Here is a 57,481-nt window from a genome sequence, read left to right on the forward strand (position 1 = left end):
GGACCGTCAATCTGCATCAACCAACATCAAGATTGAGTGGCAGGCTCCGGCGGGATTATTCGTCGGAATGAACAAACCCGATGGCATCAAATCCTCGGAAGAGGACACGGTACCCGCAGCGCCACTGCGCAACTGGCACCTGGATGACACGCATCGCGCCGATCACGGGGATGCTACTTATCCGAAAGTCGCGCATGAGGACAAGGCCTCGCTGCTGCTTCCGGGCACGTCGATCCGCGGGGCGTTGCGGTCCCACTGTTCTCACATCGCTCGCAGCATTGTCAGTGACAGCGAAGGTTGTGACGAACTCGGGATACCGGGTGATGTACACAAGCAGCTCGCCACCGATCCGCTCCTCGTGCGCTACTTGTTCGGGACAACCAAGTACCGGGGAGCGGTCCGCGTCCACGACTGCGAAGGGCGGATATCAGAAGAAGAGTCTCTCAAGCTCACACGCAACGCAATCGATCGAGTCACCGGAAGCGCTGCCCACGGAGCGTTGTATTCGGAACTGCTATATCCGCATGCTACATGGGATGCAATCGAGATCGAGATCGACCATGCGCAGCTATGTCGGAATATCTGTCAGGACCCCGGCGATTACGCACTTTCAACCGTGTCCGCGTCAGACCAGGAATGCGAGCAACCGGCCATTAAAAACCACCTGCGAGCAGCTATCCTGCTGCTGACCATGGCCGTCACCGACCTCTGCGAGGGAATCCTGCCTCTTGGAGGAAGGACAGGCGGTGGTCTCGGCTTCATCGAGGTCTCGCGCGTGTCTTTCGAAGGGCTACCTGGAAGGCACAAATCGGTCAGTAGGCCATTTAAAGAACCCACAAATTCCGACGATGCACGCGAGGTACGCGAGGCTCGAGCAAACTTTGCACGAAACATTCTGACGAGTATCCTCACCGCTTTTGCGGGAGATGGTGACGAAGCAACCTCGGCTGAGCAAAGAGTCATCAACCTGATTCGAGAGTGGGCGGAGCTAGGACCCCGTGACGATCAGGGAAGTTCTGTTCCCTCTCACTTCCACCCGACGACAGTGCGGATCGGGTGGAATTCACCAACGGGCGTATTCGTGCATGACCCCCAGGCAGACGACGGAAATACTCAATATCCCCTCAGGGCTAAGACTGCTGACAACAACGGGGAGAACAGCACAGCTCCCCTGCTACTTCCCGGCACCTCAATTCGCGGTGCGCTGCGCTCCAGGTGTTCGCGGATCGCTCGAACCGTACTGTATGCCGATAATCCCCCATCACAGGGCGAGAGCTTCACTCAGGCGGATAGCGATGGTAACCAGGTACCTATCGATATTCACGAGCAACTGGCCAAAGAACCACGGCTCGTGCGTTACATGTTCGGTACCACCGAATATCGTGGGGCAGTTCGAGTCCGAGACTGTACGACAAAGAACACCGGACCTTCCATCAAGGTCACGCATAATGCAATCGACCGGTGGACAGGCGGAGTCGTTGAGGGGCTGCTGTTCAACGAGGTGACCTATCCGCACGCCACGTGGAACGACATCGTCATCGAGGTTGACACCGCACGTCTTCTTCAGAATGTGAAGACCGAGTCGAGTATCGCGGACCTATCACTCGATGACTGTGTACCCTTCGCCCGAGCGTCCTGGTGTCTCCTATGTATTGCCCTAGCGGAACTCAGCGCGGGCACCCTTCCGCTCGGAGGGAAAACAACCCGAGGCCTCGGCCAAGTTGAGGTCACCGGTATCAGCATGTCTGACGCCGACGGCACGATCATCACGGCTCCGACTGAAGAACAGCTATGGCCCGGCAGACGGGGCGACAGAGATAACACGACTCCTAGCGCCGCACACACAATCCTCGCGTATCTGCGAGGCGAACTCGGCGGAAACCGAGCATACACGGGATGGGCTGATTGTCTCCCAGAATCCAATGCCGAAGCATGTGAGACCTCGACGCATAAGGACGTGAAAGCAGATGAGTGACAAAGAAACCAAGAACAACGATCACGAGGCTGCCACTGCCACTGTCCCTTGCTGTCTGAAAGTTATTGAGCACAAAATACATGGTGCTGCGGAGCTTCCTGCGCTACTGGCCCGTGTTTTCACAGACGGTAAGATAGCGGGAATTGCCTGGGCGACGGATGGTACACGATCTGTCAACGCACTAAACCCAGCAAGCCCGGGCCAGGGGCCAACACTGAAAGTGTCATCTCCCAACGGTTTTGACATCTCGCAGGTCTACGAAGCACGCATCTGGCGGGTAACCAACAACAACGGGGACGACGCCACGCTTGCTCACGAGTTCCGATGGGCGAACGGCGTGGGTGCCGTCGAGCTAACGCTCACCGAGGATACGGCTGAGGCAACGTCCGAAGGCTCGGAGTCAAAACCTGTCAGCGGGTGGTTCCGCAAGGTGAGCTATCTGCAGCACGAGTCTTCTGGCAGTGGCGATACGGATTCTGCCTCGGAACCCACCTCTGGTCGGACAGAACAGGACGAGCAATACGTCGCCACAAAGCCGATGACGGCAGTCGAGTTCATCCAAGAAGAAGATAAGTACGGAAACACGGTCGTAGTCGACCAGCTATTCACAGGAGAGTGGAAATACAATGCCTAAGATTCACGCAGCGGCAAATAGAATTCCTGTTCTACGAACCAACACCACGCTCAAGAATTACCCGGAACTCAACGACCGAGAACCAGCATCACTAGACCACTTTCCAGCTCACACTTGGAGCGGATCCATAAGATTTTCTATTACTGCAAAAACACCACTCGTTTACGGAAGTGTAGACGAAGATACTGGTGCGATCTCAGTTCCAACAACGACAATCAAGGACAAGGGGAAAGCAACACGCACGGTTCCCATTTTACCCGCGACGATGGTGAAGGGCATGCTGTCTAACGCCTATGAAAGGGTTACGTCGTCCCGCCTACGGGTATTCGGAGACTACTCAGAACCCCTCACATATCGTATGGATCCCGCAGAATGCCAAAGACTCGTCCCCACATTCGTGCAACCTAATAAGAGAAAAGCAGTTTTACTTACTGGAACCCACGACAGGCTGCCATCAGTTAAGAGAAATTACAACAGTCGACCAATTCCCGTCATGATGGCAGCAACGCTTCGAACGCGACAAGGGGATAATACAAAGTTTGCCCCAGGAATGAACAACCAACGCTTGTTAGCCATGATCCGTCCACAACAAGGAAAACGGTACCGTCAAGTACAGTTCGACGCGAAGCTTGTCGATAACGGAACATACGCATATTGGTTTATCTACGCCCTCTACACAAATTCTGAGCCATCCCAGCGAGTTCCAATATTCGACGAAAACACGCTTACCGGAGAAGACCTGCAGCAAAATCTCACTAAGCAGATCGGATACGTCTATCTCACCACAGATCCAGACGACCTTTCGAAGAACTCGACCACATTCGCCAAGAAGATGGCAGAACGCGTCTTTTTCACGGAGACACGCATTTCGCCTGAGAGAGCAACCATTCCCCCCGGAACACAAAACCACCCATCGCCGGTCGAAAGGTATTTCCAAATACTCAAAAGCTATTCGCAAAACTGGGATGCCGAAACAGGAAATACACCTAATATCTTTATCCGTCAGAGCAATATACTACTCTCCAATAAGACCAACTCCTTCTTGGCATACGCAGTGCTGTCCGAAAGCCAAGAAGGGCACAAGATAGTAGATGCACTCGTTCCCATCTCCGTCGGCCGCAACGCCTACGCGATGTCTCCTTTAGAGCTCGCACAACGCTCGCACATCGCTCCCGCCAAGCAACTCTTCGAGCTTTCACCTGCTGATCGACTGTTTGGCTACGTAGCATATAGTGACAGGTCAACTCCAGGAAGTAACGGAGAGAGCGAGCCGTCCTCTTCCTTGAAGGGACGCATTTCTATAACCGATGTAACTTATGCTGAGGGAGGGGGAGGAGTAGGAAAAGCAACCTCACCGCTTAGGCTACGCCCCCTCTTAGGCCCTCGCCCCTCCTCGGCTCGTAGATTCTTAACACGTGCCGACGGCTCTAACGTCAATTCAGACAAACAGAAGGTCCGACGAAGTCAGTACTTCTCACACGATCCTGCGCAATCCCTCGGAGTGAGCACATACCCTGTTGATAGGAATGCATGGGATAACGTTGACAAGAAGACCGGATTCCCTAAGAAAGCCCTCAAAACCGCAAGCGATTCTTTCAACGTCACCTCCGAGGTGAAGAAGTATGTTAAAGCGGGAACGAAATTCGATGCTACTATGCGTTTTGAAGCGCTGACTGAGTTTGAACTTGCCTGGCTTCTCTGGATTCTTGATTCGGCAAATCTTGTTCCACGCGCCGAACAACATAAGCCCATGAGCAGCACCCCATCAGATAAGTTCGGTTACCTACGCCTTGGCACCGGAAAGCCACTAGGTCTCGGAGTTGTGCAGATCGACCTATCCCCTAACGGTTTCCAGGCTGGCGAAACCATTGGCAGCAACACAGGTACACCCTCACTTTTCTCAGCCTACACCGAGTTGACGGGGTGTTTAGGCACAGTTGTCACGACCACCGATCCCGCTCAATTTCAGGTCCCCAAGCACTACCTGAAGACACCTTGGGTTGATGCTTTTCAGCGTTCATGCTTCGGATATGACGACATGTTTGACGTTCGGCACTTCACGCTTGATGAGAATAAGGAGAACAATCGGACGGATTGGGAGACAGGGCTCCCAATCAACGGTGCAGGAGTCGAACCCGGCGTCCTTTGGGGTCCCCAGAGTGGCGCTCCTATTTTCGTTCCCGAACGACGAAAGAAGAAACGCCGCTAACCCCTCACCACACTCCCCGACACAATCCCACGTCGTCCAGCGCTATGGCCGCGCCTAGTATGTCGGCGCGGTCGGCGCAGGATGAGCAGATGGGGTAGACGTTGATGACGTCTTCGGAGTCGGAGATGAGAGCGGCCAGCAACAAACGCACGCGCGCCAGCGTGGCGCTGTCAAGGCGGAGTTGGAACACTGATTCTTGGATGCGGTAGCCCCAGGATTCCAGTGTTTTGGCGACGCGCAGCCGGCGTTTGTTGTCGGCGATGATGTAGGCGATGATGTAGATCATCGCCAGGCAACCCCGCTCCACGGGTAGTCAGGTTCGGCGATGGCTCGCGCCAGCATCTGCGCGGAGTGGGCGATGTGTCTGCGCCACGACCCCGAGTATCCGGGGAGGGCGCCGTTGACGGATCGCTGGCAGGCGGCCTCGTACGCGTCGACGAGGATTTTCTTGCCGTCGCTGCCCAGCCACACTCCCCCGGCCTCGGCCTCAACAACGCTGTGTTCGGGCCGGAGTTTGCGCGTGCGCAGGAGTGCCATGACGGTTTGGTCGACCAGGAGTGGGCGGAACTGTTCCATGAGGTCCAGCGCCAGGCTGGGCCGCTTGTCGGTGGGCGCGTGCGCGATACCGAGGGACGGTTCGAGCCCGGCGGCGTGCAGCGCGCCGACGCACTCGGACAGGAGGATGGCGTACCCGTAGGACAGGGCGGCGTTGGGTAGGTCGTGGGGTGGGCGTCGGCTGCGCCCGTCAAAGGTGACGTCGGCGGGCACGCACGCGGAGAGCGCGTCGAAGTAGGCGTTGGAGCACGCGCCTTCGATGCCCATGATCTCGTCGAGGGTGCGCGCATCCGTGAGCGAGCGACGCCACGCGTGCATGTGCGCGGTCGTGTCGGCGACGTGCACGGTTTCGTCGCGTCGGGCGATGCGGGTGAGGACGTGGATTTTCGCGCCAATGAGGCTGGCGGCCAGGCGGACGCGCCGCTCACGGTCGCCGAAGAGGGCCACTTGCGCGAGGAGCCGACTGGCGTGCGCTCCCCTGTTGGCGCCGATGAGGGTGCCTTGGTAGGAGCCTCGCCGCGACAGGCACACGACGTCGACGCCACTGCGCATCGCCCACGAGCGCGCGCCGGCGGACAGGACGACGTTTCCGGACAGGACGATGCGCGTGACGCTGTTTTTCGGGACGGAGGTTGCAGGCAGCGAGCCGGGCGCGTCGACGAGGACGCGGCCCGCTTTGACATGGACACGCGCGCCATCGCGGCCGACATAGAGGATGCGATCGGCTTTGCCGGTGGGTTCGTCGCTGGACCGGGTGTCCCACGGGTCGATGCCGATGCTCGCGAGGGCTTTCTCCTCGTCAATGTACTGGGTTGTCACGTCGGTGAGGCGCGCGCCCGCGCCAATGGCTGCGGCAGCGACGGTGTCGATGGCGTCGGCCAGGCGCTGTTCGTTTGGTGGCCGCGAGCATGAGGGTGATTCCCACGCGCGAGTAGAGCAGGCCTCGCCCGGTCGCGTACCTGTCAAGGTCGAGCAGGGCCGCGTCGGCGAGGACGCGCATGAGCGGGTTTGGGTCCAAGCCCCCGGCGAGTTCGTCGATAATGGTGGCGTCAGTGTCGGGCAGGCCTAATACCGAGAGTGCCGCGCGGGTCACGAGGCCCGGGTCGGCCGGGCGGATAGTGGCTCGCACCAGGTGGTGGTTGCCGTGGTCGTAGTCGTCGGCGACTACCCTAGTGAAGGCGTCGTGTCTTGCGCGCGTGTCGTCGTAGGTGCCGTGGGGGCGTTCTGCGATGAGTCGCGTTCAAGGCTTTCGCGCACCGATTCAGCCAGGAGCGCCCGGGTGACGGGGTCGGCTGCTTTAATGGTTGTGGCGTCGAGGCGGGCAATGGCCGGTGGGGTCCAGTTCTGCTCGGCGAGTTCTCGCAGCTGCGCTTCGCCGAGGCTTTGGTGTCCGCTGTCGGGGGCGCAGGTGAGGAGGCGGCGCCGCGCGCGCACGAGCGCGTCTGGGGAGTATGCGTCCGCCATGAACGAGGTCGTGGCACGTGTCGTCATCATCGTTCCTTCCCGCAAGCAACCTTACAGTTACGCTACAACTATTCAGGTGGCCTGCCTCCCGACACGCCGACGTCGACAGGAGTATCCGGCGGGAAAACCGCCTCGGAGGCCGCCGGTGGCGATACACCGTATCGCAACGAAAAGTCTGATAATCTGACGCCGTGCTTGCGGATTGGATTGGTGCTTTTCCAGCCCCTGGCGATCCGAGGTGACGTTTCCCCTGGTCACAGGGGGCGTGACACGCCGTACAGTCAGAAAGCACCGAGCGCCAAACGGTGCATTAAGACAAACTTCGATTGGCCGTAACAAAAATATAAGGTACCTGTCAGAAAGCACCGAGCGCCAAAAGGTGCATTAAGACAGCTGGTTCCAGCGTTTTTTAGCGTCTTTGCCGGTCTGTCAGAAAGCACCGAGCGCCAAACGGCGCATTAAGACTTGATGGCGAACCTGACCACTTCCCCGAGGAGGGAGTCTGTCAGAAAGCACCGAGCACCAAAAGGTGCATTAAGACATCATCCAGGCCAGCACTACACGCATGTCTACCCAGGTCAGAAAGCACCGAGCGCCACAAGGTGCATTAAGACAAGGTTTCGCCATCTGCTTCGCGTTGGTGGATAGCTTCCGTCAGAAAGCACCGAGCACCAAAAGGTGCATTAAGACAAAACCCACATTCGTTCAGGGGGTAAAGCCTGTAAATCTGGTCAGAAAGCACCGAGCACCAAAAGGTGCATTAAGACATGTAGTGGCTTGTTACCCATAGCTTTTATAGCTACTGCGTCAGAAAGCACCGAGCGCCAAAAGGTGCATTAAGGGCTCTTCAGAGTTGGGTGTGGGTGGAGGCATCTAGACCTCCTGCGATGAGGAGCATTCGGAGTTGGTAGCTGGTGGGGTTGCGGTAACCTCTGGCGATTCGTCTGCCCAGCTCGATAATGTCCGTTGATGGCTTCCGTGGAGCCGTTGCTGGCTCCGCCGGTATCCAAGTAGGCCAAGAAGGCGTCCTTCCACTTGCGTAGGGTCCGCCCCTAGGCGAGCGATTTCGGGGATGGGACAAGCTGGTAGGCGCTGGATGAGACAAGCGACCAGGCGTTGGCCTTGGGCGGGTGCGGCTTGGTGGAAGACCTCGCGCACTTGCCCAGTGAAGGTAGGCGACATCGACACTGATATGCGCCTCATCTGCCACGAAGGCCTCACGGAGGCGTTCCTTTTGACGTGAGGTGAGCCTGCATGTGTGAGGCGCGCAAAAGAAGCCGGATCTGATATAGGGGATCGCCCTTGCGTCCACGGTGACCAGTCGTGTCTTGCTGGACGCGGCGACGGCATCGATGGCGCCGGCCAGGCGCTGCTCGCTTGGCGCCGCGAGCATGAGGGCGGTTCCGACGCGCGAGTAACGCAGTCCTCGCCCAGTGGCGTACCTGTCAAGATCAAACAGAGCGGCGTCGGCTAGCACGCTCGCGATCGGGTTGGGGTCCGAGGCCCGGGCGAGTTCGTCGATAATGGGCGCGTCGGCGTCGGGGACGTCCAGTGCCGAGAGTGCCGCACGGGTCACGAGGCCAGGGGCGGCCGGGCGGATGATGGCTTACGCGAGGTGGTGGTTGCCGTGGTCGTAGTCCTCGACGAGTCCCCTGCTGAATGCATCGTGTCCTGCGCGCGTGTCATCGTAGGTGCCGTAGGGGCGTTCCGCGGCGAGGCGGCGTTCGAGGCTTTCGCGCACCGATTCAGCCAGGAGCGCCCGAGTGATGGGGGCAGCCGTCGTGAGAGTGTTCCTGTCAAGTGCGGCGATGCGTGGCGGCGCCCAGTCGTGGGCTGCGAGGACACGGAGTTGTTCGTCGGTGAGGCTTCCCGGCGTGGAGGTGTTCGCTCTGGTGGGGTCGGGGTGTGCTGTGAGGAGTCGGCGTCTGGCGCAAGTGAGGGCTTCGGGGGTGAGCGCTTCTCTCAGGGACGAGGCCGTGGTGGGTGTCGTCATCGTCGTTCCTTCCACTCAACAACCTTGCGGTTACCCTACAAGTGTGAAGTGCTGTGACTGATCGACACGCCGGTGACGGCGGCGATCTCCGAGGCAAAAGCATCACCAGAGCGAGTCTGCGGCGATGCCAGCATTTCCAACGAATAGTCTGATATTCTTCCCTTGTGCTTGCTGGTCGGAGGGATGCTTTTTCGACCACTGGCGATCCGACGTAACGTTTCCCCTGGCCACAGGGGGTACGACACGCCGGGCAGTCAGAAAGCACCGAGCGCCAAAAGGTGCATTAAGACATGAAAGACCAAAACTTTCAGAAATTCTCTGGCAGATCGCCAGAAAGCACCGAGCGCCAAAAGGTGCATTAAGACTATACGGGGCGGCCAGTGAGAGGATTTACCAGGATGGCCAGAAAGAACCGAGCGCCAAAAGGTGCATTAAGACAGTCGTACCGAGAAGAACAGCAAGATCGTCATTTGGCTTGCCAGAAAGCACCGAGCGCCAAAAGGTGCATTAAGACACAAACGTGAACGCCATCACGTAATCGATGACAAGCCAGAAAGAACCGAGCGCCAAAAGGTGCATTAAGACGTAAGTTCACCGATTTTTTGGGAGGCTTCGCTCAGGTCGTCAGAAAGCACTGAGCACCAAAAGGTGCATTAAGACGCGTGCTGTTCCCGTAGCGTTTTTGCCATTTTCGTCAGAAAGCACCGAGCACCAAAAGGCGCATTAAGACTCGTTGTATCATTCCGTAGATAATCGAAGGAATTGAGAGTCAGAAAGCACCGAGCACCAAACGGTGCATTAAGACACTTTAATTGACCTATCAGCCATACGTCCTATACCCCGTCAGAAAGCACCGAGCGCCAAAAGGCGCATTAAGACACTCATGGCATGGCCTTAACACTGGCGTTTACAGGGTGGTCAGAAAGCACCGAGCGCCAAAAGGTGCATTAAGGGCTCTTCAGAGTTGGGTGTGGGTGGAGGCATCTAGACCTCCTGCGATGAGGAGCATTCAGAGTTGGTAGCTGGTGGGATTGCGGTAGCCTCTGGCGATTCGTCTGCCCAGCTCGATAATGTCCGTTGATGGCTTCCGTGGAGCCGTTGCTTGCTCCGTCGGTATCGGAGTAGGCGTCGAGTGCGTCCTTCCACTTACGTAGGGTCCGGCCCAGGCAAGCGATTTCAGGAATGGGACAGGCTGGTAGGCGCTGGATGAGACGAGCGGCCAGGCGTCGGCCTTGGGCGGGTGCGGCTTGGTGGAAGACCTCGCGCACTTGCCCGGTGAAGATAGGCGACGTCGACACTGATATGTGCCTCATCTGCCACGAAGGCCTCACGGAGGTGTTCCTTTTGGCGTGGGGTGAGCCTGTGGCGCGAGGCGCGCAAAAGATTGCGGACCTGGGTAGAGGGGATCGCCCTTGCGCCCACGGTGACCGGTCGTGTCTTGCTGGACGCGGGCGGCGCACCTCACCTGGAGCGTGTCCAGCGAGCTTGACGATATGGAAGGCGTCGAGGACGCTGGTGGCGTCTTGGAGTTGATCGTCGATGGCGTTCTTGCTGTCCCTGGAAGGGGTCCAGCGCCGTGGGATGGTCCTTCCCTCGCGTCAGGTCCACGATGCCGGTGAGCTCACGTGGGCCCCGGCGGCGTCGGTCCTGGTGATGCCATACGCGCTCATCAACCCCCAATACCTGCACGCCTGCGAACCGGGCGGGGTCATCAGATGCGGCTTGCAGGCACGGCTTGATGTGGGACCACACGGTGTTCCACGTGGTTGCCAGTTGTCGAGCCAATCCTGCTATGGTGGCTCCTTCGAAGCGCAACTGTCGGATCGCCCAGCGGATCGCCCGCACACCCAAACGCGCCCGGGGTGCACACACCTTCTCGCTGTGCTCCAGGAATGTCACCGTCTGGCAGGTGCGTTCGCGGCATATCCAGCGTCGCTTAAGCCATCGGATCCGCACCGGGACCCCGGCCCAGGGCGCGTCGATCACCTCCACCACCACGCGCCCGTGGCCTTGTGCGATTCAGCCCACAACCCGGGCAGCCCGTCAGCTGGTTGCACGACTCAACATCAAGCACCAGAGCATCTGGGGTGCGAGCCACGCTCATCAGATGGAAGCCCTCCAAACTGACGGGCAGATCACACCGATCACAACGATCAAGCGACACACAGCAGCAGCAGGTAGGGCCAGACACCGCCCGAGGTCTTTGAAGACAGCGGGGGTTGAAGTCCGCTCATCACCTGGGACCTCGATCTCTACCCGCAACCCCCGCTCACCCACACTCAACTCGGAAGAGCCAGTTTGATCGAGGCCCTGGTAGTGCACGCGGGAGACTACGGCATGTCCGTGTCCGAGGAGCTGCGCCCGAAGATGAAAGAATCAAGCGCGATGGCCAAGGCCCTGCGCGCCCTGGACGCCCTGCCCCACGCACCCACGCGCCACGCCCGCGAGGCGGCGGAGGCGCTCAGCGCGGCGCGTGCGCGCCGAGATCGAGGCACCCCTGCGTGACCTGATCCGCTGGGGACTCTTGACGTACTGAGCGGTGTTGTGTGCGCGGGCGCCGCGGCTGCAGGGGCAGTCGCGGCGCTTGGCGTCAGGGCGTTGTTACTTGTCTTTCGGGGTGGATGCAGTCCGGGCCTCGTGCATGTTTACTCGCCGTAGTGGAAGCGGCAGGAAATGATCCAGAGGGCTTTGCCGTCGTCGCTGATCTGGTAGATCAGGCGGTGCCGTGAGTCGATCCGGCGTGACCAGTACCCCGAGAACTCGTAGCGAAGAGGCTCAGGCTTGCCGATCCCCTCGTTTCCGTTGCGCTGGATGTCCTTGATGAGTGCGTTGATGCGCTTGAGGGTCTTGCGATCCTCGAACTGCCACCAGACATAGTCGTTCCAGGCCTCCTCATCCCATGTGATGTGCATGGTCAGTCCTCGTCGAGCTCAATGAGGTCGTGAACGACGCCCTCGCCAGCGCGGTGACGTGCGATCGATTCGCGCAGGTGGCGGGCGTTTGCGGGGGACTGCATGAGGTAGACGGTCTCCATGAGGGACTCGTACTCGTCGAGGGCGATAATGACGGCGCTCTCGTGGCCCTGTCGGGTAATGACGATTTCCTCGCGGTCGTTGACGACCTGGTCGAGGACCTCGGCGTAGCGTGCGCGTGACTCGGTGTAGGTCATGGTTTTCATGGGGTGCTCCTCTGCTCGTCTATGTACAGAACATTGTACATGAAGTGAGGGTGTGTGTCTCCAGCCGGATGGTGATGCGCGGGGGTAACGCCTCCATGCGGGGCCAGGTACTGCGGAACTGCTGGCGCGGGACTGCTGACGTGGGACTGCTGGCATGGGGTCTGCATCGCGGCGTCCTTCACCTGGGAGGGAGAGGGCCGTGCGTTCTGGATAGGAAGCGCTGATCTGGATAGGTTATTTTCCTATCCGCAACGTCATAACCTATCCAGTTCGTGGTTTCCTATCCGCTTCGTGGCCGCCCATGCCCATGCGCGTCCGCACGTGGGCCCGATGATGTGCACGTGGGCCCTTTCATCCGCACGGGGGCAGCGCCGCCTACGCGCAGGTTATGGGGTTTACGTGTGTGTCAAGGGGTTAACGTGCAGCCCTTAGTGGCCGCGGTGGCGAGCCTTCGCTTTCAGGCGGGCGAGTCGTCGTTTCTCTTCAGCTTTCTTTCGTTTCTCTTGCCTGGTTGTGGAAGCTCGTTCTTGTGCCGTGCGTTCACGTTCCGCTTGAATCGATGCCTGTGACGCAGTGGAAGGAAGCGCACGGCGAGCGAGGCGAGACGCTTGGCGCTGTGTGCGCTTAGGGTTGTGGTGTGTCGTCTGGCGTTGGGCCGTATCGGGCGTCCAAGCGGCCTCGTCGAGGCGGCACAGGAGAGCGTTAGCGTGAGCGAGAAGGAACTCGTAGAACTCCGCGTCTGAGGGCTGCGCGCCGAACACGATTCTAACGGCGCGAACACGGTCGGCCTCGTGGCGCTCAATGACACCGACCCAGAACTGACCATCGAAATATAGTGTGGACTCCGTCTTCATTACTCGTCTCCAGGTACACCACGGTGGACCCGATGACGCTGGATTCTGCTCGGGGCAGCGACGGATGCGAGGCATCGCCCAGACTTCCTACTGGACTGTGCGGTTCGCGTATCAGGACTGACGACTCATTATACATCCCGTGTTCCGGGGTGTTGCTACTGGACGATCGGCTTGCCGCCGATGGACATGGGGGCGCGGGTACGGGCCTCCAACAGTTTGATGGCTCTTCAGAGTTGAGTGTGGGTGGAGGCATCTAGACCTTCTGCGATGAGGATTCGGAGTTGGTAGCTGGTGGGGTTGCGGTAGCCTCTGGCGGTGCGTCTGCCCAGCTCGATAATGTCCGTTGATGGCTTCCGTGGAGCCGTTGCTTGCTCCGTCGGTGTCGAAGTAGTCGTCGAGTGCGTCCTTCCACTTGCGCAGGGTCCGCCCCAGGCGAGCGATTTCGGAGATGGACAGGCTGGTAGGCGCTCGATGAGACGAGCGGCCAGGCGTTGGCCTTGGGTGGGTGTGGCTTGGTGGAAGAACTCGCGCACTTGCCCGGTGAAGGTAGGCGACGTCGACACTGATGTGCGCTTCATCTGCCGTGAAGGCCTCACGGAGGCGTTCTTTCTGTCCCTGGAAGGGATCCACCGTCGCGATCTGGATACCGGAGCGAAAGTCTTCGCCGCGCTCTTCTAGCCAGTTCTCATGCATGGTGCCAGATCTGCCTGGGACCAGGTCCACTCAAGCGGGCCGTGGGATGATCCTCCCCTAGACGTGGTCCACGATGCCGGTGAGCTCACGGGGGCCCCGTCGACGTCGGTCCTGGTGATGCCACACATGCTCATCAACCCCCAGCACCCGAACCCCCGCAAAAACGGGCAGGGTCATCAGATGCGGCTTGCAGACACGGCTTGATATGGGACCATACGGTATTCCACGTGGTGCGACATATCCAGCGTCGCTTAAACCACCGGAACCTTGCCGGGACCCCGGCCCAGGGCGCGTCGATCACCTCCACCACCACGCACCCGTGGCCTTGAGCAAGTCACCGCGCATCCAGGGCACCCCGCCAGCTGGTTGCACGACTCAACATCGAGCATCAGAGTATCTGGGGTGCGAGTCACGCTCATCAGATGGAAGCCCTCCAAACTGACGAGCAGATCACACCGATCACACCGATCAAGCGACACGGAGCAGCAGCAGGTAGGGCCAGACACCACCCGAGGTCCTTTGAAGATCGCGGGGGTTGAAGTCCGCTCATCACCTGGGACCTCGACCTCTACCCGCAACCCCCGCTCAACACCCACTCACCCACACTCAACTCGGAAGAGCCGTTAAACGATCAAGAAGCAGAGGAGTAATGATAAGAACCTGCTACGATTTATTGTGAAAGAAGCTCGTCAACGAAGGCTGACTGAAGCGCGATCTTCAGGTCAAGGCAGACATCAGTACTGGCACCGTCGCCAAGCTCGATGGAAACGAGAATGTCACTACCACCGTGCTCGTTAAAATCGCTGAAGCGTCGGTCCGAGAACTGATCAATATCGCGGAGATTGTCGAAGACATGGAGGAGGAGAGCAATGTCAAAGCTCACTGAAGAGGATGTCAAGCTCAGGTTCATTACACCTGCGATCACAGAGACGGCTGGTTGGCGTAAAGAGCAACTTCGTATGGAGCTTGTCATCGCTCCTGGCCAGGTCATTGTTCAAGGTGCCAAGACCAAACGGGGCGAGATCAGCAAAGCGGATTACGTGCTGCTTGGTTCGAAGTCGCGTAAGCCGCTTGCGGTTGTTGAAGCCAAGGACATGGAGCACACTGTCCGTGCAGGTCTGCAGCAGGCACTAGGTTATGCCGCGAAGCTTGACGCCCCGTTCGCCTACTCGTCAAACGGCAAGGGCTTCATCGAGCACGACTTCTTCACCGGCATTGAGCGAGAGATCGGCTTGGATGAGTTCCCTACCGAGGATGAGTTGTGGCAACGCTATCTGGTTGGCAAAGGACTTGACGCTCAGGGTGCGGCACTGATTGCTGAGCCATATCATGTTGACCCGTTCAAACCGCAAGAAGCTCGCTATTACCAGCAGGTAGCGGTAGACCGCACGCTGGAAGCAATCGCACAAGGCGACCGCCGTCTACTCCTGGTGATGGCCACCGGCACCGGCAAGACATTCACGGCCTTTCAGATTATTTGGCGGCTCCTCAAAGCTGGAACAGTGAAACGGGTACTGTACCTTGCCGACCGCAACGTGCTGATCGATCAGACCATCACCGGCGACTTCGAGCCACTCTCTGGCCGCATCACCAAGGTCAGAGGCAAGCACTTGGATTCCTCTTACGAGGTTTACATGAGCCTGTATCAACAGCTCGCTGGTGGGGAGGGTGAAGAACCATTCCGGCAGTTCAAACCAGAGTTCTTTGACCTCGTCATCATTGACGAGTGTCACCGTGGATCAGCACGCGAAGAATCGCTGTGGCGACGTGTCCTCGACTATTTCTCTAGCGCCATCCACATTGGTATGACGGCAACACCGAAAGAAACCAAGGAAGTGTCGAACATCGACTACTTTGGTGAGCCTGTCTACACCTACAGTTTGAAACAGGGAATCGAGGATGGCTTCCTCGCTCCGTATAAGGTGATCCGTGTTGGCTTGGACGTCGACTTGGAGAACTGGCGACCGTTCGAGGGGCAAGTCGACGTTGATGGCAACGAAGTTGAGGATCGCGAGTACAATATCAAGGATTACGACCGTAACCTCATCATTGATGAGCGCACCCAGATGGTCGCCAAGTACGTGACGTCCTGGCTGGAGAAGTACGGCACTGATTCGAAGACCATCGTCTTCTGCGTCGATATTGAGCATGCTGAACGAATGCGCCAAGCCCTAGCGAAAGAGAACCTTGAGCGGGTCATCAAAGACTATCGGTATGTTATGAAGATCACCGGTGATGATAATGAGGGCAAGGGTCAGCTCGATAACTTCGCTGACGTCAACGAGCAGTACCCGACAGTGGTCACCACATCGAAACTGCTCACGACGGGTGTCAACGTCAAAACGATCAAGCTCATCGTCTTGGAGGCCAATATCGGGTCGATGACGGAATTCAAACAGATTGTCGGACGCGGCACCCGACTTGATCCTGAACATGGGAAAAAGTTTTTCACAATCATGGACTTCCGTGGATCGACCCGACTCTTCGCCGACCCAGACTTCGACGGCAACCCTGCGGGCAGCATAGACATGCCTTTGCCCGCGCCCGGAGATGATGATGAGATCTCCGTACCCGAATGGCCAGACGACGAAACACTAGAAGATGACGGGTTTGAGGAGGGTATTGAGGACTTCGGCCCAGATGATGTGATCGTCTGTGAGCCGCCGTGGATCACCGACCCAGACTCTGAAAAGCGAGGGAAGGTGCGAGTTCGGGGTGTTGAAGTCAAATTGCTCAACGAACGTGTACAGTATGTTAATCCAGTCACCGGAAAACTCGTAACCGAATCGATCCGCGACTTCTCGAAGCGGTCATTGCTGAACACGTACTCCAGCCTCGACTCGTTCCTTACCGCTTGGTCGCAGGCCGAGCGAAAGGACGAACTCATCGGCCAGCTCAGCAGCCGTGGCGTCTTCCTTGAGGCGATACGCGAAGAAGCTGACGGTAGGTTCTTCGACGTTGACGATTTCGACCTGATCCTCCACGTTGCCTTCGACAAGCCTCCACTGACCAAACAAGAGCGTATCGATCACGTCAAGAAGCGCGGTTACCTCCACAAATACTCAGACACGTGCCGCGAAGTGTTGGAAGCGCTCTTGGATAAGTACGCAGATATCGGTATATCTGAAATCGAAACAACCAGAGTCCTCAGCGTTGACCCATTCACCCAGTACGGGTCACCGAAGAAGATTGCCCGCCTCTTCGGAGGACGCAATGCCTACCTCCAGGCCATTCGTGAACTCGAAGACGCCCTCTACGAAGCTGCATAAGGAGCACAAGTAGCTAATGAGCCTGAACTCGTTCATCTCAACCTCCCGCAAGATCATGCGCGGAGACGCCGGGGTCGACGGCGACGCCCAACGCATCGCCCAACTCACCTGGCTGTTATTCCTCAAGGTCTACGACGCGAAAGAAGCCGACTGGGAGTTCCACAACCCCGCCTACCAGTCGATCATCCCCAAACATCTCCGCTGGCGATCTTGGGCACCCGACCGAAAAGACGGACGCTCCAAGACCGGTGAGGAACTGCTGACGTTCCTCAACACTGAACTCTTCCCAGTCCTCAAATCGCTGCCGATCACCGCATCGACGCCGCTCAGTCAATCCGTGGTTCGGGCAGTGTTCGAGGATTCGAACCAGTACATGAAGGACGGCATCCTCATCCGTCAACTCGTTAACCTGATCGACGAGATTGACTTCGAGGACTATACAGACCGGCATGCTTTCGGCGAGATCTACGAGACCTTGCTGAAAGAACTCCAAAGCGCGGGCAGCTCAGGTGAGTACTACACGCCGCGCGCGGTCACCGACTTCATGATCGAAATGATCAACCCCAGGCTCGGAGAGACCGTCGCGGACTTCGCAGCCGGAACAGCCGGGTTCCTCACCTCAACGCTCAAACACCTCGACGAACAGGTCGAAAGCGTCGAAGACCGCGAGGCATATCGCTCCAGCGTTTACGGCATTGAGAAGAAGCCAATGCCGTACCTACTTGGCGTGACCAACCTACTGTTACACGACGTCGACCAGCCCCAGTTCATTCACGGCAACTCACTCGAACGCAACGTGCGCGACTTCAAAGACAGCGAGAAGTTCGACGTCGTCACCATGAACCCGCCCTACGGCGGCACAGAGCAAGAATCGGTCAAAGCGAACTTCCCGCAAACCTTCCGTTCCTCTGAAACCGCAGACCTATTCATCGCGCTCATCACCTACCGGCTCAAACGACACGGAAGAGCCGGGGTCGTACTGCCCGACGGGTTCCTCTTCGGCAACGACGGCGCAAAACTCGCACTGAAGGAACGGCTCCTCAAGGAGTTCAACCTCCACACCATCATCCGCCTGCCGGGCTCTGTGTTCTCGCCCTACACCTCCATTGCTACCAACCTGCTGTTCTTCGACAACACCGGTACAACCAAGGAGACCTGGTACTACCGAGTAGACCTCCCCGAAGGCTACAAAGCGTTCTCCAAGACCAGACCAATGCTGAGGGAACACCTGGCCGACGCCGCTGAGTGGTGGATGGATCGCCGAGAGCTCGAAGACGCTGACGGCAACCCCAAAGCCCAGCGGTTCACCGCCGATCAACTTATCGAGGGCGGTTACAACCTTGACCTCTGCGGCTTCCCGCAACAAACAACCGTCGTGCTCAGCCCAGAAGAAACAATCGCTGATTACAAGACCAAACGAGCCGAACTCGACGCGCAAATCGACGCCAAGATCGCCCAAATTGAAGCGCTCCTGGCGGTGACCGAATGATAGCCGACCGCCTCCGCGCTGCCATCCTCCAAGCCGCCATCAGCGGCAGGCTCACAGATCAGCGTCCAGAAGACGGAACTGCTGAAGAGCTTCTCGAACACATCGTTGCAGAACGGGCGGCGCTGGTCAAAAAGAAGAAGATCAAGAAGCAGAAGCTGCTTCCACGTGTCAACGCAGACGATCAAGCGTTTGTTTTGCCCACGAGCTGGTCATGGATCAGCTTTGGGGAGACCATTAGCCTCTTGTCTGGGAGAGACCTCACCCCTGAACAATATTCAGATAGGCCTGATGGTATCCCCTACATTACTGGTGCGAGTAACTTTGCCAATGGTTCTATCATCGTCAATCGATGGACTGCACAGCCATTAACGGTTGCCCACCGAGGCGACCTGCTGATTACCTGCAAGGGAACTATTGGCGATCTTGCTGTGCTGGAAGAGTCGGAAGCTCATATCGCTCGACAGATCATGGCGATAACTTGCTTGCAAGTTCGACGCGGATACATCGCTGCGTTCCTCGAATATTCAGTCGCTGCCTTAAAGGCACAAGCGAAAAGTATGATTCCAGGAATTAGTCGCGACATGCTGCTCACAACACCGCTTCCTCTCCCGCCGCTCGCCGAGCAAGAACGGATTGTTGCCAAGCTTGACGCGTTACTGCCGCTCATTGATCAACTTGCTGAACTTGAGAGAGAGAGAGAGTATCTAGACCGCGAGTTCGCTAAAGCAATCGAACGCGCGATCCTCCAAGCCGCCATCAGCGGCAAACTCACCAAGCAACACCCCGAAGACGGCACCGCAGAAGAACTCCTCGAAACCATCAAAACCGAACGCCAGCAACTCGAAAAGGAGGGAAGAATTAAAAAGCAGAAACCACTGCCATCAGTGGAAAAAACAGACGAACCCCTTGAGCTGCCAGATACGTGGGAATGGGCCCAGATCGGATCTATTGTTGATCTTATTAACGGACGCGCATACAAGCGTCAAGAACTACAAACTTCCGGTAAGTGGCCAGTGCTAAGGGTCGGTAATCTATTTACAAATGAGACCTGGTACTACTCTGACCTCGATCTGGAGGATGACAAGTACTGCAGCAACGGCGACCTGCTTTATGCATGGTCAGCTTCCTTTGGCCCGCATATATGGCGCGGGGAGAAGTCGATTTTCCATTACCACATCTGGAAGGTACGTCATTATTCTATGAATCGCGACTACCTTAACTATGTTCTTCAGTGGGATGTGGAGCGCATTCGTACTGCGACAACCGGTTCCACGATGGTTCACGTGTCAATGACGAACATGAGACCACGCACAATCCCAGTAGCTCCGATCGAGGAGCAAGATCGAATCGTAAAAAGGTTAGATAGTTTGCTTCCTTTGGTGGACCAAATCGGCAAGCTTGTGTTGTGATCACCAAGGTTCACTTTCGAGGCTTTCATCGTTTCAAGGAGAACGTCTTCGACTTCGACGAGATGATGGGCTTTATCGGCTCTTCCGAGTTGAGTGTGGGTGACCGGGTGTTGGTCGGGGGTTGCGGCGAGCATGATGAGCAGTGCTACGACCATGAGGATGGCCGAAACAGCCAATGGCGTCGAATAGTGCGGACTAAACACGAGAAGACTGGTAAGCCCGGCAACTCCCGTGGTAGCACCCATTTGGTGGCCGGTGTTGACGATGCCGGAAGCAGCTCCCGCCTCGCTGGGGCTGCTTTGCCAGATCCCCACGGAGGTGATTGGGCCAAAGGATGCACCCTGCCCAAGTCCAGTTAGGAGCAGGCGTCGGAGCCCGAAACGAGTGACAAGGGAACTGACCATCATCCCGGTGGCACCTTGCGGGACGCAATTGACGAGCATGAGCAAACCGGCGGTCAGGGCAGAGTATCCCAGGGTGAGCTCAAAGTATTGGGTGGTCATGAAGTACATGCCGAAAAGGGACGTGGCAAACAGGAGTCGGGCAATTAGTGTCAAGCCACGAACCCGGTGGTGCCACAGGTGCTCGGGAAGAATTGGCGCAGAAGCTTTACGCTCCCAGGCAACAGCCATGACAAGAACGATCGCCCCAATTATTCCTGGCATAACACTGCGTTCCACTAGGGCTAGGGTGATCAGAAACATGGAACCGGTCAGCAGGACCGCACCTAGCACGTCGAACCGGCCCGGCCGTGAAGGTAAAGCAGGTAAAAACCGCACGGCAAGCACGAGTACTACCACCGCGATGGGGACATTAATCCAGAACCGAACCGCCAAGATAAGAAAGCAGTGATAAACCCGCCGATCAGCATCCCGCCAGAGGATCCCAGACCGGCCATTGTGCCGTAGGCAGCCGTGACCCGGGTCCGTTTGACCGTGTCATGAAAGACGGCCGTAATGAGCGTCAGGGACGTGCGCGCAACTACAGCGGCGCCGTCGTCGAGAGTTAAGCCAGCAGCAACGATGGCCCCAGTGGCTTCGCTCTCGACGCCGGCAAGGCCCAGCTCGCCGCCGTTACCTACAAAATCGTCCGTCGCCTATAAAAACAGTATTGAAAAATCATAGGCGACGGACGATTTTACCTGTAAATCTCAGGCGCAGGCCCCAGACCAAGCTGCAACCCAGCGGCCCTGACAGCCGCAACCCAGCCATCTAGAGCACCATGGCCGCCACCCAGCCGCTGGCCAGCAAGGGCAGGTTGAAGTGCAAGAAGGTGGGGATCACCGAGTCACGGATGTGATCGTGCTGGCCGTCGGCGTTAAGACCAGCGGTGGGCCCTAGCGTGGAGTCAGAGGCGGGCGAGCCGGCGTCGCCCAGTGCCCCAGCCGTACCAATAATGGCTACTGTGGCCGCCGGGCTGAACCCCAAAGACATGCACAGGGGCACATAAATGGTGGTAATGATAGGCAAAGTAGAGAAGCTAGAGCCAATCCCCATGGTCACAATCAACCCCACCACCAGCATGGCTAGCGCCGCCAGGGCCTTATTGGCGCCAAAGAGCGCGGCGGAGGTTTTCACTAGGCTCTGCACGTCTCCGGTGGCGCTCATCACGGCGGCAAAGCCTTGGGCGGTGATCATGATGAAACCAATCATCGCCATCATTTTCATGCCCTGGGTAAACACGTCGTCGGCCTGACGCCAATTAACCGCCCCGGTGATCATGAAAATCGACAGGCCCACCAGGGAACCCACCAGCAGCGAGTCAGCTTCCGACTCCAGCGAAAGCATCACCACCTGCACGGCGAAGGTGGCCACAATAGCGATCAGGGAAACAATCACCTTGTAGCGGCTCACCTGCTCCACGGCCACAATCGATACCGGCTGGTCCGCATATTCGCGCGGCTTACGGTAGGAGAAAAACACGGCGATCAGCAGCCCGGCCACCATTCCCAGGGCCGGAATGGTCATCACGTGCATGACGTTGATGCCGTCTACTTTCATGCCTGCACTTTTAATGTTTGCCAGCAAAATATTGTTCAGGAAGATCGAGCCGAAACCCACCGGGATCCACATGTAGGTGGTCACCAGCCCGAAAGTCAGCACGCAGGCAACTAGGCGCCGGTCAATACGCAGCTTGTTCATTACGGTCAGCAAAGGCGGGATGATCAGCGGAATGAAGGCGATGTGCACCGGGATCAGGTTCTGGCTCATCACCGACATGGCTAAAATTCCCGCCAGCATCAGCCATTTAGCCCCAAAGGCCGCTTTGGCATTATTTTCTTTGCCGACGGCGGCCGTAATTTTTTGCGCTAATAGTTCCGGCAGTCCGCTGTTGGCCACAGCCATGGCGAAAGCGCCCAGCAAGGCATAGCTCAGGGCGATTTTGGCTCCCCCTGCCAGCCCGGTTTGGAAGGCCACCATGGTCTTATCAAGGCCAATGCCTGAGATTAAACCGCCCACTACCGAACCTATGAACAGCGCTAGCACCACATGCACTCGCAGGGCAGCGAGTACAAGCATTACTATGACAGCGATAAGTACGGCGTTCATGAAGGGGAATATAAATGGCCCCTAGCTCGCTGGGCAAGGCTTGTCTCACTAGACAATCATATTTGGCGGGCGCACACGGTAGATTCGAAGGCGCGTCTGCTGGCGCCAGAGCAACCAGACTCACAAGCCGAAGTGGCCCGCGCGGCAAGTTTCAGGGCAGCCGCTAAGTGGCGACCTTGCGAGCAAGTGTGCAGCTACAGGCGGCACCTATCCAGATAGCATTCCGCCGAGGACAGCTGGCGCCCCTCATAGTTGCACTGGGTTTGGCCGGTAGGGCGTAAACAAACACGCGCGCTAACCCACGCAAATACACGTCACACAGATTTCACTAACTGCGAACAGTATCGCAATCCAATTTTCTTCTGTAAGCTGGCACCTACCTGTGAATACTTCAAGAAACCTGGCCAGCGCAGGTTTTGCTAACACAGTGTTAGCTACGTCATTTTTAGTGGCAATTATCGCAGCTGTCACGCACTTGAGACTAGCGCTACAAACCAAGTAAAATCCGGCTGTCAGTGTATTTAGGGCTTAGCCCTAGATTCACTGTCAGGTGGAGCCTAGCCAAGACTTCTTAGCTAAGCAAAGCCAAAAGGTGATGACAAGGTTTGGGCTGGAGCCTATTGGTTCCAGCCCAAACCCTCACCAGGCCTTATGCGCACTTAAAGGCTAATTGCATCGCTTATATAAACGGGTGCCCCTACCAGTTTTGGTAGGGGCACCCGTTTGTTAGCTAAGTGTTAGCAATCAGTTGTTGCCGGTCAGCTTCTCGCGCAGAGCAGCTAGAGCCTCGTCAGAAGCGAGGGTACCAGCGGCCTCAGCGGGAGCCGAGGAGTAGGAGCTGGCGGGAGCCGGAGCGGCAGCAGCCTGCTCGACGTCCTCTTCCAGAGCCTTGGCAACCTGGGCCTTGTGGGCTTCCCAGCGGGCGTGAGCAGCAGCGTACTGTGCTTCCCAAGCCTCGCGCTGAGCCTCGTAGCCTTCGAGCCACTCGTTGGTCTCGGGGTCGAAGCCCTCGGGGTACTTGTAGTTGCCGTTCTCGTCGTACTCGGCAGCCATACCGTACAGCGAAGGATCGAAGTCCTCGGAGTTGGGGTCTACACCCTCGTTGGCCTGCTTGAGCGACAGGGAGATGCGGCGACGGTCCAGGTCGATGTCGATGACCTTGACGAATACCTCGTCACCGACCTTGGCAACCTGCTCGGGCACCTCGACGTGGCGCTGGGCCAGCTCGGAGATGTGAACCAGACCCTCGATACCGTCCTCGACGCGTACGAACGCACCGAAGGGAACCAGCTTGGTGACCTTACCGGGCACAACCTGGCCGATAGCGTGGGCGCGGGCGAAGGCCTGCCACGGGTCTTCCTGGGTAGCCTTGAGGGACAGGGAGACACGCTCGCGGTCGAAGTCCACATCCAGGACCTCGACGGTGACTTCCTGGCCAACCTCGACAACCTCGGACGGGTGGTCGATGTGCTTCCAGGACAGCTCGGAGACGTGAACCAGACCGTCTACGCCACCCAGGTCCACGAAGGCACCGAAGTTGACGATGGAGGAAACCACACCGCTGCGAACCTGGCCCTTCTGGAGGGTCTGCAGGAAGTTGGTGCGTACCTCGGACTGGGTCTGCTCCAGCCAAGCGCGGCGGGAAAGGACCACGTTGTTGCGGTTCTTGTCCAGCTCGATGATCTTGGCCTCTAGCTCGCGGCCAACGTAGGGCTGAAGGTCGCGTACGCGACGCATTTCAACCAGGGAAGCGGGTAGGAAGCCGCGCAGACCGATGTCGAGGATGAGACCACCCTTAACGACCTCGATAACGCTACCGGTGACAACACCGTCTTCTTCCTTGATCTTTTCGATCTGACCCCAAGCGCGCTCGTACTGTGCACGCTTCTTGGATAGCAGCAGACGGCCTTCCTTGTCCTCCTTCTGGAGAACCAGGGCCTCGATCTCGTCACCAACAGCAACGATCTCTTCGGGGTCTACGTCATGCTTAATGGACAGCTCGCGAGAGAGGATAACGCCCTCAGTCTTGTAGCCGATGTCGAGGAGGACCTCGTCGCGGTCAACCTTAACGACGGTGCCCTCAACGATGTCGCCATCGTCGAAGTACTTGATGGTTTCGTCGACGGCTGCGAGTAGTTCCTCGGTAGAGCCGATGTCGTTGACGGCGACCTCGTTGTTGGTCGGCTCGTTGGGCGTAGTGGTGGTCATTTAGAAGTTGCTCCGAATACGGAAAAGTAGTTGCGGACGAACATGCCTGCCCCGCATACGGTCAACTAGGTCCGTCCCAGTTAGCCGCTGCACATTGTTAAATGCTTAATCTGTTTACACAGATTAGGGGCATACGCTGCTCACCTTATCAGTTAGACAGGCATAAATAACAGGGTATTAACAACAGCTAGTAATTATCTTCTGGTGTTATCTATCACTTTTATAACTAGTGGGCGGCGTCGCGCCAGGTTTTACCCAACCCCACGCCAACTTCTAGTTTGACGCTGAGGCTGGCAGCGCTTTCCATTTGCTGGCGCACTAGCTGCTGCACCGTCTCAGCTTCACCTGGGGCGATTTCCAGCACGAGTTCGTCATGCACCTGCAGCAGGATGCGGCTAGCTAGGCCCTGCTCGCGTAGGGCGGCCTCCACATTTAGCATGGCTTGCTTGATGATGTCGGCGGCAGTGCCCTGGATGGGGGCGTTGAGGGCGGCGCGTTCAGCAGCCTCGCGGGTGGCGTAGTTGTCGCTGTTTAGTCCGGGTAGATAACGACGGCGCCCGGCCATGGTTTGGGTGTAGCCCAAGGTGCGGGCCTGCTTAACTACACCGGTTAGGTACTCTTGCACTCCCCCAAAGCGCGCAAAGTAGGCTTTGCGCAGGCTGGCTGCTTCTTCACGAGAAATACCTAGCTGGCGTGAAAGCCCAAAGGTGGACAGGCCATAGGCCAGGCCGTAGCTCATGGCTTTAATGTGGCTGCGCTGCTGGGAGGTGACCTCAGCGGGGTCAATGCCATGCACCAGGGCGGCCACATAGCGGTGTAGGTCCTCGCCGCTAGCAAAAGCGTCAATTAGGCCCTGATCTTTAGACAGGTGGGCCATGATGCGCATTTCGATTTGCGAGTAGTCCGCCGTCATTAGGGCTTCATAGCCCTCCCCGGGCACAAACGCCCCGCGAATACGCATGCCTTCTTCAGAGCGGGCCGGAATGTTTTGCATATTGGGCTCGGTGCTAGATAGGCGCCCGGTGGTGGTTACGGTCTGCTGGAAAACAGTGTGGATGCGCCCGTCGTCGCGAGTGGTTTTACGTAGCGTCTCTACCATTTGGCGCAGCTTAATGGCGTCGCGGTGTTCTAGCAGGTAGCCCAGGAAGGGGTGAGCGGTTTTAAGGTAGAGCTCTTCTAGAGCCTCAGCGTTAGTGGTGTAACCAGTTTTGGTTTTACGAGTCTTGGGCATATCTAGTTCTTCAAACAGCGCCACCTGCAGCTGCTTGGGGCTAGATAGGTTGATGGTGTGGCCCAGGGCGTCGTAGGCGTTTTGGGCGGCGTGGGTTACGCGCGAGTCCAGCTCGCCTAGCAGCTGTTCTAGGTAGTCCATGTCGACGCCGATGCCGGCGTTTTCCATATGCGCTAGGGTGAGCGAAACCGGCAGCTCCAACTGGCTTAGTAGCTGCAAAGAATCGGTTTTTTCTAGCTGCCCGGTAAGTACCGGCACCAGGGCGTGGGTTAGGGCTGCGTCGTCGACGCTAGCTTCCTCCTGCCCCAGGCCATCTAAATCAAGCAGGGTTTGCTCTGCCTGCCCGGTGGGTTCTTGATCGATTCCTAGCCAGCGCTGGGACAGATCGGCCACGCTGTAACCACGCTGATCGGGGCGGGCAATATAGCCGGCTAGGGCGGCGTCGAAACTGACTGAGTTTAGCTCCAAGCCCCGCCCATGCAGGGCGTGCCAGGTGGATTTATAGTCGGTTACGTATTTTTCCTGGCTGCCGGCCAGATACTGGGCTAGCGTCTGCTCGTCGGCAGGGCTAATGGTGGTCAGGTCAATGTTTAGGCTTTGGGTGCCGTCGCTGAGAATCAGGGTGTCGGCGTCGCCCATAGACGGGGTGAAGCAGCCGGTAACCGCCAGGGCCAAAGGATGGCTAGCACCTTGTAGCCACTTTTCTAGCCCGCCCGCTAGGCCGGCCAGGTGTAGCTGCTTAGCTTCCACTTTGGCTAGCTGTTCTATTTCCGCCAGCGGCATTTGGGTATCGAAGTTTAGCTGAGCTAGGGCCTTGTCGCGCAGGGACACGAACTGCATTTGGTCCATGAAGGAAATGAACTCGTGGCGGTTGCCACCAGTTAGTTTCAGGTCGCTTAGCTGTACATCTAGCTCTAGGTCGGTTAGCAGGCGGTTTAGCTTGCGGTTGCGTTTAACGTCATCAAGGTGATCACGCAGCGACTGACCTACCTTGCCCTTAATTTCATCCACATGGGCGTAGATGCCCTCTAGGCTCTCGTAGCGGTTTAGCCATTTAGCTGCGGTTTTGGGCCCCACCCCGGGCACGCCGGGCAGATTGTCGCTGTCCTCCCCCACCAGCGCCGCCAGCTGGGGGTATTGGGCGGGGGTGACGCCGTAGCGGGCGAACACTTCCTGGGGGGTCATGCGCCGCGACACGCTCACCCCACGCACCGGGTAGAGCACGGTGGAGTGGTCTGTGACCATCTGGAAGGAGTCGCGGTCGCCTGAGGAGATAAGGACTTCGTAGCCTTGTTCTAGGCCTTGGCTGGTGAGCGTGGCCAAAATGTCGTCGGCTTCAAAGTCGGGTTTGCTTAGGCAAGTTACGTTTAGCGTGCCCAGCAGCTGGCGGATCAGCTCTACTTGGCCAATGAAAGCTTCAGGGGTTTTGTCGCGGGTGCCCTTGTATTCGGGATATTCGCGGGTGCGGAAGGTGCCGCCGGGTAGGTCGAAGGCTACGGCCACGTGGCTGGGCTGCTCAGCTTCAAGTAGCCCCAGGAACATGCTTAAAAAGCCGTGGACGGCGTTGGTGTGTTGACCCGCGCCGTTGACGAAATTTTCCGCCGGTAGGGCGTAGAAGGCTCGAAATGCCATTGAATGGCCGTCAATTAGCAGCAGGCGTTTGTTATCCACTGTTTAAGGCTAGCGGTTTTTGGCTTTGCCGTGTCAGTCTTTAAGGCATGAGTGATCCCACGCAGGGCCTGATTGCTAGCGAGTCGGGCACATTAATGGAAACTTTAGCGATGCAAGTTGAGCGCCGTGACGCCCAGTGCACAATCGTGTCTATGCCGGTTGAGGGTGCGTTGCAGGTGGTGGGGATTTTGCATGGCGGGGCTAGTGCGGCGCTGATTGAAACTGCCGCCTCGGTAGCTGCTCGCGAGGCCGCGCCCGAAGGAAAGGTGGCGGTGGGCACTGAACTGAACGTTTCGCATTTGCGTGCGGTTAGGAGCGGGCGGGTGCGCGCCACGGCCACGCCCCTGCATTTGGGGCGGCGCACCGGGGCCTATCAGGTTCATGTTCACGACGACGCCGGACGCCTCACTGCGCACGGCACGTTGCGGGTGCTGTTTTCTTAGACATTCTTAAAGGGAAAGCTGTTTTAGCGCCGCTAAAACCATTGTGGGCAGGCCTAGGGCCTGCCCACGTTTATGAGTGTGTAGTGTTAAAGCCACTGCCTTGCGGTAGAGGCGTTAGGGGTCTACTTCTTTTTGGCGCCACCAACCTGCTCGATTACGGCGTCGGCTACCTCACGCATGGTGAGGCGACGGTTCATGGAGGTCTTTTGTAGCCAGCGGAAAGCTTCAGGCTCGCTTAGGTTCATCTGCTCTTGGAGCAGGCCCTTGGCGCGGTCAACGCGCTTGCGGGTCTCGAAACGCTCCTGCATGTCCTCTAGCTCGTTTTCTAGAGAGACAATCTCTTCGAAACGGCTATAAGCCACTTCAATGGCCGGCAGTAGGTCTGCCGGGGTGAAGGGCTTGGTTAGGTAGGCCATGGCTCCCGCATCTGCTGCACGACGTGCAAGTTCTAGTTGAGAGAAAGCGGTGAGCATAACCACTGCACAGGAGTGCTCTTTGATGATGGTTTCTGCGGCGGTGATCCCGTCCATAACCGGCATCTTTACATCGAGGATGCACAGGTCTGGCTTGAGTTCCTCCACGAGTCGAATTGCTTCTTCACCGTTGGAGGCTTCTCCAACAACGTCATAGCCCGCTTCGGTGAGGATTTCGACAATATCAAGTCTGATCAAGGCTTCGTCTTCAGCGACGAGGACCCTACGTGATGACATCAATGGCTCTGCACTCATGTTTGGTAGTATAGTGGAACAGGTGCTTGAAAATCTGGGTTACACTAGATGACGCACAGCCCCTCTAGCCCAACGGTAGAGGCAATCGACTCAAAATCGATCCAGTGTGGGTTCGAATCCCACGGGGGGCACTTAGTTTTTGAATTGTTTGTGCAGGTCAAAGCCGATTTGCAGAACATAAATCCACCCCTCTAAATACCTAGGCTTAATAGGTTTTAACGACACCACAAATACCAGTGATTAGAGTCACATTAAGTTGTTGACTTCCTGAACAGCCAAAAGGCCCCGGCTAACGCCGGGGCCTTTCAGTTTGATTTAGCTAACAAAATCAGTCGAAGTCTACCTGCTCGCCAACCGTGTGGACACGGATGGAGTTGGTAGCGCCGGGGGTGCCCGGAGGCATACCGGCCACGATAACTACCTGAGCGCCCTCAGGAGCTAGCTTCTTCTCACGCAGGAAGTGGTCTACCTGCTTGACCATCTCATCGGTGTGACGTACTTCGTCAACCTTGTAGGCGTGCACACCCCAAGAGACCGACAGCTGGTTGCAGGTGGTCTGCAACGGAGAGAAGGCCAGTAGCGGAATGTGGTTACGCAGACGCGATAGACGACGTGCGGTGTCACCAGACTGAGTGAAGGTCACCAGGTGGGTGGCGCCAATGCGCTCACCAATACCGGCAGCGGCGCGGGTAATAGCACCACCAACGGTGTGAGGTTCACTGCCTAGCGGAGCGATGCGGTCACCACCGTTTTCCTCAACGTTTTCAATAATCGAGGCCATGGTGCGAACGGCCTCAATGGGGTAAGCACCCACGGAAGTCTCACCCGAGAGCATAACCGCGTCGGCGCCGTCGAGAATAGCGTTAGCGCAGTCAGAAGCCTCTGCACGGGTGGGGCGCGGGTTAGAAATCATGGAGTCGAGCACCTGGGTGGCCACAATTACCGGCTTAGCGTAGCGGCGGGCCAGCTCAATGGCGCGCTTTTGCACTAGCGGCACGGCCTCTAGCGGGTACTCAACACCCAGGTCACCACGAGCCACCATGATGCCGTCGAAGGCATCTACAATCTGCTCTAGGTTGTCTACAGCCTGGGGCTTTTCGATCTTAGCGATCACCGGACGGCGGATGCCTTCCTCGTCCATGATCTGGTGTACATCTTCAATGTCCTTAGCGTTACGCACGAAGGACAAAGCAATAATGTCTGCGCCAATGTTCAGACCCCAGCGCAGGTCCTCACGGTCCTTCTCGCTTAGGGCGGGCACAGAAACGGCAACACCAGGCAGGTTAATGCCCTTGTGGTTAGAAACGTAGCCGGGCACCTCCACCTTGGTGATTACATCAGTGTCGGTGACGGCCACAACACGAATGGCCACATTGCCGTCGTCGATAAGTAGCATGTCGCCAGGAGCGCAGTCTCCAGGCAGACCCTTGTAGGTAGTAGATGCGCGCTTGACGGTACCAAGCACGTCATCAATGGTAATAGTGAACTCGTCGCCCTTGTTGAGCATGACCTTCTGGTCATCCACGAAACGCCCTAGGCGAATCTTGGGACCCTGTAGGTCAACCAGGATAGCTACCGGACGACCGGAGGCTGCAGCAGCAGCGCGCACGCGATCGATAACAACTTCCTGGTCTTTAGCACTACCGTGGCTACGGTTAATACGTGCCACGTTCATGCCTGCGTCAACTAGGGCCTGTACCTGCTCGGGGGACTCGGTTGCGGGACCGAGGGTGCAAACAATTTTGGCTCTACGCATGTAACCAAGATTAGACCACATTCCCCGGTAACTGTAGCCTAAACAGCTGTTAAGCTAATTCAAAAGTTATTTTCATTTTCAATCAAAACCTTCACTCTCCTTCCAAACCCGCCCCCACCTGCGCAGATGCTTTTTGTTTGCGAAGGGTTAAAAATAGCCCAGTTAAACCGATTAGACACACCACGGCCGATGTCCACACATTAAGTCTAATACCTAAAATATGCTGCGCGTCATCAATTCGTAGGTATTCAACCCAAATACGCCCAGCCGTATAGATCACCATATAGGCCCACATACTTACTCCCCCACGCCAGTTAAAGCGCCGCCCCAGCCACACCAGCACCGCCGCCCCAGCCAGGTTCCACAATGCCTCATACAAGAAAGTGGGGTGAAATAGGGTGCCTGGCGCGTAGCCTGCAGGCAGGTGCTCGTCGTCAATGCGCAGCCCCCAAGGCAAAGTGGTGGGAACACCAAAAAGCTCCTGGTTAAACCAGTTACCCAGGCGCCCAACCGCTTGCGCCACCAGCAGTGTGGGGGCCACCGCCTCAGCAAAAGTACCCACTTCAAGTTTGCGATGGCGCAGGTAAAGCCACACCGCCAGGGCACCGGCGCCAATCCCGCCCCAGATCCCCAGTCCCCCATGCCAAACTTGCGGGATCAAGGCCAAATTCCCCTCGGGCCCAAAATAGGCATCTGGGGAGGTAATCACGTGGTATAGCCGCGCCCCCACAATGCCGCAGGGCACCGCCACTAGCGCCGTATCAAGCACCACATCCTTTTGCCCACCGCGAGCGCGGTAGCGTTTGTCGCCCCACCATACGCAGATGAAGATGCCGGCCAGGATGCATAGGGCGTAGGCGCGGATGGGGATGGGGCCTAGGTGCCAGATGGCGTTGCTGGGTGAGTTTATGGCGCTGGGGAGGTTTGTGGTGGTGAGGGTGGCGAGTTGGGTGGTGTTCATAGGTTTTTTTCGCGGGTGAGTTTGTGTAGGGCGGGGTGGGATCCGGCTGAGACTAGGTTGGAGACGAATTGTTGTATGTCGGTGGCGAGTATGGCGGCTTGGCCTACTACGACTACGTTGGCGCCGTCTTTTGCGTATTGCATGACGTCGTGGGGGCCGCGTACGCCGCCGGCGGCTACGCGTATTACGCGGTTGCCTAGTACGTCTGCGATTTGGGCGAAGAGGGTGGGGTCGATTTGTCCGGTGACGTAGTCGCGGGCGTCGACGCTGATCATTTGGGCGCCTAGGGCCATGGCTTGGAGGGCTTCGCGTCGTGAGCGGACTTGGACCATGGAGGTCATGCCTAGTTGGTGGGTGCGTTCGATGAGGCTTTCGAGGGCGATTTCGCTTTGGGCCTGCATGGTGAAGGTGATGCCGTCGGCGCCGTGGGCGCGGGCTTCGTGGATTTGGTAGGTGGTTACGGGTAGGTCGTTGACGATTATGGGGGCGTCTACGGCTTTGGCGACGGCGTCGAGTTGTTTGATGGAGCCTGCGTAGCCGCCTACTTGGGTTACTACTGAGATTGCGCTGGCGCCTGCGGCTGCGTAGGTGCGTGCGAGGGTGGCGGCGGCGGGGACTTGGCCTAGGGAGACGAAGGTGGCTGAGGCGGTTTTTACTTCGGCGATGATTTGTACGGGGCGTTCTTGGCTGGCGAGGGTGTGTGCGATGTTGCGTGCGGGTTGGGCGTGGGCGGCGAGTTCTTTGAGTTGTGCCAGGCTTACTTCGCGTTCGCGGCGTTTTTGGGCTAGGCGCACTGCGGCGACGGCGTCCATGAGCCTGCGTTTTTGTACTATTTCCACCACACCCACGTCCCTATAATCGAGCTCACAGGGGTTTGAAAGCAAATCGGGTGGTCGCGTTAGGCTGTGGGGGTGAGTGATTTGTGGGTTTTTGTTGATGGTTTTACTGGTAGCGGTAAGAGCACGGTTGGCTCTGCTTTGGCGCGTGAGTTTGGGGGGCGCTTGGTGGCTTTGGATGATTGTGTGCAGGGTTGGGATGCTTTGGCTGGCTCTATGGAGCAGGTGGCGGTGGCTTTGCGGGGGTTAGCTGGGGGTGGCCGGGCGGTTTTGCCGCAGTGGGATTGGGTGGCGATGGCGCCGGGTGAGCCTTTGGTTTTGGGTTTTGAGCCGGTGTATGTGTTTGAGGGTAGTGGGGCGTTGTATTTGGCGTATTTGCTTAGGGACGCGGGGGTGTCTATGCGCAAGGTTTGGGTTGATGCGCCAGATGGGGTGCGTCATGAGCGGATTGCTAGGCGTGATGATTACCTGTGGGATGTGGCTAAATGGGAAGCCCAGGAGCGCTTTTGTAAGCGTTCCTGGGCTGGTTTGGATGGTTTTGTTGATCAGGTGATCATCAACCAGTGATTGCCTGGCCGCCGCGCCTGCCTGTTTTCCTGCCGCCAAGCCTGCCTGTTTAGCTGCTTGGTTTGAGAATTGGCGCTATTTAGCGGCGGGGCCCGTTATTTGCGTTTGCTGGAGGTTTTGCTGGGGCTGGCAGAGGGTAGGGCGCTGGGGCTGACGGTTACTTGAACGTTGTCGTCAGCGTTGATGGTGGCCGTGGCGGTCGCGGTGGCGCCGCCAGAGTGGTCGATGGCTAGTACGTCGATGACCATGGCTACGGCTCCGTCTCCGCGGGCTTGTTCACTGGGTAGGGTCAGTAGTACGCGGGAGCCTACGGGCACGTCCACTAGGTGTTCGGCGACGCCTTTGAGGGTGTTGCTCATGTCGATTACGCCGGGGGCCTCGGCGGGGTTCCAGGAGCTGGAGATGACTTTGGAGTCTTTCCAGTTGATTAGGCTGTAGCGGGCGATGACGGTGGAGTCGGCGCGTACCTGTTCGCCTTTACCTACTAGCAGGGAGTAGATCTGTGATTGGGTGGGTTCAGCTACTCCGCTTAGAGCTACGGTGACTTGGTCGCTTCCCACGGTTACTTTGGGGGCGCTGGCGTCAGCGCTGGCTGGAGTGCCGGTGGCCACGGTGGGTAGTACATCCACTACGGTGATTTCTTCAGTGGTGGCCCCGTTGTTGGTTACGGGGGCGCGCAGTACTAGGCGTGAGCCTTCTTTTACTCCCTCAAGGTTGTTTAGCAGGGTTTGGCCTACTTTTTCGTCTAGCAGCCCGGAATATAGGCGCACTCCGCGCCCACCGGCGGTGGTGTTTTTACCGTCTTGGCCTGAGAAGGTAGCTAGGTTTAGTAGCATGCCTTGGCCTTTAACTAGGGCGCGGCCGGTGCCTTTGACAAGCTCATCTTTAATGACTTTGTCTACTGGGCTTAGGGGGTGTTTGAGGTTCAGTACCGGGATGGCCCCCACGTTGCCTGAAACCGTCATGGCGTCAGCTAGGGGCGCGTCGGCGCTTAGCTGTGCGTCGGTGGCTTTAGCTGAAGACATTTGTGGGTCTTGGCCGCCTGAGACTAGCACCGGCACTATCACCATAAGGGCGATTAGTACTATTGCCCCTAGGAGGAACCAGATTCCCTTAGGGCGTTTGCGCCCTAGCGTGGCGGTAACTACACGGTGGGCTTGAGTAACGTTAGTGGGGTCGTTTGCGCTGCGGGCGCTACGAGGTTGCTGTTCCACCTACACTCCTGTGCCTTGCCAAAACGGGTCTATCTGCGAGCTTTGCAGCTCATCAAGTAGTTTATCCACTCGCCAGTCACTATTTGCTAGCGGATCAAGCAGCTCAAACTGGTGGGCTGAGCCGTCTTCAAGTTTGATGTTAACCCAATCGGCTTTAAGTAGGCGCCCTGCACCCTGTGCAGCTTCAATAAGTGAACCTCGCAGGTGCGCGCGGGTGGTGGCAGGGGCGGTGGGGCTGGTGGCTTTATTGGCGTCGATGAAAGTAGCTAGAACCCCGCTGCGCTCTAATTTAGTGCGCAGCCCACTTGCTGGGTCTAGGTCATGGTAGGCCAAAGCTAAACGTTTTAGTCGCACATCATTTGGCGCTAGCTGGTGGCGGTTGGCATAGGCCTGCAGTAGTTTCTTTTTGGCCGCCCAATCCACCAGGTGGCTGACCTTGCCCCAATTACCAGCGCTGATGGCCTGCAGGCAGGTACGCCAAATGTTTAACACCTGGGCTTGCCAGGGGTCTAAATCCAGCTCAGTTTGCGCATATTGGCTTAAGCGTTCCAAGAACTCGCTTTGAATTTGGGCTGCCCCTAGACGCCGTCCATCAGCTAACTCCACCATGGTTTGGCCGCGTAGATCTTTAGAAACCTCCCGGATAGCTTTAGGGGCGTTAGCCAGGGTTAGATCAGAAAAATCTTGGCCATGTTCAATAGCGTCCAGCAGCAGATCCACGGCCCCTACCTTGAACAAGGTCATGGCTTGGCTCAGGTTGGAATCAGCCACAATGATGTGCAGGCGCCGCCATTTATCGCCCTGAGCGTGGGGTTCGTCGCGGGTATTAATCATGGGGCGTGAACGGGTGGTGGAGTTAGCCACCTCATTCCACATTTGGTCGGCGCGCTGAGACAGGCGGTAACTACCATCATCGGCCAGCCAACCTGCCCCACTGATAAGTTGGCGGGTAACTAGGAAAGGCAGCAGGCTACGGGCCTGACCCCAATAGTTATCGGTGCGCGCCAGCAGATAGTTTTCATGGCAACCATAGCCGTGACCAGCCTGGTCACGGTTATTTTTAATGATGTGTAGTTTTTGGCCTTCTAGACGCTCATTAGCTTGCTTGGCTAGTGACTGCACCAGCTGGTCGCCGTAGCGCTCTTGGATAAGTAGATCCTCAAGGCGGTCACATTCAGCGGTGGCGTACTCAGGGTGGGAGCCCACATCTAAATACAGCCTGCCGCCGCCAGGTAAAAACACGTTAGTGCTGTTATAACGCCGGTTTATCGGTTCAAACAGGCTTCGAGCCCGCTGCTCGGCATCCATCTGGCCGCCCTGAGTGGTCAGCGCATACTCGGTTTCTAACCCAAATACACGCCGGCTAGGGCTGCGACTAGTCACTGTCCACCCTTTTGAATGAAGCTGTCGACAAACTCTTGAGCATTTTCCTCTAGCACCGCGTCAATGTCGTCAAGAATGTCGTCAAGATCTTGAATCTCAAGCTGCTCTACCGGCTCTTGCCACTGACTAGGGGCACTTTGCTGGCTAGAGTAGCTGGCATTAATTTGATTTTGACTATCCACTTAAACTTCCTTGATGTTTTAGCTGCTCACGCAGGTATTGGGCGATTTCTGGCTGGGGGCGCAAAGATTTCAAACTCAGGCGCACTATATGAGGCCAGCCCGGTGGCTGGTAAAGAATTGAAGTCCACGAAGCCCCCACCGTATGCTCCAAATTAGCTACCGCCCAGCCACGCAGATAAGCGCGCGTATCTGGCGGGGCAGCAGCGACGGCGTCGGCCACCTCAGCGGCGCAAGCTAACCGCATAATGCGCCCGCCCGCATCTAAACGCTTAATAATGGCCCCATCAACGTCACCCCACTGAATATCCAGGGCCGCCAGACGCGGATGATCCCAGTCGATACGCCCACGCCAACGCAAGCCCTGACACAGCTGATATTTAGCCACCCACTCCACACAGTCGGCCACAGTGGAAATATCGCTAGCTAAACCATCCAACACTTTTTGCCACAGCTCAATCACCTGGGCGGCGCTACCAATCTGGCTAGCCTCAAGACCCCCAAAGCGCTCCACACAGGCCGCCTTGACGGCGTCTAGTAGCTTTTGTTGGATCTGCAGGGCGCTAAATTCTCCCCCGGATGCGCGCAGCTTAGTTTTCAAACTCAAGTCACGTGAAACCTGATGACACTGGGCTACCACGTCGCCTGTCAGCAATAGTGGCTCCAAAGCCTGCGGCTGGGTTTCTAGCAGCCACAACGCCAGGTTAGTGATACCCACTTTCAACAAAATCGGTACATCAAAACGGTTAGAGTCACCGCTAATGACATGGATACGCCGCCAAGAGCGCCCATCGGCGTGGGGCTCATCGCGCATATTGAGCAAGGGGCGGGCATAGGTGGTTTGCAAGCCCACACTGGTGTGGATGTAGTCGGCGCGCTGAGAAATCTGGAAGCCACTTTGTTCACTGCGCTCACCTAAACCCACCCGGCCAGCACCAACCACTATTTGGCGGGTAACTAGCACCGTGGCCAGAAGCGAATTAAGCAGATCCAGGGGCAGAGCGCGGCTAACTAAATAGTTTTCGTGCGCGCCCCAAGTGGCGCCCTTACCGTCCACATTATTTTTGTAGGCATGCACCTGTAATCCCTCAGCTTTAAGCTGAGCTGTAGCCCGGGCAGCTATCAGCTCCCCAGCCCGATCCCACACCATGGCCGCAAATGGGGTGGCGCATTCAGGACTGGAGTATTCAGGGTGAGCATGATCCACATAAAAACGCCCCCCATTAGCTAGCACCAGGTTAGTTAGGGCCTGTCTTTGCAACTGCTTACCAGTACGCAAACTAGCCCCCGGCGGCAGGGCCTGCTCAGCAGCCAGGTCACGCACAACCTCCCCGGCCCCCACCCCGGGCACACCCCAGTCACATAGCCCACCGGCCAGGCTTTGCGCCGCGCCACCAGTCCCCTGGTTTAAAGGGGCGCCCGCAGAAAGTGCAGTGGGCACAGATGGCTCCTGACAATCAGCGCTGCCCCCTGGCTGGCTGCCATCGCTGGCGCCCGCAGGGGCACTAGGAGCTAGGCTGCCAGGCAAATCAGTTAGCAAAGAAGCATCAGCTAAATCACGCGCCAAGCGCCCACCACGCAGGTCAGCTAGGGGATCTTCATCCTCATAATCCCAGCGCACCGCCTGGCTCCAACGCCCTGCCCGCGAAAAGGGCGCATAGGCGGCCACGCTTCGCGCCGACAGCTGCATAGGATTCATGGCGCAGCCGGGGGCTAAAATACCAAATTCGGTTTCTAAACCCACCATGCGCCGGGCTGGATCTGGCGTGTGCATCAGTGCTTAGCTCGCTTCACGCTACGCACCATCACAGGCCTCTCCCCCAGCTGGCGTAGCCAGCCCTCAGAGTCAGTGCTGGCGTTAAGCTCTTCTTGTTCACGCCCCGCCTGGGCCACTGCCTCCAGCAGTAAAGAGGTGCTAATGCCACCCTCAGCTCCGGCTAGTTCACGTTTAATCGCTAAAGTCTTGGCCCTAGCCACCACCGCTGCCAGGTAGGCACCAGAGATCAGCTCACTGGCATAAACCTTACGAGAAGCGCCGTTAACGTAGGTGATTTCCAAAATCTCGTTGGCATGGCTGGCCGCATACAGCGCCTCCACAGTGGCACCAATCATGATCTGTAAAGCATCTTGCCTACTGCCAGCGCGCGCCAACTCGCTGGAGGCAATCGGTAACTCACTAGTTAGGTGCTTAGCTAAAATCTCGCCGGCAGCGAGCTTATCGGGGCGACCAATATAGATTTTTACGTCTAGTCGCCCCGGCCGCAGCACTGCCGGATCAAGCATGTCTTCACGGTTAGTGGCGCCAATGATTACCACATTGTTAAGGGCCTCAACCCCATCTATTTCCGCCAGCATCTGGGGCACAATCGTGCTTTCCATATCTGAAGAAATACCTGAGCCACGCCGGCGCAGCAGCGCCTCCATTTCGTCAAAGAAAATCACTACCGGGCGCTGCTCATCAGCTAGACGCCTAGCCTGCTCAAAAATGGTGCGGATTTGGCGTTCGCTTTCACCCACATATTTATCAAGCAGTTCAGGGCCTTTAATGTTGAAAAATGCGGCGTCACCTTGCCCCCTAGCGTGTGCCAGGGAAGTAGCCACAGCCTTAGCAATCAAGGTTTTACCACACCCTGGAGGCCCATAAAGCAGTACGCCTTTAGGGGCCGAAAGGTTATAGGAGCGATACAGCTGCGGGTGTGTAAAAGGCAGTTCAATAGCGTCACGCACCGCGCTAACCGCGTCAGCTAAACCACCAATTTCCTCAAAAGAAATATTGGGGCTGTCGGGCACAATCAAATCCTGCACGCCGGTGCGTTCAATTAGGCCCAGCGCCAGGTCTGCCTCCAGGTGAGCAGCCAGCATATCCCCGCTACGCAGTGGCTGGTCCAAATTTTCGCGCTGCAAACCAGGGGCCAGCTGCAGCACTTTACTAGAGCCCGAGGAGGTAGTTACCAGCACTCGCTCACTATCGAGGCGCTCGCTGACATAGACTGCTTCACCCACGTTCATGGGTTCGCTTACACCCACCACCACTTGGGAAGAGTTAATTAACAGCTGACTGCCGGCGTTAATCTCCTGTTCTTTAACGCTAGGGTGCACCGCTAGGCGCATACGCCGCGCCCCCACCATGGCCTCTAGTGCCACTAGCTGCTTGTTTTCATAAAACAGCCCAGTGCACACCGCGTAGCTAAGGGGCGGTTGGCGTAGCTTTTCTAGCTGGCTATCGACCTGCTCTAAACGCTGTTTAGCGCGTCTTAAGCCCGCCGCCAATCGCTCGTTTTTAGCCGCCAAACTGGCAGCTTCAGCCTGTAATTGGCGTACCTGGCCAACTAGCACTAGCGGGTCAACATTTGCTCTACCCATGCTTTTAAGCTACTCCTTAAAAGCCGGGCGCTGGACGGCGTCTAGCCCCAAAGTTTGCGCTACCTGATCAGTTAGTGCCCCCCGGGCGCTGGTAGCTTGCACATTTACTTCAGTGGCGTCGTCGGGCTGCTTAACCAGGCAGTCACGCAGCACCTTGCGAACTTTACGGTCCGTGCTGGTGCGCTCGTCGACGTCGTCGGCCACCCAGTAACCAGAGTCGTCATAAGCCCCACCCCTACCGGTTTGCCGGCGGCTAAGGGGCTTAGAGCCGGCAGCTAAACGACGCGCCAAAACCAGGAAACCAGTGTGACCCACCATGCGGTGATCGGGGCGCACCGCCAAGCCATCTACATGCCAGCCACGCGACATGGTTTCCCAAGCCAGCGGCTCACTAAAGCTCTGGGTGCTTCGCAGCGCCTCAACCGTGCGCGACATCTGAGTGACGGTAGCCACGTAAGCGCAAAACACGCCGCCGGGGGCCAAAGCCCGGACACTTTGCTCCACATTCTCCCAGGGCGCCAACATGTCTAGCACCACCCGGTCAATCGAAGCATCCTCCACCAAATCAGCTACCACCTGGGCAAAGTCACCGCTGTGTAGCTGCCAGGCGCGGTGGTGGCGGCCAAACCAGGCATCAACATTAGCAGCGGCAATACGGGAAAAATCCTCGCGGCGCTCAATAGAGATAAGTTTGCCCTCTTCCCCAATGGCGCTTAGCAGGCTCATGGTTAGTGCCCCTGAACCCACCCCAGCCTCTAGCACGCGAGCGCCGGGGAAAATATCGGCCATGGCCACAATATTTCCCGAGTCTTTAGGGTAAACCACCTGAGCCCCACGCGGCATGGATAGCACATAATCGGCTAGCAGCGGGCGCATAATCATCAGTTCATGGCCACTGGCGGTTTCAATGACGCTACCCTCGTTTAACCCCACAATTTCACTGTGGTGCAGGTTGCCGCGTACCGACTGGAAATAGCCGCCTTCCTCAAGCACAAAGGTACTCATGCGCTTTTTAGTGTCGGTGATCTGCACGCGCTCACCATAGCGCAGCGGCCCGCGCCGCCCGTCCTGGCCCAGACGCTGCTGGGTGGCAACTTTGGCTACCTCACGCTTGGCTCGAATAACGGTGGCTGCTACCTGATCTAGGGCCGGCTCGGCCTGGGTGGGCTGGGGGCTGTTTTCGATTTCCTCACTCATCCCCACCAGTGTAAGGGCTACCTAATTGTCACCAGTATTGCTGGGACATAGGTCACTAGCTTGCTAGCTAATAGGGAAATAGTGCGCCTCCCTTAAAACTAAAAGAGCCCAGGGTTTGTTAATTTTGTGGGTATGGATGGGCACTTAAATACTTCACACGACGGCGCGGCAGCGGGCACCCAGCCAGGAGGCTCCAGCTCAGCTGTGGCCGACGGCGCGGGCTCAGCTGGCTCAAAGGCCGACGGCGCGGCAGACTCTGGCGCCCGCCCTACGGGCGGCAAACGCAACGCCCTGTCTCCCTCGCGGGTAAAAGATTTTAAGCAGTGCCCGCTGCTGTTTAGGTTTCGCTGCGTAGATCGCCTTGAAGAGCCCGGCTCCCTGGCCACCCACAAGGGCACGGTGGTACATGCGGTGCTTGAAGACCTATTTGATCTGCCTGCCGCCCAGCGCACTGAAGCCGCCGCCCAGGCCATGCTTGAGCCCCACTGGCAGGCCCACCGTGAGGCTAACCCGGCGGTTATGGATCTATTTGATGACCCCAGCCAGGTAGAGCCCTGGTTAGAGCAGGGGCACGCGCTTATTTCTAACTATTTCCGCATGGAACTGCCTCAGCGTCTAGAGCCGGCCCAACGTGAGCTGTTCGTGCAGGCTAAAACCGATTCGGGGCTGCTGCTGCGCGGCTTTGTGGATCGGCTAGATGTGGCCCCAAATGGGGCTATGCGGGTAGTTGACTATAAAACTGGTAAAGCCCCCGCCCCGCGTTTTATGGCTGAAGCCCTATTCCAGCTGCGTTTTTATGCGCTGGTGTTAAAGCGGATGCGTGGGGTTATGCCGGCGCGTTTGCAATTGCTTTATCTTAAAGACACTAAAACGCTAAGCCATGACCCTCACCCTAGTGAACTTATCGAGGTTGAGGAGCAATTAGAGCAAACTTGGAACGAAATTTTTGCCTGCGCCCAGCGTCAGTATTTCCCACCGCGTAAAAGTGTTTTATGTGGCTGGTGTGCTCACCAGGAGTTTTGCCCGCTATTTGGGGGTAGAGAGCCCGACATGCCAGTAGAGAAGTTGAGCTACATGCTCACCGCCCATGACTAAATTGCTAACCTTTGCCTATGGAGTATCGCCAGTTAGGACGCAGTGGGTTACGGATCTCTTCGCTAGGTCTGGGCACAATGACATGGGGCAACGACACTGATGCCACTAGTGCCCGTGAGCAGCTGGAATTATTCGTAGATAAGGGCGGCACACTGGTTGATACGGCTGCCTCATATGTAGGCGGTGACAGTGAAAAGCTGCTGGGCCAGCTGCTGACTAAGCACATTTCACGCCGTGAAGTGGTGCTGGTATCTAAAGCAGGGGTGCGTTCGTGGCGCACCGGTGAGCGTAGCGCGGTTAGCGACGCCGGGCGCGGCACGCTGCTAGACACGCTCGATGATTCTTTGGCACGTTTGGGCACTGACCACCTGGATTTGTGGCTGGTACAGATCCCCGACTACTACACGCCCATGGAGGAAACAGCCTCAGCTTTAGAGATGGCTGTGCGCAGTGGCCGCACCCGCTATGTGGGGGTGTCTAACTATCCGGCTTGGGCGGCTGTGCATATGGCTGATTTGCTTGGTAGCGCTATTGGTATGGCCGGGGTGCAAACTGAGTATTCGCTGCTTAACCGTAGCGCTGAGCAGGAGCTTATCCCGGCCGCCCAGGAGCTGGGTTTTGGGGTTATCGGCTGGTCTGCGCTAGGGCGCGGGGTACTTACCGGCAAGTACCGTAACTCCACTCCCCCTGACTCACGTGGTGCCTCAGTGCATCTGGCCGGGTTTGTGGCCCCTTATTTAAACGACGACGCCGCCCGCGTGGTTAACGCGGTGGCGACGGCGGCTGCGGGCTTGGAGCGTAGCCCGCTTGAGGTAGCTTTGGCTTGGGCTCGCGGCAGTGATGGGATTGACTGTTCGATAGTTGGCGCGCGCAACACTCACCAGCTGCGTGACATACTGGCTGCTGCGGATCTGCAGCTAGAGCCGCAGATCCGCCACGTGTTAAACGAGGTTAGTTAAGACTTTTCCTCGTCTTCTTCGTCAAGATCTTCTTCATCGATATCTTCGTCGTCGTCTTCGTCAAAGTCGTCGACGTCGTAGTCTTCATCTTCGTCGTCTTCGAAGTCTTCTTCGTCAAAGTCATCGTCGTCGTCTTCATCAGCGTCGACGATGTCCAGGGGAAGCTCAATACCAAAGGCAGTGAACAGGGCGTCGTCGTAGGTGAAGAAGGCGTCAGCGAGACGGTCTTCAGCGGCAATTACCGCTGGCGAGAATTCGTCACCGGTGGAGGCGGCTTCAAAGTGCTGCTCTAAAGCGGCAATGAGTCGGTTAAGTGCTGCGCGCGGATCTGTAGCCATATGCCAAGGTTAGCGAGATTTTCGCCCCCGCGCAGCGATTAACCAATAATCGGTTGTAGTTTGCCGGCTGTAGTTTGTGCCTTGGCCCGGAGTAATTGACCCCGGGCCAATCCTAAAGGCTGCTTTTAGTCGTTTAGACCTAGCTGCTCACGCACAAAGTCCACAAACAGGTCTTCACCCTTGATGCGGCTGGTTTCTTCAGGGCCAACCACCACGCGTACGCCGTCACGCAAAAGCTGGGAGGCACCGCCGTCGGGACCTAGCGGCAAAACCACCCATTCTTTAGTCGGACGGTAGCGCTTGGTGGGAGCGCCGCCAGCAATAATGGATTTGATGTTGGCAGCTACCACTTCGGCGTGTGCGCGGGCAGCGTCGGCACGCTTAGATTCACGCACGTCAGTTAGGTCGCCGATGGCCCACACGTGAGGGTGGTCGATTACGCGCAGGTATTCATCCACCCGGATAGTGCCGTCATAGTGGCGGATGTCGGCGTAGGACTGGCCTAGGAAGGAGCTGGCTACCCGCGCCCCATAGGCACGGAACCAAATATCGGCCTCAATGGTGCGTCCACCCTTAGTTTCCACAGTGAAAGGCGACAAGGTGGCCACATCAGTGGAGGGCAGGTAAGCCAGTTTGTCGCCGGTAATGATTTCTACGCCGCGATCAAGTAGCTGGGCACGGATGGCTTCACGCAGTTCACTCTTGTAGTCGCTGGAGCACAAAATATCGTCGGCGCTCTCAACCATGATTACGTGCAGGTCAGGGAAGGCGGAGGTGATTTCACCAGCTAGCTCCACCCCCACTGCGCCAGCACCCAAAATCAGTACCCGCCTGGCAGATGCAAGGGCGTCATTGGTGCGGGCAATGCGGGCCTTGGCCACCACTGAGGGTGAATCCATGTGCTTGGCCGGGAAGGGGTAGGCCGTGCCGGTAGCTAAAATCAGCTGGTCAGCTTCAATTACCTGGCCGTCGGAGGTGCGCACGGTGGTGCCGTCCACGCTCATGGCGGTGGCGTTAATTACGCGGCCATTTTTGAGTAGGTGGTCGTAGGGCAGGAAGATTTTTTGTGCCCAATCGGGGTCAACCGTGGCGCGCAGCGCTGCCGCATGGTTAACGAAAGTGTCTTTTTGTTCGATCAGAGTTACTTCGGCACACTCGTCTAGGGCTTTAGCCGCAGTGATACCGCCATAGCCACCACCGACAATAGTGACGCGAACCATAATACTTCTCCCGGGTAATAGGTTGGGTGGCCATGCCGCGTCGCTTGCGGCGGCCTTAGTTAAAGCCTAGCGCACCTAGGCCTTAAGTCCACGTTTTTACTGAAGCCTAGTTGTGCGCTTAGCCTCAGCCATGCAGTGAAAAGAGCGATTTTAGGCCGGCCGCGAGCTTAGCCAAGCCGGCCATGAGCTTAGTCATCGGATGATCAATAGAGTCATATCTACGCCGCAGCCATAGGCCAATTAGCGCCCCTAGCGCTGAAAGCTGCATTAGCATTGAAGGCGACACCACTTGGGGCGGGGGCAGCTCACTAAAGTATTTCTCTGCAATGGGATCGCGCTCCACTATAGAAAGCCTTATTAACTCATAGTTAATGTCTTCAAGTAGACGTTGGTTTCCCGCATAATCTAACGTTGGCCAGACAAGTAGCATGGCTACCAGCGCCACCAGCGGATAGGCAAAGTGGGGCCTCATCTCGCGCAATATAAACCCACAGATAAAAGTCAACAGCGCCATTGACCCTCCCAGCAGACCAAATTCTGCTATGCGTACCAGCCCTAGCAACCACCATTGAGGTCCGGTATCTAAGGCCTCAAAATAGTTGGTCCTTTTAAACACCTCGCTATAAACCATCAGGCCACAGAAGTAGAAGAACCCAATCCAAGCTACATATGCGATACAGATAAAGGCAGAAGTATTTGTGCCATCGTTGAGATAGGGAGCAGGGTCAGGGCCATCCGCAACGGTCTTTTTGTGGCTCACTCGCTTTGGGGTATCAGTTTTGGCCTCAGTGCCAGAGGATTTTCTAGACTTCTGCTCCACAGCGTCAAAGGATTCTCTGGCTTCGTAAATCAAAGCATCAAAGGGGTCGCTAGGCTTATCCTCATCCGGTTCATCCTTGGTCGGCTGGCCCAAAGCTGATTGGCTATTTAGCTGCGCACCAGCCAACCTTGGCGCACTAGCGGGGTTGGTAGAGGCGTTTGTGGGGCTGGAGCTATTTGCTAGTGCACTGCTAATTTCTGCCGGATCTACCAGGGCCTGCTCGCAGTCAGCAAAAGCTTGTGTTAACTGCCTTTTTGCAGCTAGCGCCGCCGGCGAAGTTTCACCGGCGGCGCTAGCTGCTTGATACTGCTTAAGGGCAGCAATTAAGTGACCAAGTGAGGCATCAGGGTTAGTCTCCATGTCCTAACCATAGCCTCAATGTGCCCGGGGCGTGTTTAGTCCAAACCACGGCGCTTGAGTAGGTGGTCCAAGCTGGGCTTACGTCCCGCAAAGCGCTGGTAGCTAAGGGCCGCCTCGCGGCTGTCGCCACGGCTGAGGAACTCATCACGGAAGTGCTGACCGGCCTGGCGGTTAAGTCCGCCGTCGTTGTCAGCCTCAGTGCCAATCGCACCCAGGCCGGCGGTGCGGAACCAAGCCACCGCGTCGGCGTCCATAACTTCGCTCCAAATGTAGGCGTAGTAGGCGGCGTCGTAGCCCCCACCAAAGGCGTGAGAGAAGTAGGCGGTGCGGTAACGCGGCAACACTAGGGCGTCGTCGATACCGGCCTGAGCTAGGGCCTGGTGCTCAAACTCCTCCACCTGCTCAGCCTCAGTGGGTACCTGCTCGGGGGCAAGCTGGTGCCAGGCCTGGTCTAGCAGGGCTGCGCCCAAGTATTCGCTGGTCATGTAGCCCTGGCCGAAACTACCCTGGGCGCGCAGCTGCTCTAGCAGGTTGGCGGGCATGGGCTCGCCGGTTACGTGGTGGCGGGCGTAGCGGGCCAGTACCTGGGGGTGCAGCGCCCAGTTTTCGTTGAACTGCGAGGGGAACTCCACCACGTCGCGGGCCACGTTAGTGCCGTTAACTGACGGGTAGTAGGTGGCCCCAAACATGCCGTGTAGGGCGTGACCAAACTCGTGGAAGCAAGTAATTACGTTGTCCCAGCTGAGCAAGGTGGGGCCAGAAGCGGGCTTGGTGATGTTCAGGCAGTTAATGATGATCGGCTTAGTGCCAGTCAATCCGCTGGGCTCATTGAGGGTGTTCATCCAGGCGCCGCCAGACTTACCCTCGCGGGCGTAGTAGTCGCCCACAAATAGCGCCAGCACGCTGCCGTCAGCTTCACGCACTTCCCATACACGCAGGTCAGGGTCGTACATGTGGGCGGCCAGGTCTTCGCGCTCGTGGAAGGTGATGCCGTAGAGGCGGTTGGCGGCAAAGAAAACACCGTCAATGACGTTATTTAGCTCCAGGTAGGGGGCCAAAATCTCGTCATCGACACCGAACAGTTCTTTACGCTCGGCTTCCTCGTAGCGCAGCCAGTCAGCGGTGGTGAACTCGACGCCAGGCTCAGCCTGGGCCATACGCTGGGCTAGACGCTGTCCATCACGACGGGCGTTGGCCATAGCCGGGCCAGCCAGGCGCGAAAGCATAGCGTTTACGGCCTGCGTGGTTTTAGCTGCAGACTCTGCGGCCACACTAGCGGCGTGGTGTTCAAATCCCAACAGCTGGGCGCGCTGGGCACGTAGCTTAGCTAGCTGCTCAACGATCTGACGGGTGTCGCGCTCGCCGCCAAAGTTACGGCTCTTAGCCTTGTTAAGTAGGGCTACGCGTTCATCATGGTTTTCTAGCGTGGCCAGCTGCGGGGTGAGGGTAAAGTTAGCTACCCCATTGGCGTGGATTTCGTCGGTAACCAGGGTGTGGAAACGCGCCGAAAGCTTAGTGATGGCGGCGTTTAGTTCACGTAGCTTGGCCAGGTCTTCGCCTTCTAGAGCTACGCCGTCGCGCTCAAATTCCTCTACAGCCAGGGTGATGACGCGCTTGGTTTCCTCGTCAAAATCCTGGCCAGATTCGGCCAGCTGCTTGTAGCGGCGGTACATGCGCGCATCTAGCGAGTAGGCGTCAGAGTGCTCGCTCAGTTCAGGGGCTAGACGCTCTTCTAGGTCATCAAGATCCGGGCAGTAGGTGGCTGAGGTTAGTGCCCCTAAGGCGATTAGGGCGCGTTCAAGTAGGGCGCCGCTAAGCTCGCAGGCCACCACGGTGTTATCAACGGTGGGTGGCTGCGGGTTGGTGGCGATAGCTTCCCACTGGGCGCGCTGCTGGCGCATACCGGCGCGGATAGCTGGTTCAAAATCTTCATGCTTTAGCACGCTAAAGTCAGGTAGGCCCAGTTCTAGGCTCCAGGGCTTAGCTAGCGGGTTAGCCGGGTCTAGATCGGCCTCCATGGCTGCGATAGCGGCTGAGAAAAGTTCACTCATGTACCTATGTTGGCACACTTGCTCGCTACATATTCGTAATCTTTGGCCCCTTGGGTGCGCATATAACCCCGACGGCGCCCAAAGCGTAGCGGTTAAGTCGCCTTTGGGCTGTTTTGGTCAGCTAGCGGTTTAGCCAGCGATCACGCACCCAGTGGAACAGATGGCGCAAGCCAAAACCGAGCAGCGCCCCCACCCCAGCGCACGGTAGGGCGTAGCGGCTAACATCCCAATAGGCGATATCAAGCATCAGCGCCCCGTGGAAGAAACTACGCGTGGCGTCTTCAAAAAACAGCATCACCCAGGTGGTTAGCAAAGCCATGACCACCACGAAGGGGTAGGAAATTAGCGCGCGCACCTGACGAATTTTAGGCCCGGCACAGAAAAATACGGCTAGCAGCATGAAGGGACCTAGCGACCCCACCCCCGTGAAGGAATCTAGGAACTGTAGCAATCCTAGTGGGACACTGATTTGGCTTACCGGGGTGTACAGATAAGAGCGCACCACCATATACACGATTAGGGTTATTACCTGCGAAAACGTAAACCAGGCAGCGTATTTAGCCAGGGCCAGCCAGGTAGGTACCTGCTCGTCTTGGGCCGGACCAAAGCCAACCGCATGCGAGAAATCAGGGTCGACGTCGTCATCGTAAGTTACGTTGTCGGGCAAGTGATAGCTGGCCCCATTAGCGCTGGTATTACCCAATTTTCCCCCTGTAATGCCTCGGTGCCCTTATCCTAGTTCAGTGCTGGCAGATTTAGCTATTTAGCCAGATTATCTTAAAAATGTCAGCTATTTAGGAGTCAGATATGAGTGCGTGTCCTACCCTACCGGTTATGATCTGCCTGGCACGCATTGTCAGCCAAGGTTTAGTGCCTGCCACTAGTGCTACTAGCGTAGTGCAGGCAGTTAGCAATCTGCTGGCGGTGCAAGGCCAGCAGGTTTCAGCCCTACCCCATGCACTGTTGGAGCGCACCCCGAGCGCAAAGTTCAGTGATGTAAGCACAGCTTTTAACCAGTTAGAGTTAGTGCGCTCGCGGCCAATGCGCGGCACGGTACATATTACTAGCGCCGCTGACTACCACTGGCTTCGGCTAACCCTAAATCAGCGCTCCACCTATAGTTTGCGCAACCAGTTAGTTCTAGGGGGCATTAGCGAAACTGACCTAGAGACCGCTTGGCAGCTAGTTAAAACCCATGCGGGAGAGCAAGGGATTAGACGCAAAGACATGTTTGCACTGTGGGTGCTCTCAGGCCTAGCTGTTAAAGCCCAAAATGCTACTTCCCCGCAGGCTCCCCCCACCGAGCAGGCCCGAGTTAACCGTTGGTGTACCTTGATGATGTGGGAGCTGGATCGAAACGGCCTAGTAGTTGAGGGCCCTATGGGCACCAATGAACATCGTTTCATTGACGCTACCTGCCTACCTGCCGCCACCAGCGCGGCTAGCGGCTATAAATTTGACCCGACCAATCTGCGTGCAGCGCGCATGGAAGTAGCTAGGCGCTACGCCTACGGGCACGGCCCGGTAAGTGTAGCTGACCTGGCACGCTGGACCGCTTTACCAGTAACTCAGGCCCGCCAGGCTCTTGAAGATGCCGCCAGTGACAGTAGTGACATTAAGCAAATTATCCGCGTAAAAATCGAGAAAAATACATTTACCCCCGCTGCGCCACCTAAAGCTGTCAAAGAGTATAATCAACTGTTATATATGCGCGCAGATTTGCCTGATCTGTTAACGGATAATCTATCCCAAGCTCGCAGGTTAATTTATTTACCAGCTTTTGATGAGCTACATGTGGGTTATCGCAACCGCACCTGTCTTACTGATGAAGCAGGTGAAAAGCTTATTTGTCCCAACGCTAATGGTTTATTTAGGCCTTTAATTGTTAATAATGGCCGGCTTATCGCGGTACGCCCGGCATCTGGCGAGGTTATCTGGTTAGACAAACCCAGCGCTTACATGGACAAACGAGTCAATAAACTAGTCGGCAATAGGTTAGAAAGCTTACAATAGGTCATAAGCTTGACCCCTTTCCCTAGGACTCCAAAATGTCAGCCCTTACTATTTTTCACACCGGCAGCGTTATCGTTGACGAGGCTTTGCCCTACCGTCGCCCCAGCGACCACCCGTTAGCCTGGACTCACCTGCTGCGTGATGACTCACGGTTAGTTGAGGTACCAGTATCGTGCTACCTATTTGAGGGCCCCCATGGGCGCATGCTGATTGACACCGGCTGGCACCCAGATAACCGCACCAAACTAGGCCAGATAGCTAACCTGCGCCAGCAATACCCCGCCAAACGGGCTGTTTTACCGCAAGGTCAGGCTATTGATGAGCAGCTAGCGCAAATGGGTATTAGCCCTAAAGATCTTGACCTAGTGATGCTCTCGCACCTGCACTGCGATCACGCTGATGGGTTGCGGCTAGTTAAAGAGGCCCCTGGCATTATGGTTTCTAAAGCCGAGTGGTGCGCCGCTAAGCGAGACCACCTGCGCTACCTACCCCACCAGTGGAAGCATGTAGCTATCAACACCTACCCGTGGAACACCAAAATTGGTCCCTGGGATGCAGGCTTTGATGTTTACGGAGATGGCTCCGTGGTTACGGTGGCCCTGCCAGGTCACTCCTATGGGCTAACTGGCACCATTATCCGCTCATCTAACATTTCCAGCTCTGACCCGGCCCGCTGGGTACCTAATGCTTCTGGCGACGGCGTCCACGACGGGCGCGAGTTCATTTTGCTTACCTCCGACGCCGGCTATGGGCGCCGCTCCCTCGAAGAGGATCTACGCCCCGGCATGGTTATCAATGCCGGTTGGGCACGCCGCTCACTGGATTGGATTCGTCAGGTGTCTAAAGATCCGCGCTGTCTGGGCGTAATCGCCAGCCACGACCCTGAAATTATCCCCGAAACTATCCAGTTCTAGCGCAGCTAAAACCTCAGCTGACTGATCTTGCTGGCGCTCTCTAGCGAGACTAGACCGTAAACCCCCCGCTGACTGATTTAGGTGGCGCTTCCTAGCAGACTGCTTTAAACACGCCAACTTAACGTTTGTCCCGCCGGCCCAAGGCCGGCGGGAGACGTTTTTGTGGAGGTTTTAAAGTTTTGTATAGATCAGCCCGGTTGCGACATGCGGGCAGCTTGGTAGCAAGCTAGCTCTATGGTTTAGAAGCTAGCTCTACGGTTTAGGCGTCGATGCGCTCGCGGTCTACCTCATCGGCGTTGTCAATAATAAATTCGCGCCTAGGCGCCACGCTTGAACCCATAAGTAGCTCAAAAGTGGATTCGGCTATCTCCACCGCTGCTTCATCAGCTAGCGTGATTCGACGCAGCATCCGGTGCTGGGGTTCCATAGTGGTTTCAGCTAGCTGGTGAGCGTCCATTTCACCCAAGCCCTTATAGCGTTGGGGTTCTTTAAAGGTGCGTCCCTGCTTTTCCAGCTTGCGTAAAGTGTTAACCAGCTCTTCATCAGAGTAGGTGTAAATAACTTCCTTCTTTTTGCGCCCTTTAGCACTGACCTCAATGCGGTGTAGTGGCGGCACTGCCGCATATACTCGCCCCGCCTCAATCATGGGGCGCATATAGCGGAAGAACAGCGTCAGCAGCAAGGTGCGAATGTGTGCGCCGTCGACGTCAGCATCAGTCATCAAAATAACCTTGCCGTAACGGGCTGAAGAAATATCGAAAGTGCGTCCACTGCCAGCTCCCACCACTTGGATGATGGCTGCGCATTCAGCGTTATGCAGCATGTCTGCGGCTGAAGCTTTTTGCACGTTAAGGATCTTGCCGCGAATAGGTAGCAACGCCTGGTTTTCGCTGTTACGCGCATTTTTGGCGGTGCCCAGCGCCGAGTCACCCTCTACGATAAACAGCTCGGATGTGGCCACGTCGTCGCTACGGCAGTCAGCTAGTTTAGCGGGCAGGGTGGAAGTTTCCAGCGCAGTTTTACGGCGGGTAATTTCCTTATGCATTCGGGCACTGACGCGTGCACGCATCTCCCCCACAATTTTTTCTTGTAGGGCTCGCGCCTGGGTTTTGAGGTCACGCTTGGGGCTGTTAAGCAGGGCGGTTAGCTCTTTTTCCACCACTGCGGCCACAATGGCGCGCACCGGGGCGGTGCCTAGAACTTCTTTAGTTTGCCCCTCAAACTGCGGTTCGGGTACGCGCACAGTAACCACTGCGGTCAGGCCAGCTAGAACGTCATCTTTTTCAATTTTGCCGTCGCGCGAGTTTAGCTTTAAGGCACGCGAATTGGCACTGATCTGCTTGCGCATCACCTTAACTACCGCCTGCTCAAAGCCAGCTAGGTGAGTGCCACCCAGGGGGGTAGCAATAATGTTTACAAAAGAACGCTCACAGGTGTCATACCCGATCCCCCAGCGTAGCGCCACATCCACCTGGCAGGTGCGCTCCACCTCTACCGGGCGCAGGTGTCCGCGCTCGTCAAGCTGCTGGACGGTCTCGTTATAGGTACCTTGGCCGGTGAGGCGGAAGGTGTCGGTCACTGAGCCGTCTTTAGCCAGGTAGTCAACGAAGTCGGCGGTGCCCCCCAAGGCCAGGTAGGTTTGGGGTTCGGTGGTGGCTTGCGGGGCGTCAGTTGCCTCAGTTTCACTGTTGACAGTTTCATTGTCGACGACGACGCTGGCTCGCTCATCGATTAGCCGCAGGCTCAGCCCAGGCACCAAAAACGAGGTTTGCCGTAATCGCGCGGCCAAAGCGGCGCCGTCGTAGTCATTGGGGCTAGGGAAAATCTGACGGTCAGCCCAGTAACGCACCCGCGTGCCGCTAACCCCACGCTTGACCTTACCCACAACCCGCAGTTCACTGGCCTCATCGAAGGCAGTAAAGGGACTGTTGGGGCTCATGCCGCGTGAATCATCAAAGATTCCCGGCTCGCCGCGCCTAAAACTCATGGCGTAGGTTTTGCCGCCGCGATCTACCTGCACATCCATACGGGCAGATAGCGCGTTAACCACTGAGGCGCCCACCCCGTGCAAACCGCCGGCAGCGCCGTAGAGGCCGCCACCGAATTTACCGCCGGCATGCAGCTTGGTGTAAACCAATTCCACGCCGCTTAGCCCAGTGGAAGGCTCAGTGTCTACCGGCACCCCGCGCCCGTCATCACGCACCTCAATTGAGCCATCTGTATGCACGAAGACGTCAATATTTTTGGCGTAACCTTCAAGCGCCTCGTCAACGGCGTTATCTACTATTTCCCAAACGCAATGCATCAGTCCACGCTGATCGGTAGAACCGATATACATGCCTGGACGCTTGCGAACCGCTTCTAGGCCTTCTAAAACGGACAGATGACGAGCGGAGTAAGCAGGGGCTTCGGACACGTGTACAACCTATCTGATTGCGCCAATTAATGCATATTGCGGGTGTATCTGTGGGTGAACACACTGCGCCAACAGCAAAAATAGGGCTTTAGAAGGACAAAAACTTAAAAACCTGTGTTGGTATTAAGCCATGAATGTTAGCAGCGTATTGAATCAGTCAGCTAGCCAGGCGGTTGAGCCGCTCAATGTGGCAGACCGCTGCGACCTTTGCGGGGCGCGCGCTTACATGCGCGCGGTACTAATGAACGGGCCACTACTGTTTTGCGCCCACCACGGCAAAGCCAACTTGGAGGCGCTGCGCGCCCAGGCTTTGCGCATTGATGACTTCACCGACGAGCTCGACTGAGCAACAACCATTGCTCAACTGACCCACAGCTATCGCGCGACTGAGCACTAACCATTAACTTAACCGACAACCAAAGTAACGTGGCCCCCTAGCTTAGCTAGGGGGCCACCTTTAACTCTGGTATCAGTCCAGGTAGTCGCGTAGCACCTGGCTACGTGAGGGGTGACGCAGCTTGCTCATGGTCTTAGATTCAATCTGGCGGATACGCTCACGGGTAACCCCGTAAACCTTACCGATCTCATCTAGGGTCTTGGGCTGGCCATCGGTTAGACCAAAGCGCATAGACACCACGCCAGCTTCACGCTCAGAGAGGGTATCAAGCACTGCGTGCAGCTGCTCTTGCAGCAGGGTGAAGGATACGGCGTCTGCGGGCACAACCGCCTCGGAGTCCTCAATCAGGTCACCGAATTCGCTGTCACCGTCTTCACCTAGCGGAGTGTGCAGCGAGATGGGTTCACGCCCATACTTTTGCACCTCAATGACCTTTTCTTCGGTCATGTCGAGCTCTACAGCCAGCTCAGCTGGGGTAGGTTCACGCCCTAGATCCTGCAGCATTTGGCGCTGCACGCGGGCCAGCTTGTTGATTACCTCAACCATGTGCACCGGGATACGGATGGTGCGGGCCTGGTCAGCCATGGCGCGGGTGATAGCCTGACGGATCCACCAGGTGGCGTAGGTGGAGAACTTGTAACCCTTGGTGTAGTCAAACTTTTCTACAGCGCGGATTAGACCTAGGTTACCTTCCTGGATCAGGTCCAAGAACAACATGCCGCGACCGGTGTAGCGCTTAGCTAGCGAAACCACTAGACGCAGGTTAGCTTCCAGCAGGTGGTTCTTGGCGCGCTGACCGTCTTGGGTAATCCAGTACAGTTCACGGCGGTATTTGCTGGTCAGCTCAGCGGATTTGTCGGCCAGGATGTGCTCAGCGTAGAGGCCAGCCTCAATACGCTTGGCTAGCTCCACCTCTTGGACGGCGTTAAGTAGGGCAACTTTACCGATCTGCTTGAGGTAGTCCTTAACCGGGTCGGCGGTAGCACCAGCGGTAACTACCTTCTGTGCCGGCTCGTCACCCTCATCAGAGTCGTTAACGGTGTAGCCCTTTTTCTCTTCCTTCTTAGAGCGCTTGCCCTTCTTCTTGGCGTTAGCCTTTTCGGCCTCTTCCTGACGCACACGCTCTAGGTCACCGGTTAGGGCAGCAATGGAGGGCTGCATCTTGATGCCCTTAATTACCCAGCCGCGAAATACCAGGCCGTTTTGGGTCAGGAAGTCACGGGCTACCATGGGGGCTGAGCCCTTGTAGATGAAGCGCGGTACCGGGCCGTGACCATAGGGAGCCAGGGTGATGGGCTCTTCCAGGGTGCCGTCACCAACGATCTCCAGATCCTTAACCACAGTGTGCGAGCGCACAAACAGGGTGGAGCCGGGGGCTAGGCGGATGTCTTTGAAAGCGGCAGGAGTGTTGAACGGTGACTTTTTAGAGCCGTCACCATTGTTTTCCAGATTTACATCCAGGTAGTAGTCACGCTTTTCAGGAGCGGGAGCCGGCGCGGGCTCGGCATCGTAGTCGTCGCTCTCCTCATCGGCATCCTCGTCAGAGTCCTGCTCAGAATCTTCCTCGAAGTCCTCGTCTACCAGGTCTTCTTCAAGGGATTCGTCGTATTCCTCATCCTCCGGGTCGAATTCCAGTTCAGCATCAACCGGCTTGCGACTAGCTTTATTGGGAGCCACGGACATCCTTTCGCGCACCAAAACATCGACAATAGGGGCAATTTTGCCACTATCTTGGGGTACAACCCCGCTAGTTTAGCTTTTATTCCCGCCGTTTCCTATTTTGGTTACGCAATGTGCCAACATTAGTTGAGCTTAGTGGTGTAGGTGACCACCGGGCAGGGAGCTTCAAGTAGCAGGCGCTGGGCGTTAGGACCTATATTCATACCGCCGCAATGTGAGCGGTGAGCCAAACCAATCACCAGGTAGGAGGCGTGGTTTTCGCGGGCAGCTTCCAATACATAGTCACTTACATCCTTGCCGCGTGGGCATAGCTGTACCGCATATTCCAGATTTTCCTGCCCCAGTGCATCATGGAGCACTTCCATCACCTGGTTATCTACAGCCTGATCGTCACCGCGATGCTTTTGGGCATATACGCATAGAAGCTTTTCATCTAAGCGCTTAGCTAAATTCACTGCTTCCACTAAGGCAGCGCGCGATTCCACAGTACCGTGATAGCTCATGATGACAGCCATTTTTTTGCACCTCGTTTTGTATTAGCCCTAGTCAGAGACTGTTTGACCATTCATTCAGCCTACTCACAAACCAGACGCATTACCACAAATGTGACTGATCGCCTATTGTGTAGCTATGAGCGATCTGCCAGCACACCTAGCTAATCTCCGCCCCCATTTTGATGCTCAGGTCTGTGCACATCTTGGTGATTATGCTGATTCGTGGCGTAACACGCCAGCACTAGATGAAGTTTTTACCATACTGTCCAGCGCTCTGGCAGGCGGTAAACGTATGCGCGCCATTTTGGGAGCTATTGGCTACGCCTACGCCAGTGAGTTTGGGGCTTACAAACTGGCTTTAACTTCACCCCAAGCAGCAGCGCTGGGAGTGGGTCTAGAGTTTTATCAGGCTAGTGCCCTAGTTCACGACGACGTCATTGACCACGCCCTGACCCGACGCGGCCAAGTTGCCACTCACGTGGCCTTTTCTAAGCTACATGGAGCTAATGGTTGGCGTGGTAGCGACAGTAATTTTGGGCAGGCTGCAGCGATTTTGGCGGGCGACGCCCTACTAGCCTGGGGTGGCGATTTGGTCACACAGGCAAGTGAGGTAACTGGAAACTACGGCGCTGTTAATGCTTTTAACCACATGTGTGCGGAAGTGGCGCTAGGCCAGTACCTAGATGTACGCAACGAAAACCTGCCACTTAACGGATCTGACGGCGAGCAAATGGTGGCCCAGTCGCTAGCGGTTATTAAACACAAGTCAGCCCGTTACTCGGTGGCCTGCCCGCTAATCATTGGCGCGCTACTAGCGGGCGCCGCCCCAGCTAGCCCGACTGTAAAAGCCCTAGAAACTTATGGTGAAAATGTGGGGGCCGCCTTCCAGCTACGTGACGATGAGCTGGGCGTATTCGGCTCCTCTAAAGTCACCGGCAAGCCCGTTGGTGACGATATTCGTGAAGGCAAACGTACCGTCTTGGTAGGGCTGACCTGGCAGCTAGCGGGAGCTAACGGCCGCGCCCTACTAAGCGACGTCGTCGGCAACCCGGACGCATCTGAGACGCAAATCGCAGCCGTAGCGGATCTAATGAAGGACTGCGGGGCCTACGAAAAGCACGAACAACTTATCAACGACTACTTAAAGCGCGGTTTGGCTTGCCTTAGCCACGATGCTCTGGGGGCCTCAATTATTGCTGATTTGCAGGTCTTAGCTCAGGTTTTAACCATTCGCCAAGCTTAAATTCATTAATTTCCCAGCTATAGACCATGCATAGAATTTGTTAACCCCATAGACTAGGGCACGTGAGTAAAGATTCCGTTTTAGGCCAGGTTCTAGATGAGCGCTATGAGGTGCGCGAACGCTTGGCACAGGGCGGAATGGCTGTCGTCTATCGCGGTTATGACCACCGCCTAGGGCGCGAGGTAGCCATTAAGGTTATGCACTCGCACCTGGCCGACAATGAAGCTTTCGTTTCACGTTTTAAGCGTGAAGCCCATTCGGCCGCGCAGCTATCGGATGCGGGAATTGTTGCCGTCTATGACCAAGGCAAAACCCCTTCCGGACGCCCGTACCTGGTGATGGAACTGATCGATGGCATTACCATGCGTAAGTTCATCGCCACTCGTGGCTACACGCTTGGACGCGCCATTGAGCTAACCAAGCAGCTACTTTCCTCCCTGGAAACCGCCCACCGCATCGGCATTATCCACCGCGATATTAAGCCTGAAAACGTACTGCTACCCAAGAACGGTAAAACCGCTAAGGTGGCAGACTTTGGTCTAGCCCGCGCCGCCGACGCCGTTACCGCCACCGCTACCGGCACGGTTATGGGGACCGTAGCCTACATGTCCCCTGAGCTGGTGCGTACCGGTAAGGCCGGCACTAGCGCCGACATATTTGCGGTAGGCGTTACCTTCTATGAGCTACTAACTGGTACGCAGCCTTTTACGGCTGACACCCCAGTACAGGTAGCTTTACTCAACGTAAATGAGCCCATTCCGGCTCCCTCCAAGCTGGTGCCTTGGCTACCACCGCAGATCGACGAGATTGTCAGCGCGCTAACCAACCATGATTTAAATATTCGCCCCGCCAACGCCACTAAGGCTTTGGAGCTGGTTGAGCGTTTAGTGGCTACCATTCCGGCCAATGTGCTCAAGCACGATTTGGATTCTGAAGAAAGCCACACTCTGGTAGACCCCATGCCGGTCTCTAGCCAGCACGTAGCCGGGGTAAATGTGGGGCCAAACCAGCCCGGTGCACCGGTTACCTCCAAGTCGGCTTATTCTGCCGCCTCAGCTCCCTCCAACTTCTCTGCTACCAGCGGTAACAGCGGGCAGTACAGCACCCCCAGCTACTACTCCACCCCCACCTACCAGCCTCAGATGCCCGCTATGGCTGATACTGGCTGGCAGCAAAGCTATAGCGACGACGACGATGAGGGCCTGCGTCGACGTGGCCTGCTGGTTGGTATCCCTACCGCACTGGCACTGGCCGGACTGGCTGGAATTGGCGCCTACATTTTGGCTAGCCCCGATAAACCCTCACAGGTTTCAATTCCTGACGTAACCGGTAAAACCCAAGACGATGCAGTAACCGCCCTAGACGATGTAGGGCTAAAAGCCGCCGGTATTTCAGCTAGCTCTAGCACCGTACCCAAGGGCCAAGTAATTAGCCAGCAGCCTACTGCCGGTACTACCGCCAAAACCGGTGATA

At 57.0% G+C, this 57,481-nt stretch carries 47 protein-coding genes, 1 tRNA gene and 1 pseudogene (2 of these 49 only partly in view); 17 read left to right on the forward strand and 32 right to left on the reverse strand.

Annotated features, from left to right (window positions below):
- The 3 genes in view from HMPREF0045_RS02800 to HMPREF0045_RS02810 are tightly spaced (each overlapping or abutting the next) and all read left to right on the forward strand, a layout consistent with a single transcriptional unit that may run on beyond the window.
- On the forward strand, positions 1–1,975 hold the 3' portion of the coding sequence (locus tag HMPREF0045_RS02800) for an RAMP superfamily CRISPR-associated protein (protein ID WP_005985294.1). 839 nt of this gene lie to the left of the window's left edge; the window shows 1,975 of its 2,814 coding nt (coding positions 840–2,814); its start codon lies off the left edge, out of view; the stop codon is at positions 1,973–1,975.
- The gene (locus HMPREF0045_RS02805; RefSeq protein WP_005985296.1) at positions 1,968–2,609 is read left to right on the forward strand and encodes a hypothetical protein; all 642 of its coding nucleotides are present in this window, start codon (positions 1,968–1,970) and stop codon (positions 2,607–2,609) included. The genes HMPREF0045_RS02800 and HMPREF0045_RS02805 overlap by 8 nt, the downstream gene beginning before the upstream one ends.
- Complete coding sequence (locus HMPREF0045_RS02810; RefSeq protein WP_005985299.1) at positions 2,602–4,818, forward strand: RAMP superfamily CRISPR-associated protein; 2,217 nt, start codon at positions 2,602–2,604, stop codon at positions 4,816–4,818. Before HMPREF0045_RS02805 ends, HMPREF0045_RS02810 begins: the two co-directional genes overlap by 8 nt.
- Before the next feature lie 4 nt (positions 4,819–4,822).
- Here HMPREF0045_RS02810 and cas2 read toward each other — a convergent pair whose 3' ends face one another.
- The 5 genes from cas2 to HMPREF0045_RS11295 all read right to left on the reverse strand — a co-directional run bounded on the left by cas2 (position 4,823) and on the right by HMPREF0045_RS11295 (position 10,413).
- Complete coding sequence (cas2, locus tag HMPREF0045_RS02815) at positions 4,823–5,104, reverse strand: CRISPR-associated endonuclease Cas2 (protein WP_005985301.1); 282 nt, start codon at positions 5,102–5,104, stop codon at positions 4,823–4,825.
- Positions 5,101–6,192 (reverse strand): CRISPR-associated endonuclease Cas1, encoded by a 1,092-nt coding sequence (gene cas1, locus HMPREF0045_RS02820; RefSeq protein WP_196793390.1) that lies wholly within the window; start codon positions 6,190–6,192, stop codon positions 5,101–5,103. The genes cas2 and cas1 overlap by 4 nt, the downstream gene beginning before the upstream one ends.
- Positions 6,193–6,537: 345 nt before the next feature.
- Complete coding sequence (locus HMPREF0045_RS02825) at positions 6,538–6,864, reverse strand: hypothetical protein (protein WP_005985304.1); 327 nt, start codon at positions 6,862–6,864, stop codon at positions 6,538–6,540.
- Positions 6,865–8,443: 1,579 nt separating this feature from the next.
- Complete coding sequence (locus HMPREF0045_RS02830) at positions 8,444–8,830, reverse strand: hypothetical protein (protein ID WP_005985312.1); 387 nt, start codon at positions 8,828–8,830, stop codon at positions 8,444–8,446.
- A gap of 947 nt (positions 8,831–9,777) precedes the next feature.
- Positions 9,778–10,413 (reverse strand): transposase, encoded by a 636-nt coding sequence (locus HMPREF0045_RS11295; RefSeq protein ID WP_081466776.1) that lies wholly within the window; start codon positions 10,411–10,413, stop codon positions 9,778–9,780.
- Positions 10,414–11,197: 784 nt separating this feature from the next.
- Between HMPREF0045_RS11295 and HMPREF0045_RS02835 the strand changes: the two genes are divergently transcribed.
- On the forward strand, positions 11,198–11,335 hold the full coding sequence (locus HMPREF0045_RS02835; RefSeq protein WP_155813077.1) for a hypothetical protein: 138 nt from the start codon (positions 11,198–11,200) through the stop codon (positions 11,333–11,335).
- 140 nt (positions 11,336–11,475) lie between these two features.
- On the opposite strand, the gene HMPREF0045_RS02840 is transcribed toward HMPREF0045_RS02835, so the two are convergent.
- The 5 genes from HMPREF0045_RS02840 to HMPREF0045_RS10390 form a co-directional block, all read right to left on the reverse strand.
- A complete protein-coding gene (locus tag HMPREF0045_RS02840; RefSeq protein ID WP_005985319.1) occupies positions 11,476–11,742 on the reverse strand; it encodes a Txe/YoeB family addiction module toxin in 267 nt (88 codons plus the stop codon).
- Between the two features lie 2 nt (positions 11,743–11,744).
- Entirely contained in the window at positions 11,745–12,008 is a 264-nt protein-coding gene (locus HMPREF0045_RS02845; RefSeq protein WP_005985322.1) for a type II toxin-antitoxin system Phd/YefM family antitoxin, read from the reverse strand.
- Between the two features lie 428 nt (positions 12,009–12,436).
- A complete protein-coding gene (locus HMPREF0045_RS02850; protein WP_005985324.1) occupies positions 12,437–12,937 on the reverse strand; it encodes a YjdF family protein in 501 nt (166 codons plus the stop codon).
- 36 nt (positions 12,938–12,973) lie between these two features.
- Positions 12,974–13,555 (reverse strand): transposase, encoded by a 582-nt coding sequence (locus tag HMPREF0045_RS10910; protein WP_005985326.1) that lies wholly within the window; start codon positions 13,553–13,555, stop codon positions 12,974–12,976.
- A gap of 670 nt (positions 13,556–14,225) precedes the next feature.
- Entirely contained in the window at positions 14,226–14,438 is a 213-nt protein-coding gene (locus HMPREF0045_RS10390) for a hypothetical protein (RefSeq protein WP_155813078.1), read from the reverse strand.
- Between HMPREF0045_RS10390 and hsdR the strand changes: the two genes are divergently transcribed.
- The 3 genes from hsdR to HMPREF0045_RS02875 are packed head-to-tail and all read left to right on the forward strand — an operon-like array spanning position 14,425 to position 19,722.
- Entirely contained in the window at positions 14,425–16,824 is a 2,400-nt protein-coding gene (gene hsdR, locus HMPREF0045_RS02865) for an EcoAI/FtnUII family type I restriction enzme subunit R (protein ID WP_005985327.1), read from the forward strand. The two genes, HMPREF0045_RS10390 and hsdR, sit on opposite strands and share 14 nt — an antisense overlap.
- 16 nt (positions 16,825–16,840) lie before the next feature.
- On the forward strand, positions 16,841–18,313 hold the full coding sequence (locus HMPREF0045_RS02870; protein WP_005985329.1) for a class I SAM-dependent DNA methyltransferase: 1,473 nt from the start codon (positions 16,841–16,843) through the stop codon (positions 18,311–18,313).
- On the forward strand, positions 18,310–19,722 hold the full coding sequence (locus tag HMPREF0045_RS02875; protein ID WP_005985331.1) for a restriction endonuclease subunit S: 1,413 nt from the start codon (positions 18,310–18,312) through the stop codon (positions 19,720–19,722). The genes HMPREF0045_RS02870 and HMPREF0045_RS02875 overlap by 4 nt, the downstream gene beginning before the upstream one ends.
- A 98-nt stretch (positions 19,723–19,820) precedes the next feature.
- On the opposite strand, the pseudogene HMPREF0045_RS11300 reads toward HMPREF0045_RS02875, so the two are convergent.
- The 4 genes and pseudogenes from HMPREF0045_RS11300 to polA form a co-directional block, all read right to left on the reverse strand.
- A pseudogene (locus tag HMPREF0045_RS11300) lies at positions 19,821–20,426 on the reverse strand (hypothetical protein); the annotation flags it as partial.
- Positions 20,427–20,933: 507 nt separating this feature from the next.
- Positions 20,934–22,271, reverse strand: a complete 1,338-nt coding sequence (locus tag HMPREF0045_RS02885; RefSeq protein WP_005985335.1) for a Na+/H+ antiporter family protein — start codon at positions 22,269–22,271, stop codon at positions 20,934–20,936.
- A 744-nt stretch (positions 22,272–23,015) separates the two neighbouring features.
- The gene (gene rpsA, locus HMPREF0045_RS02890) at positions 23,016–24,479 is read right to left on the reverse strand and encodes a 30S ribosomal protein S1 (RefSeq protein ID WP_005985337.1); all 1,464 of its coding nucleotides are present in this window, start codon (positions 24,477–24,479) and stop codon (positions 23,016–23,018) included.
- 226 nt (positions 24,480–24,705) lie between these two features.
- Positions 24,706–27,381 carry a DNA polymerase I gene (gene polA / locus HMPREF0045_RS02895; RefSeq protein ID WP_005985338.1) on the reverse strand — a complete coding sequence of 892 codons (2,676 nt, stop codon included), beginning with the start codon at positions 27,379–27,381 and terminating at the stop codon, positions 24,706–24,708.
- A 47-nt stretch (positions 27,382–27,428) separates the two neighbouring features.
- Here polA and HMPREF0045_RS02900 point away from each other — a divergent pair, with 47 nt between their 5' ends.
- Positions 27,429–27,824: a thioesterase, FlK family gene (locus HMPREF0045_RS02900; RefSeq protein WP_005985341.1), complete on the forward strand. Its 396-nt coding sequence runs from the start codon at positions 27,429–27,431 to the stop codon at positions 27,822–27,824.
- A gap of 122 nt (positions 27,825–27,946) precedes the next feature.
- Here HMPREF0045_RS02900 and HMPREF0045_RS02905 read toward each other — a convergent pair whose 3' ends face one another.
- Positions 27,947–28,552 (reverse strand): ANTAR domain-containing response regulator, encoded by a 606-nt coding sequence (locus tag HMPREF0045_RS02905; protein WP_040315684.1) that lies wholly within the window; start codon positions 28,550–28,552, stop codon positions 27,947–27,949.
- A gap of 58 nt (positions 28,553–28,610) precedes the next feature.
- Between HMPREF0045_RS02905 and HMPREF0045_RS02910 the strand changes: the two genes are divergently transcribed.
- Positions 28,611–28,683: transfer RNA gene (locus HMPREF0045_RS02910), tRNA-Leu, on the forward strand.
- A 197-nt stretch (positions 28,684–28,880) separates the two neighbouring features.
- Here HMPREF0045_RS02910 and pyk read toward each other — a convergent pair.
- The 3 genes from pyk to HMPREF0045_RS02925 form a co-directional block, all read right to left on the reverse strand.
- The gene (pyk, locus tag HMPREF0045_RS02915; RefSeq protein WP_040315935.1) at positions 28,881–30,308 is read right to left on the reverse strand and encodes a pyruvate kinase; all 1,428 of its coding nucleotides are present in this window, start codon (positions 30,306–30,308) and stop codon (positions 28,881–28,883) included.
- Between the two features lie 91 nt (positions 30,309–30,399).
- On the reverse strand, positions 30,400–31,269 hold the full coding sequence (gene lgt, locus HMPREF0045_RS02920) for a prolipoprotein diacylglyceryl transferase (RefSeq protein WP_005985346.1): 870 nt from the start codon (positions 31,267–31,269) through the stop codon (positions 30,400–30,402).
- On the reverse strand, positions 31,266–32,111 hold the full coding sequence (locus HMPREF0045_RS02925; protein WP_005985348.1) for an indole-3-glycerol phosphate synthase TrpC: 846 nt from the start codon (positions 32,109–32,111) through the stop codon (positions 31,266–31,268). Before HMPREF0045_RS02925 ends, lgt begins: the two co-directional genes overlap by 4 nt.
- A 69-nt stretch (positions 32,112–32,180) precedes the next feature.
- Here HMPREF0045_RS02925 and HMPREF0045_RS02930 point away from each other — a divergent pair, with 69 nt between their 5' ends.
- A complete protein-coding gene (locus HMPREF0045_RS02930) occupies positions 32,181–32,672 on the forward strand; it encodes a nucleoside/nucleotide kinase family protein (RefSeq protein ID WP_005985351.1) in 492 nt (163 codons plus the stop codon).
- A 95-nt stretch (positions 32,673–32,767) separates the two neighbouring features.
- Here HMPREF0045_RS02930 and HMPREF0045_RS02935 read toward each other — a convergent pair whose 3' ends face one another.
- Genes HMPREF0045_RS02935 through HMPREF0045_RS02960 form a run of 6 tightly spaced genes read right to left on the reverse strand, consistent with a single transcriptional unit; the run spans position 32,768 to position 40,008 of the window.
- Positions 32,768–33,886 carry an FKBP-type peptidyl-prolyl cis-trans isomerase gene (locus tag HMPREF0045_RS02935; RefSeq protein WP_005985358.1) on the reverse strand — a complete coding sequence of 373 codons (1,119 nt, stop codon included), beginning with the start codon at positions 33,884–33,886 and terminating at the stop codon, positions 32,768–32,770.
- Positions 33,887–35,269, reverse strand: coding sequence for a proteasome accessory factor PafA2 family protein (locus HMPREF0045_RS02940; RefSeq protein WP_005985360.1), 1,383 nt, complete (start codon positions 35,267–35,269; stop codon positions 33,887–33,889).
- The gene (locus HMPREF0045_RS02945) at positions 35,266–35,451 is read right to left on the reverse strand and encodes a ubiquitin-like protein Pup (RefSeq protein ID WP_005985363.1); all 186 of its coding nucleotides are present in this window, start codon (positions 35,449–35,451) and stop codon (positions 35,266–35,268) included. Before HMPREF0045_RS02945 ends, HMPREF0045_RS02940 begins: the two co-directional genes overlap by 4 nt.
- A complete protein-coding gene (locus HMPREF0045_RS02950) occupies positions 35,444–37,222 on the reverse strand; it encodes a proteasome accessory factor PafA2 family protein (protein ID WP_005985365.1) in 1,779 nt (592 codons plus the stop codon). The genes HMPREF0045_RS02945 and HMPREF0045_RS02950 overlap by 8 nt, the downstream gene beginning before the upstream one ends.
- Positions 37,222–38,811: a proteasome ATPase gene (arc, locus tag HMPREF0045_RS02955; RefSeq protein WP_005985366.1), complete on the reverse strand. Its 1,590-nt coding sequence runs from the start codon at positions 38,809–38,811 to the stop codon at positions 37,222–37,224. Before arc ends, HMPREF0045_RS02950 begins: the two co-directional genes overlap by 1 nt.
- Positions 38,812–38,820: 9 nt before the next feature.
- Positions 38,821–40,008: a tRNA (adenine-N1)-methyltransferase gene (locus tag HMPREF0045_RS02960; RefSeq protein WP_005985369.1), complete on the reverse strand. Its 1,188-nt coding sequence runs from the start codon at positions 40,006–40,008 to the stop codon at positions 38,821–38,823.
- Between the two features lie 132 nt (positions 40,009–40,140).
- Here HMPREF0045_RS02960 and HMPREF0045_RS02965 point away from each other — a divergent pair, with 132 nt between their 5' ends.
- Both HMPREF0045_RS02965 and HMPREF0045_RS02970 read left to right on the forward strand, forming a co-directional pair.
- Complete coding sequence (locus HMPREF0045_RS02965; protein WP_005985371.1) at positions 40,141–41,103, forward strand: RecB family exonuclease; 963 nt, start codon at positions 40,141–40,143, stop codon at positions 41,101–41,103.
- Between the two features lie 17 nt (positions 41,104–41,120).
- On the forward strand, positions 41,121–42,062 hold the full coding sequence (locus HMPREF0045_RS02970; protein WP_040315686.1) for an aldo/keto reductase: 942 nt from the start codon (positions 41,121–41,123) through the stop codon (positions 42,060–42,062).
- Here HMPREF0045_RS02970 and HMPREF0045_RS10660 read toward each other — a convergent pair.
- The 5 genes from HMPREF0045_RS10660 to HMPREF0045_RS02995 form a co-directional block, all read right to left on the reverse strand.
- Positions 42,059–42,400, reverse strand: coding sequence for a hypothetical protein (locus HMPREF0045_RS10660; protein WP_005985375.1), 342 nt, complete (start codon positions 42,398–42,400; stop codon positions 42,059–42,061). The two genes, HMPREF0045_RS02970 and HMPREF0045_RS10660, sit on opposite strands and share 4 nt — an antisense overlap.
- 125 nt (positions 42,401–42,525) lie before the next feature.
- Positions 42,526–43,620, reverse strand: a complete 1,095-nt coding sequence (locus HMPREF0045_RS02980; protein WP_005985377.1) for an NAD(P)/FAD-dependent oxidoreductase — start codon at positions 43,618–43,620, stop codon at positions 42,526–42,528.
- A 124-nt stretch (positions 43,621–43,744) separates the two neighbouring features.
- A complete protein-coding gene (locus tag HMPREF0045_RS02985; protein WP_155813079.1) occupies positions 43,745–44,566 on the reverse strand; it encodes a hypothetical protein in 822 nt (273 codons plus the stop codon).
- A gap of 269 nt (positions 44,567–44,835) precedes the next feature.
- Positions 44,836–46,851, reverse strand: coding sequence for a M3 family metallopeptidase (locus tag HMPREF0045_RS02990; protein WP_005985380.1), 2,016 nt, complete (start codon positions 46,849–46,851; stop codon positions 44,836–44,838).
- A gap of 121 nt (positions 46,852–46,972) precedes the next feature.
- Positions 46,973–47,554, reverse strand: a complete 582-nt coding sequence (locus tag HMPREF0045_RS02995) for a hypothetical protein (RefSeq protein WP_005985382.1) — start codon at positions 47,552–47,554, stop codon at positions 46,973–46,975.
- A gap of 104 nt (positions 47,555–47,658) precedes the next feature.
- Between HMPREF0045_RS02995 and HMPREF0045_RS03000 the strand changes: the two genes are divergently transcribed.
- Together HMPREF0045_RS03000 and HMPREF0045_RS03005 are read left to right on the forward strand one after the other, a co-directional pair.
- The gene (locus HMPREF0045_RS03000) at positions 47,659–48,864 is read left to right on the forward strand and encodes a DNA glycosylase AlkZ-like family protein (protein ID WP_005985384.1); all 1,206 of its coding nucleotides are present in this window, start codon (positions 47,659–47,661) and stop codon (positions 48,862–48,864) included.
- A gap of 35 nt (positions 48,865–48,899) precedes the next feature.
- On the forward strand, positions 48,900–49,778 hold the full coding sequence (locus HMPREF0045_RS03005; RefSeq protein ID WP_005985386.1) for an N-acyl homoserine lactonase family protein: 879 nt from the start codon (positions 48,900–48,902) through the stop codon (positions 49,776–49,778).
- 259 nt (positions 49,779–50,037) lie between these two features.
- On the opposite strand, the gene HMPREF0045_RS03010 is transcribed toward HMPREF0045_RS03005, so the two are convergent.
- Positions 50,038–52,194: a DNA gyrase/topoisomerase IV subunit B gene (locus HMPREF0045_RS03010; protein WP_005985389.1), complete on the reverse strand. Its 2,157-nt coding sequence runs from the start codon at positions 52,192–52,194 to the stop codon at positions 50,038–50,040.
- A 130-nt stretch (positions 52,195–52,324) separates the two neighbouring features.
- Here HMPREF0045_RS03010 and HMPREF0045_RS03015 point away from each other — a divergent pair, with 130 nt between their 5' ends.
- The gene (locus tag HMPREF0045_RS03015; RefSeq protein ID WP_005985391.1) at positions 52,325–52,540 is read left to right on the forward strand and encodes a DUF7455 domain-containing protein; all 216 of its coding nucleotides are present in this window, start codon (positions 52,325–52,327) and stop codon (positions 52,538–52,540) included.
- A gap of 123 nt (positions 52,541–52,663) precedes the next feature.
- On the opposite strand, the gene HMPREF0045_RS10665 is transcribed toward HMPREF0045_RS03015, so the two are convergent.
- Positions 52,664–54,274, reverse strand: a complete 1,611-nt coding sequence (locus HMPREF0045_RS10665) for an RNA polymerase sigma factor (RefSeq protein ID WP_021603017.1) — start codon at positions 54,272–54,274, stop codon at positions 52,664–52,666.
- 119 nt (positions 54,275–54,393) lie between these two features.
- Entirely contained in the window at positions 54,394–54,786 is a 393-nt protein-coding gene (locus tag HMPREF0045_RS03025) for a universal stress protein (RefSeq protein ID WP_005985395.1), read from the reverse strand.
- A gap of 115 nt (positions 54,787–54,901) precedes the next feature.
- Between HMPREF0045_RS03025 and HMPREF0045_RS03030 the strand changes: the two genes are divergently transcribed.
- Both HMPREF0045_RS03030 and HMPREF0045_RS03035 read left to right on the forward strand, forming a co-directional pair.
- The gene (locus HMPREF0045_RS03030) at positions 54,902–56,008 is read left to right on the forward strand and encodes a polyprenyl synthetase family protein (protein ID WP_040315688.1); all 1,107 of its coding nucleotides are present in this window, start codon (positions 54,902–54,904) and stop codon (positions 56,006–56,008) included.
- A 62-nt stretch (positions 56,009–56,070) separates the two neighbouring features.
- Positions 56,071–57,481, forward strand: partial view of a protein kinase domain-containing protein gene (locus HMPREF0045_RS03035; RefSeq protein ID WP_005985399.1) — the 5' portion only. 32 nt of this gene lie beyond the right edge of the window; only the first 1,411 of its 1,443 coding nucleotides appear in the window; the start codon lies at positions 56,071–56,073; its stop codon lies beyond the right edge, outside the window.

It is taken from the genome of Actinomyces graevenitzii C83 (genome assembly GCF_000239695.1).
Taxonomy (GTDB): Bacteria; Actinomycetota; Actinomycetes; order Actinomycetales; family Actinomycetaceae; genus Actinomyces; species Actinomyces graevenitzii.

Excerpts from the sequence above, each read along its gene's own strand:
- HMPREF0045_RS02875 (WP_005985331.1), top strand. The coding sequence starts at position 18,310 with ATGATAGCCGACCGCCTCCGCGCTGCCATCCTCCAAGCCGCCATCAGC.
- HMPREF0045_RS02970 (WP_040315686.1), top strand. The coding sequence starts at position 41,121 with ATGGAGTATCGCCAGTTAGGACGCAGTGGGTTACGGATCTCTTCGCTA.
- HMPREF0045_RS03030 (WP_040315688.1), top strand. The coding sequence starts at position 54,902 with ATGAGCGATCTGCCAGCACACCTAGCTAATCTCCGCCCCCATTTTGAT.
- HMPREF0045_RS03005 (WP_005985386.1), top strand. The coding sequence starts at position 48,900 with ATGTCAGCCCTTACTATTTTTCACACCGGCAGCGTTATCGTTGACGAG.
- HMPREF0045_RS02850 (WP_005985324.1), bottom strand. The coding sequence starts at position 12,937 with ATGCCTCGCATCCGTCGCTGCCCCGAGCAGAATCCAGCGTCATCGGGT.
- HMPREF0045_RS02885 (WP_005985335.1), bottom strand. The coding sequence starts at position 22,271 with ATGAACGCCGTACTTATCGCTGTCATAGTAATGCTTGTACTCGCTGCC.
- HMPREF0045_RS02905 (WP_040315684.1), bottom strand. The coding sequence starts at position 28,552 with ATGAGTGCAGAGCCATTGATGTCATCACGTAGGGTCCTCGTCGCTGAA.
- HMPREF0045_RS10910 (WP_005985326.1), bottom strand. The coding sequence starts at position 13,555 with ATGCATGAGAACTGGCTAGAAGAGCGCGGCGAAGACTTTCGCTCCGGT.
- arc (WP_005985366.1), bottom strand. The coding sequence starts at position 38,811 with ATGGGTAGAGCAAATGTTGACCCGCTAGTGCTAGTTGGCCAGGTACGC.
- HMPREF0045_RS02965 (WP_005985371.1), top strand. The coding sequence starts at position 40,141 with ATGGATGGGCACTTAAATACTTCACACGACGGCGCGGCAGCGGGCACC.
- HMPREF0045_RS02980 (WP_005985377.1), bottom strand. The coding sequence starts at position 43,620 with ATGGTTCGCGTCACTATTGTCGGTGGTGGCTATGGCGGTATCACTGCG.
- HMPREF0045_RS03015 (WP_005985391.1), top strand. The coding sequence starts at position 52,325 with ATGAATGTTAGCAGCGTATTGAATCAGTCAGCTAGCCAGGCGGTTGAG.
- HMPREF0045_RS02950 (WP_005985365.1), bottom strand. The coding sequence starts at position 37,222 with ATGCACACGCCAGATCCAGCCCGGCGCATGGTGGGTTTAGAAACCGAA.
- HMPREF0045_RS02840 (WP_005985319.1), bottom strand. The coding sequence starts at position 11,742 with ATGCACATCACATGGGATGAGGAGGCCTGGAACGACTATGTCTGGTGG.
- cas2 (WP_005985301.1), bottom strand. The coding sequence starts at position 5,104 with ATGATCTACATCATCGCCTACATCATCGCCGACAACAAACGCCGGCTG.
- HMPREF0045_RS02900 (WP_005985341.1), top strand. The coding sequence starts at position 27,429 with ATGAGTGATCCCACGCAGGGCCTGATTGCTAGCGAGTCGGGCACATTA.
- HMPREF0045_RS02845 (WP_005985322.1), bottom strand. The coding sequence starts at position 12,008 with ATGAAAACCATGACCTACACCGAGTCACGCGCACGCTACGCCGAGGTC.
- HMPREF0045_RS02830 (WP_005985312.1), bottom strand. The coding sequence starts at position 8,830 with ATGACGACACCCACCACGGCCTCGTCCCTGAGAGAAGCGCTCACCCCC.
- HMPREF0045_RS02805 (WP_005985296.1), top strand. The coding sequence starts at position 1,968 with ATGAGTGACAAAGAAACCAAGAACAACGATCACGAGGCTGCCACTGCC.
- HMPREF0045_RS02870 (WP_005985329.1), top strand. The coding sequence starts at position 16,841 with ATGAGCCTGAACTCGTTCATCTCAACCTCCCGCAAGATCATGCGCGGA.
- pyk (WP_040315935.1), bottom strand. The coding sequence starts at position 30,308 with ATGCGTAGAGCCAAAATTGTTTGCACCCTCGGTCCCGCAACCGAGTCC.
- HMPREF0045_RS02825 (WP_005985304.1), bottom strand. The coding sequence starts at position 6,864 with ATGACGACACGTGCCACGACCTCGTTCATGGCGGACGCATACTCCCCA.
- HMPREF0045_RS10665 (WP_021603017.1), bottom strand. The coding sequence starts at position 54,274 with ATGTCCGTGGCTCCCAATAAAGCTAGTCGCAAGCCGGTTGATGCTGAA.
- rpsA (WP_005985337.1), bottom strand. The coding sequence starts at position 24,479 with ATGACCACCACTACGCCCAACGAGCCGACCAACAACGAGGTCGCCGTC.
- hsdR (WP_005985327.1), top strand. The coding sequence starts at position 14,425 with ATGTCAAAGCTCACTGAAGAGGATGTCAAGCTCAGGTTCATTACACCT.
- HMPREF0045_RS02810 (WP_005985299.1), top strand. The coding sequence starts at position 2,602 with ATGCCTAAGATTCACGCAGCGGCAAATAGAATTCCTGTTCTACGAACC.
- HMPREF0045_RS02960 (WP_005985369.1), bottom strand. The coding sequence starts at position 40,008 with ATGAGTGAGGAAATCGAAAACAGCCCCCAGCCCACCCAGGCCGAGCCG.
- HMPREF0045_RS03025 (WP_005985395.1), bottom strand. The coding sequence starts at position 54,786 with ATGGCTGTCATCATGAGCTATCACGGTACTGTGGAATCGCGCGCTGCC.
- lgt (WP_005985346.1), bottom strand. The coding sequence starts at position 31,269 with ATGAACACCACCCAACTCGCCACCCTCACCACCACAAACCTCCCCAGC.
- HMPREF0045_RS02835 (WP_155813077.1), top strand. The coding sequence starts at position 11,198 with ATGAAAGAATCAAGCGCGATGGCCAAGGCCCTGCGCGCCCTGGACGCC.
- HMPREF0045_RS02990 (WP_005985380.1), bottom strand. The coding sequence starts at position 46,851 with ATGAGTGAACTTTTCTCAGCCGCTATCGCAGCCATGGAGGCCGATCTA.
- HMPREF0045_RS03000 (WP_005985384.1), top strand. The coding sequence starts at position 47,659 with ATGAGTGCGTGTCCTACCCTACCGGTTATGATCTGCCTGGCACGCATT.
- HMPREF0045_RS10660 (WP_005985375.1), bottom strand. The coding sequence starts at position 42,400 with ATGGCTACAGATCCGCGCGCAGCACTTAACCGACTCATTGCCGCTTTA.